Below are 57,671 nucleotides of genomic sequence, written 5' to 3'. Positions count from 1 at the left end.
ACGTACCATACGGCGCACGACTATCCAACAAATGGAAAATCGCTTCCGCCATATCCTTCGTAAACGTCAAACGACCAAACTGATCATCCACAACCGTCACCTGCTCCAACGTATCGTCAGGATCAGCCACACGATTCGACAACATCATCATCGTCTTGACAAAATTATGACCCTCACCAATCACCCAGCTAGAACGCAAAATATAATGCTCAGGCGCATTCGCTACAGCAATATCACCAGCAGCCTTCGTCTGCCCATACACACCAAGAGGCGCAAACGACTCAGACTCCGTATGCTGTTCAACAGTCCCATCAAACACATAATCCGAACTGACATGCACCAACGTAATATGATGATCCTTCGCAACCTTAGCCAACAACGCAGGACCCTGCGCATTCGCCTTCCACGCAATCGGACGACCCTCAGCAGTCTCAGCCTTATCCACCGCAGTAAACGCACCAGCATTAATAATCGTCCCATACAGCGACCAATCAAACCGCTCATACGCAGCCGGATCAGAAAAATCAAACGTATCAATATCCGTATACTCAAAACCCTCTAAACCATGAGCCTCAGCATACGCACGAATCGCATGACCCAACTGACCATTACAACCCGTCACCAACGTACGCTTCGGAGCCATCGGCTTCGCATCCTTCAACAACGGATGATGCAAATCCGCCTCACTACGCTCAGACTCATCCAACGCAATCGGCCACTGAATATTCAACTCAGGATCAGCAAGATTCACAAACGTATACGTCTTCTTCTGCTCCAACGACCAATGCGCATTCACCAAATACGTATACACCGTACCATCCTGCAACGCCTGGAAACTATTACCCACACCACGCGGCACATAAATCGCCTTCGACGGATCCAAACGCGTCGTAAACACCTGACCAAACGACTCACCCGGACGCAAATCAACCCATGCACCAAAAATCTCACCAGCCGCAATCGAAATAAACTTATCCCACGGCTCAGCATGAATACCACGAGTCACACCCTTGGTCGCGTTGAACGAGATGTTATTCTGCACCGGGCCAAAATCAGGCAAACCCAACGCAGTCATCTTCGCGCGCTGCCAGTTCTCCTTAAACCAGCCACGATTATCACCATGCACCGGCAAATCAAACACCAACAAACCCGGAATATTCGTCTCCGAAACCTTCAAATCCTTCTCAAACTCAAAAACCATAATCACAACCCCTTAATATTATTTGTTATTTGTAGTTGTTATTCTGTTGTTCTACCTATTTGTTTCTAGTACGCAACAAACAAAATTACAATTCATTACTTGCCTTATACAAGGTAGCTCAACTAAATCGAGGAGAGAACGGACCCATACTCCCGCCTCTCCCCGATTACGCCTTCACTGGCCTTGACGCTTGTACTTAGCTTCCGTGGCAGCCTTAGCCGGCTCCCACCAATCACGATTATCCGTATACCACTGAATCGTCTGCTCCAAACCCTTCTGGAAATCAGTATGCACCGGCTTCCAACCAAGCTCAGTCTGCAACTTCGTCGAATCAATCGCATAACGACGATCATGACCAGGACGATCCTTCACCCAATCAAAATCATCAGGATCCTTACCCATAACCGTCAAAATATCACGCAACACAGTGAGATTATTACGCTCACCATTCGCACCAATCAAATACGTCTCACCAATACGACCCTTAGTCAAAATCGTCCACACACCAGTAGAATGATCATCCGTATGAATCCAATCACGCACATTGGAACCATTACCATACAACTTCGGCTTCAAACCATCAAGAATATTCGTAATCTGACGCGGAATAAACTTCTCCACATGCTGATACGGACCATAATTATTCGAACAATTCGAAATAGTGGCACGAACACCAAACGTACGATGCCACGCACGCACCAGTAGATCAGAACTCGCCTTCGTAGAACTATACGGCGAAGACGGATGATACGGCGTCTCCTCAGTAAACTTATGCGGATCATCCAACGCAAGATCACCATACACCTCATCAGTAGAAACATGATGATACCGCACATCAAACTTACGAGCAGCTTCCAACAAACGGAACGTACCCTCAACATTCGTCTTCAAAAACGGCTCAGGATTCGCAATACTATTATCATTATGCGACTCAGCCGCATAATGCACAATCGCATCATGCCCCGGCACAATACGATCAAGCAACTGCGCATCACAAATATTACCGTGCACAAACTCCACACGATCACCCAACACTGACTTAATATTCTCGAGATTACCCGCATACGTCAGCGCATCCAACACAGTAACATGCACATCAGGATGATTATTATAAACATAATGCACAAAGTTAGAACCAATGAAACCACAGCCACCGGTCACAATAATATTCTTAGGAGAAAACACATCATCTAACATAAACAACATGTTACCCTACCCCCGAACATAAATATGAGCTAATGTCACAAATAACCATAAAATGTGGATTACAGAATAGAGGAGAGCGCACATCTCGTTATATTCAACTCCTCCATGTGATTACCCCACAGGCCGCTTCGCGGCCAGCTCGTCCTGCAATTATGGACTCGCTACGCGCGCAGTTTATTGGCTCGCCTGTCGGCTCGTACGTTGCATGCAAACAGCTCTGCTGTTTGCATGCAACGTACTGACAAGAGGAGCTGGGATAGGGTTAGTAGGCACCCTTGGGGTTGAGCATGACGCCTACCGTGCGGAAGATATAGACGAGATCGCCTAAAATCGACCAATTTTGCACATACGAAACGTCAAGTTGACGGCTTTCTTCGTCGCTCAAATCATTGCGGCCAGATACCTGCCACGGACCAGTAATACCGGGCTTGACCAGCAGTCGCGTCGCATACACCGGGTCATACTCGTCCACCTCATACTGACGCTGCGGACGCGGACCAACCACGCTCATCGTACCGAGGAACGAGTTGAAGAACTGTGGCAACTCATCCAACGACGTCTTACGAATAAAATGACCGACCTTCGTCACGCGCGGATCATCCTTCACCTTAAACCGCGCACCAAGCTCCTGACCGTTCGCCGCAGCCACTTGCGCATCAAGCTTGTCTGCATTCACCTTCATTGAACGGAACTTGTAAATCTTAAACGGCTTACCGCGTAGGCCGATACGCTCCTGCTTGTACAGGATCGGGCCGTGATCGTCGAGCTTAATCGCAATCGCTACGCCGATCATAAACGGCGACGTGAGCACGATCAAAATTGCAGACACAATAATGTCAAACAAACGCTTAGCAATACACGTTGCCACACCATACTGCGCGAGGCTGATCGTAAGAATATTCACGCCCTTCAACGTGCGCACCGTCAGCTGGTGGCCGGCGATATCCGCAGCCGACGAGAATAATGCAATCTCCAAACCCAATGATTCGAGCGGCAGAGAGAACGCCGCAAAATCATCCGATTCACGATGCAGCACATCCGTAACCATCACAGTCTGAGCCTTCAACCGCACCGCAGTCTGCCCAAGCTGGTAGTCAAACGGTACCACCGGCAAATCAGTCACATTCCAAGACTGAAATAGAGCTTCCAGTTCATCATCGCTGAGTGTAGATGGCTCAACCTCACCAGTCGCCGGATTTTCACGAATCGGGCAAATCGCAACCGGCTTGTAATTTAGCTGCTGACGATCCTCAAGGAACTTCAATGTATCAGCAATACTCTGCGGTGAGCCAACCACGATCGTCGCATACGTGTACGCGCCCTTACGACGGTTACGAGTAATCACCGCGCGCGCAATCAAACGTTCGACAATCGTGAGGAAGCAATCGAACACAATCATCACAGTCACTGTCGTCAGCGGAAGATTGACGTGAAAAATAAAGTTCACCGCGCACAAGGCCACCCAGCTGACCGCCGCGCCCTTGATAATAATCGGCACGAGCTGATAGCCGTCACCCATCACATGACGGTGGTAAATGCCCGCGTGACGCAAGCAGAACGCCCATACGAACGCGCCAAGCAAGAGATATACTGTCGTGCCGAACGCGGACGAGTCAATAAACGTGGCAAGGCTACCGTGGCGGAACAGCAGCAGCGCGATGGCAGAGCCGATGATGAACATCGTGCAATCGCACAACATCAACGTGAGGTTGAGAAAGAAACGCCAGTACTGAACGCGCGAATACTGGCCGGCACGCAGATCACTAAGCACACGAGAATCCGTACTGATGCCAATATTCTTTTGACCTTGTACTGAGCCGCGATATTGGCGAGCAGAGCTAGATGCAGTTCCACTGCTGGAAACTCTACGAGCAGTACCTGCACTGCTGACACTGCTCGTACTACCAGTGTTGCTAGTATCAGTTGCCGTCGTATTATCGGATTGTACCGATGCCATCCGTTCTCTCCCTTATACGCCATTTCGCGCGGTAATTTAGCGAGCCAAATCACCGTATGCCACGGAGCCGGACAAGCATGGCGCACAGCCATGCCTGCCTACCGTGGCCGAACAACCGATTCCGACAATACTATACCCCCGATAAAATGTACAAACATGATGTTCGGTTGGTCCACGGTATGAACGGTTGAGTAACGCCGAGTGTGTAACGCCGCCCTATAAATTTTGCCTATATAGAGGTATAAGCTATGTACGTTTAAATACGCGCGTGTTGGGAAGAATGTGGTGCATGGGACGCATGACGAATCATGAGAATTACGAAAATACGGGTATGACTGACGGCAGGCGCGAACACCGTGACGAGCAAGACAATGGATGCAGCGAGCGTAGCGGCGAGACTGGCGGCGCTGCTGTCGACAACACATCGCGCACGTCAACGGCGACGCACAAACCGATCGTAACTTCACGCACGTTATCGTCACTATCGTTACAGTCATCACGGTCGCCGCGGTCGCGCGCACTCACCAGTTCGGAAACCTATGTCAACGGCCACTTGACGCCCGTTGCGTTCACGTCCATCGCGATTCTCACGTTCATCACGTTCGTCGGTAACTTCACGCAGCTGCAGCTGAGCGCCGCCCTACCAACCATCGTCTCAGATTTTGGTATTTCGGTGACCACCGCACAGTGGCTCACCTCAATTTTCCAGCTGGTGATGGGCGTGATGGTGCCGCTCACCGCATTTCTCACGCGGCGCTTTTCCACACGTCAGATCGTGATTACGTCAATGATTGTGTTCACGATTGGCTCACTGCTCGCATGGGTTGGCTCGTCATTCCTCGTGGTGCTGCTCGGCCGTCTGCTGGAGGCAGTGGGTACCGGCGTGATGTGGCCGGTATTGCAAATCACCGTGTTCTCGATTTACCCACTGTCACGCCGCGGCATGGCGATGGGCACGGTCGGCATGGCGATGAGCGTGGCGCCTGCGATCGGCCCGACGATCGGCGGGTGGCAAACCGATGCGAACGGCTGGCGTTCGATTTTCGTGACGTTGACAATTATCGGCGTGTTTTCGCTGCTGCTGGCCATATTCGGACTGCATAATTTCGGCGAGCATGATCCAAATGCTCGCGCAGACTTCTTCTCCGTGGGATTGTCGGTGATTGGCTTCGGCGGGCTCATGTTCGGGTTCACCAATATTGAAGCGTATCCGTTTACCCATCCGATGGTGTGGGGCGCGGTGCTGATCGGCGTGATCGGTATCGTATGGTTTGTGATACGGCAAGTGCGCGGGGCACGTGCGTTTAACAGGGCGAAGAGCGCAGCCGCAACTTCCGCAGTCTCCGCAACATCCGCAACTTCCAAACGCACTCGCTCCATCAATCCGCCATTACTCGATCTCGGCGTACTCAAAAACCGCAACTTCACTATCGGCACGATTTGCGCTGCTTTGAGCTTCTTCGCATTCAGTTCGATCATGGTGATCATGCCGCTCTATATTCAAGACGATCGCGGCTATTCGGCCACTATCAGCGGTCTTGTGATGATGCCTGGCGCGTTCGGCATGTGTATTTCGCAGTTCTTCGGCGGCAAACTGCTCGACCGACTCGGCGCGCGGCCCGTCGCGATCACCGGTACGGCTGTGCTGTTGTTTGGCACCATCATGATGAGTCTTATCGACCGCAATACGTGGATTTGGTGGGTGTCAATCTGGCAGTTTGTGCGGCAAATCGGCATGGGATTTATTATCATGCCGGTTACCACATGGTCACTTAACTGTCTTGATCACACTGAGGTTTCCGCAGGGTCGGCAGTAACCAATACGGTGCGCCAAATTGCGGGCGCGATCGGCGCGCCGGTGCTCGTTATTCTCATGGAAACGCTCACGCAGCTGCACGGCGGCAACAAGATTGATGCGAGCATTTTTGGCACGCAATGGACGCTGCGAGTGAGCGCGTTCCTCGTGTTTGTTCAGATGCTGATTGTTATTTTCGGCGTCAAGGGCGAAGGTGCAGGGTCTTCCCATGAGGCCGCGCAGAAAGCGGTAGCTCGTTTCCACGAGGCGCATGAAGCACGGCTGGTACAGCACGCACATTAGGCCATAGACCAACGTATCTTCTCAAAACTGAGAGGCAGAATTCGCATTGTGCAGAGGTCTTTCTCAAAACTGAGAGGCACTGGCTCACAGTGAAACCCCATGATCATACCCCTGTACTCATGGTAATCAGCAGCTAAACCGCAAATAGCTGCCTCTCAGTTTTGAGAAAGACCTCTGCAACGCAAGAAAACTGCCTCTCAGTTTTGAGAAGGCTTGAGAAAGTCTGAAAAAGTTTATCTCCTCGAAAAAAGCAAAGTATCAAATCCTCTATACCTCACGCCTTGCCGAGGACGGTGAGCACGATGAGTAGCACGTTGAGCGCAACAATCAACGCAGCCACCGCAATAAACAACACATGCTTAGCGGTTCCGTCAACGTACTCCCCCATCAGCTTCTTATCGTGCGTATAGCGCATGAGCGGGATAATCGCGAACGGAATACCAATCGACAAAATCACCTGACCCACGACCAACGCTTGCGTCGGATTCGGAGCAAACCACAGCACGATCAACGCCGGCACCAACGTCACCACACGGCAAGCCCACATCGGCGCCTTAATACGCAGCAATCCGTGCATAATTTCCGAACCAGCATACGTGCCAACCGACGTCGAACTTAAGCTCGACGCAAGCAGACCAATCGAGAAAATCGTGCCAACCACCGGGCCGAGCACCGACACAATCGCATGCTGCGCACCCTCGATCGAATCCGTGCCGCTCATACCGTACAGCGAGTTCGCCGCAATAATCAGCAGCGACACGTTCACCGAACCAGCCAACAGCAAAGCCCACACCACATCAATTTTCGAGCCACGCAACAACTGACGCGTGCTCGGCTTCTTCTCCCCCGGCGCATAATGGTCGTTAACCAGCGTTGAATGCAGGTAAATCGCGTGCGGCATCACCGTCGCACCCAACATAGACGTAGCCATAAGCACCGAATCAGTAGTCGTAAAATGCGGAATAAGGCCGCCCAGTATTTCACTGGCATCAGGCGGCGCAATAAACAAGCCAAAAATAAAGCCAAATGTGATAACCAGCAGCAGCGCGATCACGATTTTCTCAAACAGACGATGCGTCTTGCCGCCTTGGAACCACAACAATACCGTGGAAATCGCGCCGATAATAAGACCGCCAACAAACAGCGGCACGCCGAACAGCAGGTTGAGCGCGATCGAACCGCCGATAACCTCAGCCAAGTCAGTTGCGATCGCGATGACCTCAGCCTGCATGAAAAACATGAACCGGCCGGCATCACTCATACGCTCGCCAAGCAGTTCCGGCAGCGATTTTCCGGTGACAATGCCGAGTTTGGCGGATTGATATTGAATGAGCACGCTCATGGCGTTCGCGAGTACGAGTACCCAGACGAGTAGGTATCCGTAGCGCGCGCCCGACGTGATATTCGCGGCCACGTTACCCGGGTCGACGTAGGCGACGGCGGCAACGAATGCTGGGCCGAGGATGGACGCTAGCGCGTGACCTTTGCGACCGTTGGCGCGTTTGCTGCCGCGTTGGCGATCATGTTCTTCCGCGACGCGCGCGCGTTCGAGATCAAGTTCGGCGGCTGGCATGTCGCGTTCGATAGGTGCGATTGCGGCTGTTGCTGGGCTGGCTGAATTGATGGGATTGACTGTATTAGTTGTGTTGTTTGCGAGGTCAGACTGACTGACAGTGTGCTTATTCTCTTCCATACCGCGCACTGTTATAGCCCCGGCATGTTACATGCATATGCCGCGTGGCAGAAAACGCTCGCTGACGCATGGCTCAGCGAGCGTTTTCTGCCACGCACAACAACACACAACAACACAGTGGCGGTTTTCTCTCGCTGAGAGCGGCTCAGTGAGAGAAAACCGCCACGCACAGCGCCACACCGCCTTACGGCAGTTGTTCGTTGGGACAGGAGGATAGCACGGCTTGCATGGCTTGCTTTTCGCGAGACGTGACAGTGAGCGCGTACTTAGTTTTGATGCCGATCTGCCGAGCGACATATTGGCATCGATACGCGCTATTCGTCGGCAACCAGTATGCAGCAGACGCAGAACCCTTGTCCTGATTGGCAGGACCGTCAACCGCAAGCAAGTTCGTCATATCGTTGCCGAACCGAGTCCGTTTGGCGCTGTCCCAGCTGCGCGCGCCGGACTGCCATGCGTTTTCAAGCGCAACAACATGATCAATCTGCACGGCACTGCTCGTCGTCCGACCGCGCACAAAATGGATAGTCTGTCCGGTATATGGATCGTTGAGCGTGCCCGACTTTACTTTGCAGCTGCCAGCGGACGTGTACTGTACGTCGGTCAGATCGCGAGCCAATACATCCTCGCGCACGTCGCAACCGTTGCCGTCATCGTCAGTTTCACGGTAACCGAACAGATCACGATCGTAACCGGACTTGTCGGGTTGATCGTCGACGACGAGCTTGCCTAGCGCGTCCGCAGCCGGCCCGCTTGCCGCGTATTCTCCCGTGATCTGGCCGACGGTGGGACTGACTTTGGGTAAGCCAATACCAACTGATACACCGGCGATCACGACCAGTACGAGCAGAATCAGGATGCGTTCGAGCGGACTGGACGCGTTGAATCGGCGACGAGAGAAGTGCGTGGCGCGACGGGAAGTTCGGCTGGACCGGCTGGAACGTCGCGAACTACCCGACCGTCGACCCGAGGAGCGACGATACTCACGCATACGTAAACGTGAGCGGATCGTGACCGGCGCGCTTCGGACCGTCAAGTGCGTCGATAGCCGCATGCTCTTCGAGCGTGAGTGCGAAACCGAATACGTCGAGATTCTGCCGCTGGCGTTCCTCATGCACCGACTTAGGGATGATAATCGTGCCGTTTTCGATATGCCAACGCAGGATTACTTGTGCAGGGCTCACGTTGTGCACTTGCGCGATCTTTGCGATCGTGCCGTTGCCCGCGTTGAGATCGGCACCGCGAGCCATCGGCGAGTATGCTTCGACAGCAATGCCGTGCTGCTGGCAGAACTCAACCACGCCACGCTGCTGCCACGTCGGATGCAGTTCGATCTGATTGACGGCCGGCCAATCGCCCGTCTCATCGTGCAGTCGTTCGAGATGTTCGGGCAGGAAATTGCACACGCCGAGCGTCTTGACACGACCATCCTCGCGCAGCTTGCGGAACGCTTTCCACGTCTCGCCACTACGCCATTCAAACGGGGTCGGCCAGTGAATCATATACATATCTACATAGTCGACTTGCAGTAATTTGAGCGACTCATCGAACGCGGCGAGCGCGGAATCGTAACCCTGCTGCGAATCGCGTAACTTGGTCGTCAGCCACAGTTTCTTGCGCTGCTCGCCCGTGTTGAAACCGGTTGCAGCGAGCGCACGGCCGACGCCAGCCTCATTGTTGTATCCGGCCGCGCCGTCAATGTGACGATAGCCGAGTTTCAACGCCGTTTCTACGACCGGTACTACGCCTTCGTCGTCGATACGTAGTACACCAAGTCCGATCTGCGGAATCGCGTTCCCGTCATTGAGCGCGATATGCGGTACGGTTGCAGCCGCTGCCGCTACGGCCAGATCACTGGTTCCCAACATGGCAAACCTCCTATGTCAACTTTCTTCATATCCACAATACACGTCGGACGGCCTCGCTGGTATGCGGGTGAGTTTGTGATTGGCGTGTAGTTGGGTATGTAGTCGTCGCGAGGAGACTGGAGTAAGGCTGGAGTAAGGCTGGCGCGAGGTCAAATATGTACGATCGTACACTTATACTCGTGTCGAATTTGACTCATACTCGACTCAAGCTCAAATCATACTGAGATCGCTCACAACCTGCACAGGAGCACGACATGACCCACGACAATACTGCCGCATCGCAGACACCGAACATCGACGACAAAACAACTATTCCGCCAGTTGAACTGCGCACGCCGCGCGCATCCGAGCGCGAAGAAATGCTCGCCGGTAAACTCTACAATCCAGAAGATCCGGAACTCACTGCACTGCGCGAGAAAGCCGGCGATTTGTGCACGAAATTTAACGCACTCCCCCGCGGCGATTATGCCACGCGCGCGGCCGTGCTGGACGATCTGATTCCGAACCACGGCGAGGCGTTGGCAGTGATGGGACCGATTTTCTTCGATTATGGGTGCCACACCACGATCGGCGACCGCGTGTTCATGAACTTCAATTTCAGCTGCCTTGACTGCGCGCCAGTCACTATTGGCGATGATGTCTTGTTCGGGCCGAATGTGTCGTTGCTGCCGCCGATGCACCCGATGCGCTGGCAGGATCGTAATATGCGACGCACTGAGAGCGGTTCTTTTTACGATTATGAGTATGGTCGTCCGATTACGATCGGCTCGAACTGTTGGTTTGGCGGCGGTGTGACCGTAGTAGGTGGCGTGACGATTGGCGATGGTTGCGTGATTGGCGCGGGCGCGGTGGTGACGCACGATATTCCAGCTAATTCAGTGGCGGTAGGTGTGCCGGCGCGCGTGATTCGCACGATTAGCGAGGCTGATGCAGCCGTGTATCAGGAGTACGCGCAGTAGGTTTTTGTATTGTGGGCAGCTTAGTTCGTCGCCCCCCTGGCAGCACACCGCCACGCGCACTGGTGCGTGGCGGAAAACGCTCACTAGGCAGCGCTCAGCGAGAGAAAACCGCCACACACGCTAACGCATGGCAGAAAACGCTCACTAAGCGCCCCTCAGAGAGAGAAAACCGCCACGCGCATTGGGACTCTCGGCTCCCTGTGTCAAGGGAACCACTCTCACTCACGAGCAGTGAATTCGCTAACGAATTAACGCAGGATACTATCCTGTCCCCAATCATCAGCCGAGCGTCGCAAATAAATATCGCGGGCGACCGGTCCAATCGTTGCCGGTACGCGCTTCGATAAATCCGTTAGCTCGGGCGAACGCAACCAGTTGATCAGCCTGCGAGATGTCGTGTTCCATAACGAGCGCACCGCCGGTTCTCAATAGTCCAGCCGCGCGCAGAATAATCTGTTCGGGAATCACAGCACCATCAGCAGAACCGCCGTACAAAGCCATGTCCGGATCGTGGTCACGCACTTCAGGTTGCTGCGGAATCTGCGACAACGGCACGTACGGTGGATTCGTAATCACCAGATCGATCGTGCCGTCGAGTTGCGGCAAAGTGAGCGGACTGGTTGCGTCGCCTTGCTCGAGATGATAGTTGTATCCGGCAGACGGGTCGCGATGCGCAACAGATTCACGATTACGCTCGGTCCATGCATACGCGTCCGCAGATAGTTCCACTGCCCAGACTTCAGCGCCGCGAACCTCGGTGACAACTGACAATCCGATCACGCCAGAGCCGGCGCAAAGATCCACCACGCGCGGCGCGTACAGACCGTGTTGGGTGATCCAGTCAAGACCGGCTTGGACAACCGTTTCGGTTTCGGGCCGCGGAATAAACACGCCGGGGCCTACTTGCACATCAAGATAGCGAAATGGCGCGTGACCGACGATGTATTGCAATGGCTCGCGCGATGTGCGACGGGTGATCATGGAACGGAAGTGTTCGCGGGTTGTTTCGTCAAGTTCCCATGCGTCGTCCATGAGCATGGCCTTGTCAACATCACGTAGCTCGCGCCCAGTTGCCTCAGCGAACAACAGTTTCGCATCATGCTCGGGCGTGTCCACTCCAGCGTCGCGTAGCGTCCTCGCCGCAGAACGAATCATTTCAGCAACAGTCGTCATACACAATCCACTCTTACATTCCGGTCACAAAACGCAACATAACTACACAACGAGGTCTGTGTCGGGATATACGATGCTCGACCGTAAAACTCGGCTGCTGAGCCGTGAAACGGACAGTCCAGTGGACTGTCCGTAGGCGAAGCAAGCAGCCATGCTGCGAGGCTCCGCGCAGCGGAGAGCCCGGAGCGTGTCGAGCATCGTATATCCCACTGCCAACCGATACAACAGCCGTAGGTTACTTTTGGTTGGCGAGGCGCTCGGCTTCGTCGGCTTGAATGTCGGAGTCGATGACTGCTTGCAAATCGCCGTTGAGCACTGCGTCGAGATTGTATGCTTTGTAATTCGTGCGATGATCAACGATACGGTTTTCCGGGAAATTGTAGGTGCGAATACGCTCGGAACGGTCGAGTGAACGCACCTGAGAGTGACGCATATCGGCAGCTTCAGCCGCCTCCTGCTCATGCTTCATAGCGAGTAGTCGCGACTTGAGCACGCGCAACGCGGCCGCACGGTTTTGAATCTGCGATTTCTCATCCTGCATATTCACCGTGATACCGGTCGGAATATGAGTCATACGCACCGCAGAATACGTGGTGTTGACCGACTGACCGCCAGGACCAGAGCTCATGAAGATATCAATCTTCAAGTCTTTCGGATCGATTTCGATCTCGTCATCATCTTCGTCAGCTTCAGGGAACACGATCACGCCAGCCGCAGAAGTCTGAATACGACCCTGTGATTCGGTAACTGGAATACGCTGCACACGATGCACGCCGCCCTCGTACTTCATCGATGCCCACACACCGTCTTCCGGCGCCGGCGTACCCTTGGCACGAATCGCAATCTGCACGTCCTTCACGCCACCGAGCTCAGTCGTATTCTCAGACTGTACGGTGACGCTCCAGCCGCGCTTTTCCGCGTAACGTGTGTACATACGCAGTAGGTCGCCAGCGAACAGTGCCGCTTCTTCGCCGCCAGTACCAGCTTTGATTTCCATAATCGTGTCGCGAGCATCGTCCGGATCGCGCGGAATCAGTGCGGTACGCAGCTTTTCTTCAGCGGCTGGTAGTTCAGATTCGAGTCGCTTGGCTTCCTCGGCAAAATCCTCGTCCTCGCTGGCCATCTCGCGCGCCGCGTTAAGATCGTCACGAATACGCAGGTACGTCAGATACGCGGATACGATGCTGCCGAGTTCAGCGTGACGACGGCCGAGTTTGCGAATTGTATCGGGGTTAGAAACCACGTCGGGATCGGCCATTTTCGCTTCAAGGTCGCGATATTCCTCGAGTGCGGTTTGTGCTGCGGGGAACTGTTCGTCTGCCATATATTGTCCTTATCGTTCGATATCAGCACGAATTCGTATGACTATGTGCGATATCACGGAATACTGGAATGCTGCGGAAACGTGCGGTTACAACAGATACAAAAACGCCAGTCCGCGATCGGGTCGCCAAAGCGACGCCATGACCGCTGGGACTGGCGTTAACGAAGCTACTGAGCCTTCTTGCCGTAGCGACGCTCGAAGCGAGCGACGCGGCCACCGGTGTCCATGATCTTCTGCTTGCCAGTGTAGAACGGGTGGCAGTTCGAGCAGACGTCGACCGTCATGTGGTCGCCCTTGTAGGTGGAACGGGTGACGAAGGTGTTGCCGCACGAGCACAGAACCTCGACGGCATGATAATCGGGATGGATACCCTGCTTCATGGTGTGTCTCCTAAGGATTCGGGGGACCCGGGTCGTCGCGCCCCTATGGCCGACGTGAACCGGAACCTATGGGATTATACGCGTGGGTCACGACTTGTGTGGGGGCGTTTAGGCTGCTGAGCGGCTGCGTGGCTGTACGTGAGTGTGTGGCTGCACGTGGCTGCTGAGCGCGCACGGGTCGTCCGTTGCTACGTTGCTATGCCGCGCACTGAAGCGGTCACACCGGCGTATCGACTGTATCGGCGCGCCGGAGTGGCATATGACATGGCATATGCCACAGCATACGAGAAGTGGGGCCGCAGGGGCTTGAACCCTGGACCGGGCGATTATGAGTCGCATGCTCTAACCGACTGAGCTACGGCCCCACGTCGGCAATTACTCGCGAGCGAGCGCAAACCGACCCGACCAGTGTACCAGAGCATCGGACTATTAGACTCGTCAGCGAGGCCATTCGCGTCGCGCGTCGCATAGTTGTTGGCTCTGTTCAATCAGAATTAACATTGATGCTTTCCTCGGTCTCCTTGTCAGAACGTTGCTGTTAAGCAAACAGCAGAACTGTTTGCTTAACAGCAACGAACCAGCAAGGGGAGTTAAGCATCTGCCTCGTCAACGAACTTCTGATGCAGAAGACTAGACTGGATATAACGTGACGGATAGCTTACTTAAGTAAGCTGAGAACGGACGCGAGGAGGCGCGCATGGATGACGAAGAACTGCTCAAACAGTTAGAAGCGTTTACCGATAGATCTGAAACTATAGCCGCGACTGGAAATGAAGCTGCAGACGACACTCAGGTGACGGACAAACTCGGCAGCGAATCAGCCAACAAATCAGTCAGCGAACCCAACGACGAGCGCATCAGCAACCCTCCCGATCAGCCAGCAACGTTCGACGTACACGCATTTCTCGCCGGGCTTGACGCGATTTTCGATGCGCACGGAGCTGCGACGAAAGCCGGCCCATACTTGGAACAGGCTGCTGTAGACGCAGAGAACGCTCGCGACAACGCGGGATTGCTTACTGTGCTCAACGAAACGATGGGATTCTATCGTTCGCAAGGCCGTCATAAAGACAATCAGTGGGTAATTCAGCGCGCGCTGGAACTTGCGTTGCGCATGGGACTTGAAGGTAGCGAAGCGTGGACGACTACGTTGATTAACGCGGCGACCGCGCAACGTGCCGCTGGCAACATGGATCAGGCTGAGGAACTGTATCAGATGGCGCTTGATTCGGCGCGTCACACGCTCTCCCCTACTGATCGCCGGCTCGCCGCGTTGCACAATAATCTGTCGATGGTCTACAGCGAGACGAATCGCAACGATAAAGCCGAAGCTGAGTTGCGCGAGGCGTTGCGTATTCTCGAATCGTCGAGTCCGAACGCGGACACTGATCTTGACGTTGCGTCAACGCACACGAATCTTGCGCTGGTACTGCTCGCTGAGCATCGGCTTAACGAAGCCGATCAGCAGGCTACTCAAGCGCTGAATATATATCGCAACGGCCATCTTGAGCACAGTGCGCATTACGCGTCCGCACTGGCTGGTGCCGCGCAGGTTCGTTTCACGGCGGGCGACTATGCGGCGGCGGTTGATCTGTATCGACGCTCGTTAGCGGTGATCGACGAATGTTACGGCCGCGATACTGATTATTACCGCGTTACTGAAGAGAATTTGCGGCAGGCGGAAGCGGCGGCGAGTGCTGATACAGCGAGCGCGACGAATGCAGGAACGGATGACGCAACAAGCTCAGCATCCGTACTGTCAGCTGCCGTGCAGCCGTCTACCGAGTCGGCGACTGCGATGTCAGCAGTACCGTCGGCGTTGTCAGCATCCTCAGCGCGGGCTGCTGCACAACCGATATCCGATACGCCATCATCATCCAACTCAACCACCGATAGCCCCTCCCCTATCTCCGGTCTCGCATTGGCGCGCGCGTACTGGCTCACGTATGGTAAGCCAATGATCGCCGCGAAATACCCGCAATATCAGGGTCGTATTGCGGCAGGTTTGGTCGGTCATGGTTCGGAATGTTACGGATTTGATGATGCGATTTCGCACGATCATGACTTCGGTCCGCGGTTCTGTTTGTGGCTTACTGACGACGATTACGCGGCGATCGGCGCGCAATTGCAAGCTGATTATGATGCGTTGCCGCACGAATGTATGGGGTACACTCGCATCGATGCGACTACTGCAACGCCGCGGGCCGCGCAATCGAGTGCGAGTCGACGTGACGGTGTGTTCGCAATCGGTGATTTCTTCGAGTCGATTACCGGTTACCGATCGGCACCGGCAGACGATCGTCCGCACGAATGGCTGATGCTGGACGAGGCAACACTGGCTGCGGCAACGAATGGAGCTGTGTTTGCCGATCCGCTGGGTGATTTTTCGGCGGCACGTCAAGGGTTCACGTTTATGCCTGACGATGTGCGGCTTGCACTGATTTCGCGTCGCATTGGCATGATGGCGCAAGCCGGTCAGTACAATGTGCCGCGCATGCTGGAACGCGGGGATGGCGCGGCTGCGTGGTTGTCGATCAACGAATTCGTGCACGCTGCAGCTTCACTGGTTTTTCTTATGAATGAGCCGGTGACAGTTGGTTATTTGCCGTACTACAAATGGCAGTTCGCAGCGTTGCGACGGCTCTCATTACGTGTGGCGACCCGATTAGCTGACGTGTGCGAGCAACTGGAATCGTTGTTGCGATTGAGTTCGACGGCTTGCTACGGTGGAGCAGGATTTGGCGAGGGTGGACGCGGGGCTGCGCCGGCGATCGCACAAGTCAACGGAATTATTGAGCATATTTGCGCCGAAGTCGTGACTGAACTGAAGCGCGAAGGACTGACACGCAGCGATGAAACGTTCCTTGAATGGCAGCGTCCGTACGTTGAGGAGCATATACAATCTGATGCAACGTGCTTGCGTAGTTTGTGAGTGGGGGTGAGAAAGACGTACACAATGAATGCTGTTGATAATCGCAACGTTGCCGATCGACGAATTATTGAATCTATTGTTCGGCACGAATGGGATCAGTTCCAGCGCACGAATAATGAGGGTGGTCGGGCGGCTTGTCAAGGTAACTGGCCAGTGTTCAATCAGATGCGCACCAGCCAGTTCCTCACTTGGCCACGTCCGATACTCGACAGTTATCTCAACGATCTCGTTGAGGCTGATCAGGCTGGTCGAAATCTCGTCACGGAAAAATATGGTCGCATGATGGCCTCGACTGCACCTGACGAGTATCGGGATCATATCGAACCGTATATTCCGCAGCTTTCTGCCGAACGGCTTGCTCTACAGGAGCGAATTATCGCGGTACAAGTCGCGTGGGCTGCCGCGTTTCGTACGCGCTGGCCGAAACTCGGTGCGGCGATGCGCGTGCTCACCACTGCCGAAGATACGCCAGATGCGACTTCGTTTGAAACGTATTTACGCGGCGAACTTGGCACGTATTCGGATACCACGTTGGGATTGTACGAGCAGATGGTTAACGAACTCAGCGCAACCGGCCGTAACCTCACCGAGGAGACGATTCGTGCAACTGTGCAGCTTGGCGGTTTTACCGACCTTGCCGAAGCCGAGTCTGCGCAGTAAATGGCCCACGCCTAGTATTTTCTGCATCAGTAGTTGACGATGTTCAAGGGGAGCCGATAAAACACGGCAGCACCCTCCCATGGTGCGGTAAATTCCCCATGATGCGGTAAACATAATATCCCCTTATGCTACAAAATGGCGGAATTAAGCCATTTTGCATAACCGCATCATGGAGCATTTACCGCATCATGTGAGTTTTACCTCATTATGGGAGGTATTACCATACGTTGCCATGTGTAGGGGGTGTTTTTAGTGGGAATCGTGCTTGCGGTGATGCAGTAGGCTGGCTAGGGACCAGATCACTGCGACGAGTACGAGTAAGCCGCCAAATACCGCGAATGCAACAGCAGCTGTTACGCGCGGATCGGTTGACCATGACCAACTCAACCATCCGATCGGCGCAAGACTCACCGCGCCTAACAACAGTACACAAGCTCCCAACACGATCGTGGCAACACTTGGCCCGGTTTTGCGCGGCACATTGGCATCGCCATCAGATTGATGATCACTAGGCTGACCACCCGCTGGCTGAGACTGAGGCTGTGTTTGGGCTTGAGACTGCGACCATACCGGTGGCTGTCCAGCAATCGCACCAGCTAGCCCCGACGCCATAGCCGGATTAGCCGTATATAACGGAATCGATTGCGCTGTCAACGATTCTTCCCGGGCTGCGTTTACAGCAGACGCAGCAGTCGACGCTGCAGCCCCACCCTCAGACGAGACAGAGGAAGTCGCGGAAGCAGCGCGATTAGCCGAATCCGCCGTAGTCGTATCAGCAGTTGATTCAGAGAAAACTGGCTGAACATCGTCAATATCTGCCACGTCAGCAAGATGCAACGAATCAGCATGCTCATCATTATCGGCAGCATCATCAGCAGACAACGCCAACGTCGGCTCGTCAGGAATATCCATTACTGCAGTATTTGCTGTGTCGGCAACCGTAGCGATTACCGCTGTAGTCGCACTGTCAGCAACCGTATGCAACACTTTAGTATCTGCGATCGTCTGCGTATCATCTACCGCATCGTCGTTCTGTACAGTCGACGTCTGTACCGGTGCAGTATCCTGCGTAACCAGCAACGTTGCGGTATCCGGTGCATCCGACGTCACTCTCGGCAGTGGCGTCGTAGTAGCAGTCTCCAGCGATACCGTCTTCATCGGCATAGTCTGCTGCGCAATATCCGACTGCACGTCTGCAGGCATAGTCGGCAACTGTGTCGTCTGTGCAGTCTGTAGCGGCACCGTCTCCAGCGGCACAGTCTGTAACGGTACAGTCTGCGCATCATCGGTACGTTCGTTCATCGTCGTTCCTTGTCTAAAATCAGTCATCATTCACTCAACTTGCCGTGAAACCAGTCGTGAAACACGCCGTGAAACTCATCAGTTCGCGCATCACTCAGCATGCTCCCCGAACAGAGCCGCATTGTCGCCGGTCTCGGTCGCCGGATACCGCACGAATACTTGTGCGCTGAGCAGATACGGCACATCAATAAGCAACTCCGAACCGTCAGCAGGCCAGTAATCGTAGTCGCGAGCCCACGCCGGCGAGTCGGCGCCGTTCGCACTGAACTCAGGATTCGTGACGGTCACATAATGGCCGTTGCGCGTGCCGTCAGCAGACACGTTGCGGCTGAACGTACCGCCAATCCCAAAACTGTCGCTGCCATTGCTGCCCATCACCGCATACCGTCCGCCGTACACGTTGACGCCGGACGAACTGTTCGCAGCACCGGTACCGAACGCAAACGGGCAGCCAGTTGGTAGCGTGAGAATTACTTGCGTATTCGACGCGGCAACGTGCAGCGTACCGGTCGGACAGTTCGTACGCACGCGGTTCCCGTTGATGAGATCGACAATATGTTTCGGTCGACGCGCGTAATCAGACAAGTCAACGAGTACGCGATCATTATCGAAATCTGTACCGGTAAAGATAACACCGTCAGACAGTCGCGCGTACGTTGGACTGTCACCATCGAGATCGCCAGAAGACGATGAGCTTCCGACGATATCGTCATACGTAACCGTGCCGCTGACGTTAGTGGTCGTATATGAACGATATAAATCAGCGTATCGCATCTCAAGATAGTTGTACGTTAGGTTGACCGTGAGGACCGCGAGCGCAGTTATCGCGGCGATCCACGCGACTGGAACCAGACCGCCGGCGCGACGGCCACGCACGCCGAGCACGAGAATCACGAGTCCGACGAGTACGCATGTTGCGCCGATCCACAGTGTTGACGACTGGATTATTGACACGAGCGAGTGCCCATTGGTTTGCAGGAGCGCAACGGCTGCGAAGATAAAAATCAGTCCGATGACGACGGTTACGACGAGCGGGCCGGCTGGTTTGCGGCGGGCGAGGGTCGATTGTGTTGCCGATTGCGTTGCTGCGAACGGGGATGCTGGCGTGGAATACAGCGGCGTAGTTGTGGATGATGATGTCGCTGACACGAACGAAGATGCTGAAGGCGATGGCTGAGCCGATGCTGGAGTTGACATTGACGGCATGTCCGATGCAGTGCTTGCGCCAGCAGCCGCATATGACTGCGGACCGGTCGGCGGTTGCGTATCTCGCATATTGGGATACTGCTGTGATACTGGCTGCGGGTTCGTCCATGTTGACTGGCCAGCGGCGGCGGTCGGCGCGGTAGTCGCTGCGTTATACGGTCCGCTGTACGATTCGCTATTGCGATTATCGTACGGACTGTTGCCGCGACGATATCCAGCATCGCTCGTCGACGTTCCATAACCACGCTGACGCCGCAGTTCGCGTTCGATCAGCAGCCACATCACGAACGCGGCCGCGATCGTCGCCAACCATCCTGCGCCCGGCAGTCCTACGCCGATCACGAAACATAAGGCGATGCCGAGGCACGACCAATCCCAGTCTCCTACGATTAGTCGTTCGCACAAAATCGTACCGTTGCGATCGTCTGGTAACAGGAGCCATGCGAACGCATACAGCGCGGCACCGAATCCGCCAAGCAGCACAGCGCCGACCATAATCGCGCGCATAAGCGTCGCACTAATGCCGAAATAGCGTGCTAAACCGCCGCATACGCCACCCACCCAGCGGTCGTCGGAGCGCGTGATGCCACTGCGGCGAATCCACGCGAAGAATCCTGCGCCGGTACTGTTCCACTGGGATCGTTGCGCCGGTGCTGACTGAGGTTCAGGCTGGGACTGTCCGCGCTGGAAGCGCTGGTACTGAGCACTTTCTTGACGATATGCCGATGCAGGCGGCACATAGCTGAACGGCGTGCCGGTCGGCGGCGGACCATACGGCGGTTGCGCGTTGTTGATATTGCTTGTGCCGTTTGTGGTACGCGCGTTGTTCACGTTAGATCTGTCATGTCCACTGTCGCGTCCGTCATGCGGACGTTCGGAAGAATTGTACCCATCATACGTATTGCTCATGATTCTATTACAGCAGTTTGCGCGCGCACAGATTATCGGGGAACACCCTGATTGTTCCCTGAACTAGGTGACTTGCGTGCGGGTCGCGGCCCGAGCAGTCCCTGAAAACGGCACAATAGAGACATGACGTCCTTCAATACTCCCCCGAATCCGGAGTACCGCAGTACTACACCACTCTATCGCGAACGCAACGATACGATGCCGTCATATCGCGAACGCGCGAACGGCAATGGCGAACACGACGGACGCGGTGGACGCAACAAACGCGACAGACGAGCAGACGGCAGCGGACGCGGCACACATGCTAACGGCGGCGAGCGTCTTCCACTATTGCGTCCGAAACGTGGACGCATATTGTGCGGCGTATGCCGTGGCGTGGCTCTTCATCTCGGCGTACCTGTTTGGATCGTGCGGCTTGTGTTTATCGTGGCTGCTTGCTGTTTTGGATCGGGTATCGTAACGTACATCTTCCTGTGGCTGTTCGTACCGAGTGGCGACCCGATCATCGCCGCGCAAATGATAACGTTTGCAAAACCGGTTTCACAGTCGCCGCTCTCGCGAGGCAACGCAGTACCAGCCAGCAACGGCACAAACCGTCACGCTCGAACAGGTAGCGAGGCCGACGTAAGTGAGCCAGAAAATCTCACGCAAGCGATCAAACGCGCGTCAAAACCAGCGCTGATCGCACTGTCTGGAGCCATACTACTCGCGCTAGCAGTGCTCATGAGTATGGGAAACGTCGAAGCAAAACTCGTGCTGCCGATAATATTTGCGATAGCCGGTATCGCGCTCACTTGGCTGCAATACAACGCGCGAGAAGGCCAGTTATGGGCAATGGTCGGCGGCGTGCTGCTACTGTTTGCCGCATACGCGACGTTCGCCACGCTCAGTTGGTGGCAGTGGACGTCCCCGCTGCCAATAATCGGCGCTGGACTTGCGCTACTCGCTGGCGTTGGCGTTGCGATTGTACCGTGGCTGAGTTCACTGATTCGCGAACTCGGTACCGAACGCGCGCTGAAAGAGCGCGAAGAAGAACGCGCTGACATGACTGCGCACTTACACGACGGCGTGCTGCAAACGTTAGCATTGATTCAGCTGCACAGTAACGAGCCGACGACCGTGTTTACTCTCGCGCGGCAACAGGAACGTGAGCTGCGCGAGTGGCTGTATCAGGAGCGCACTACGTCCGATCGATCGGTGAGTGCGGGTATTAAGGCAATCGCCGCGCGGGTGGAAGATGAGCATGGCCGGCCGATTGACGTGGTGTGTGTGGGCGACGCGCAGCCGAGCGCGCAAACCGATGCGCTGCTTGATGCGACGGCGCAGGCGCTAGTCAATGCGGTCACGCACGGCGGGGAACCGATTTCTGTGTACTGCGAGGCTGGTGTGGATACAGTTGAAGTTTTTGTGCGCGATCATGGTAACGGATTCGACGTGAATGCGATTCCTGAGGGGCGGCTTGGCATTCGCGAGTCGATTATCGGGCGTATTCGACGGCGTGGTGGTACGGTGGAAATCGTGTCGAGGCCGGGATGGGGGACGGAAGTGCGTATGCATATGCCGATTGTTGCCGGTCGCGATGGGGCGCGGGAGGGGCGCGACGAGCGTAACGGGGTACGCGATGGGGTACGCGCGGGTGATGCGGGGAACACGGGTAGCGCGCGCAATGTGCATAATGATAGCTATAACGGACGGGGAGAATGATGAGCGAGCAGCAAACAACAACACCAATTCGAGTTGCCGTCGTGGACGATCATGAAATGTTCCGAGCGGGTGTAATCGCAACGTTGCAACCGTATTTTACGATTGTTGGGCAAGCGCCCGACGTGGAAGGGTCCGTGGCAATGATCGCCGCTACAAAGCCGGATGTGGTGTTACTTGACGTGCATGTGCCCGGGGGTGAAGGCGGTGGCGGAGCGGAAATTTTAACTAAATCACTCGCATATTCACCGTCGTCGGCATTTTTGGCACTGTCTGTATCCGACTCTCCGCAAGACGTCGGTTCGGTTATTCGAGCTGGGGCTCGCGGATATGTGACCAAAACGATTACCGGCGAAGATCTCATGAATTCAATTCGCCAAGTACATGAAGGATACGCTGTATTTTCACCAAAACTCGCCGGATTTGTACTATCTGCATTCCAAGGCGTGCCAGTTGGCGGCGATGATAGTGGTCGCGGTGGTGTCGCGAGCGGGGCAAATCACGATGAAGAACTCGACCGACTTTCCGCCCGAGAACAGGAAGTCATGCGGTTAATCGCGCGCGGCTATACGTATAAGGAAGTTGCCGCCGAACTGTTCATCTCTATCAAAACGGTCGAAACGCACGTCAGTTCAGTATTGCGCAAACTTCAACTGTCGAATCGCACCGAGCTCACCCGCTGGGCCGCCGATCGTCGTATTGTGTGAGCCTGATCCATGATCTTCAGTCCTCGTCCATCAGTCCCCAGTCCTCAGTCCTCGGCTCTCATCCCTCGTGGCGGTTTTCTCTCGCTTAGCCCACCGTCAGCGAGCAAAAACCGCCACTCCATACTCAGCGTGGCGGTTTTTGCTCGCTGAGAACCACTCAATGAGAGAAAACCGCCACGCACCAACATGCGTGGCAGAAAACGCTCACTGAGATCGAGTCAGCGAGCAAAAACCGCCACTAGGATTATGCAAGGCGATCTTTGCTAATAGTGATCAATCGTTAGTATGACTGTTTATACTTCTCCCGCGAGGATTTTAATCGTATTAACGATATTCACGTCAGTAGTCCATGCCTTTTTATGAGAACAACTCTCGCTCGTTACTACGCATCGTTAGCCACTGAAACTGTTATTGCGCCACAAAATATGCCGGGATATATTTTGATAAGAATGCCTCACGCGAATATATATCGACGCTTATATGCGTGAAAAGTGGTTACTCGACACGCAATCTGCTATGCCAGACCGAGAGCGTTGCGGGACTGGACGGCGGAATGAAATTGGATACCGCTAAGTCCGACCGCGGTAGCAGCGTCGGCGTTGCGCGCTTTATCGTCAAGAAACGCGGTTGTGGCCGGATTGATGTTGAATCGATCGATTGCGCGACGGTAAATCTCAGGATCGGGCTTGTGAATATGCTCTTCGGAAGAAATCACTGTATCGCGCAACAACCTCAGCCACGGGAATTTGTCGTGCGCTGCATGCACAAACTTGGCAGTGAAATTCGTCAGCCCCCACAGCCGTACGCCAGCCATGTCAAGATCACGCAACATCGTCGGCATACCGTCGATCATGTCGTACAAAGCAAGTTGTTGGCGTGAGAAATAATCTGCGAAAATCTGGTCAGCATTCGTGGTCGTATCTGACATATTCGCACGATGATGTGCTGAGTAATCGGCGATAATCTGTTGCTCGCTCCATCCAAGGTCAGACAGCTCGTCGTAATGCCAGAATCCGTATGCAGTCGACCGATCAAAAAACGCATTGAGTACGTCATCTGGGTACTGGCCGTCCAGTGCGCGGCGCGGTTGCCAGTTGAGCAGCACATCGCAGTAATCAAAAATAACGTCAGTATAGGAGCATGATGCGGTCATACTCCTACCTTACTCCGCGCTTACTCCGCGCAAAATATGCGTTGTTGAAGTAAGCAAAAAGCCCGGTGGGTTGGGCCGGGCTTCTTGGGGGAAGAAAGGAGAAGAAGGAAGAAGGTTGTTCAGTTATCGGGCCTTTCGGCCGTTGACTATATATAAACATTCGCGTGTTGGTGTGCGGTCAGAGAATCCTGAACGTTTCGTGTGAATCTAGGGTTTTAGGCGTAGCATTCTGAGGATTGGGCTGATCACCGTCACAAGATGGTGTATACCCATTCCTAGCGGGAAGTGGTACGTGTTGCGCGCTGGTCATTCTACGATATCTGGAGTGTTGGCGTGACATATTGGCGGCGATGTGCCTGATCTCCGCCGAAATATCACGCTAGTATGCCACTTAGCGTGACATTGTGGCGGAGGTCCTCAGCTTATCCGCCAGAATGTCACATTCTGGGCTGGATTTACGTGATATTTCGGCGGAGACCTACTGTTTTACCGCCGGAATATCACACTAAGCACCCTGGTTTTGTGATATTGCGGCGGACAATCAGACCGCTACCGCCGGAATATCACGTTTCGGACTGGATTTGTATGATATTGCGGCGGAAGTTGATCCTACATCCGCCGCAATATCACACAAAGCACGTTAAGCAACCGTAGACATAGGTCACGCGATGGAAAATCGAGCGTTTTTGCCATCGCATGATTATGGTCATGGTCACGCGATAGCAAAAAGCCTAGAATTTCCATCCCGTGCACTGAAAAATAGGGAAAATGAGGTCACGCGATGGCATGAAACCGGTATCGTGCCATCGCGTGAGTAATACCCATATCACGCGATGGAAAAAATGGGGCTTTTACCATCCCGTGACCTACATATCGGGGATACATAGGTCACGCGATGGATTGAAACGGGTCAATTCCATCGCGTGATCAAACCTCCATACGCGCCCCAATGTGCGTGGCAGAAAACGCACGCTTAGACCACCGTCAGCGAGCAAAAACCGCCACAAGGATGGGAGACGCCATATATTCCGCGTGTGGAAGCGATAAAATGCCATGCATCTGTAGCAGTGGCAGAAAACTCTCGCCTAGACCATCATCAGCGAGCAAAAAACCGCCACGCACTCACACCTGTGGCAGAAATGTCTCACTGAGAACCACTCAGCGAGAGAAAACCGCCACGCACTAATAGCAGTGGCAGAAAACGCTCACTGAGGGCACCGTCAGTGAGCGTTTTCTGCCACGCGGTATGGTGCCACGCGGTATGGCGAAATAGAACACTCCAAAAGTTCCTATAGCCCGGAAAGACCACCGGTAAATTGCACGGCGGTATGGGGGTGCTTCCTTAGACCCAAAAAAGAAAGGGCCTAGACATGTCGTCTAGACCCCGGTTTGCGGACAGGGCGAGATTCGAACTCGCGGTGGGTTGCCCCACAACGGTTTTCAAGACCGTCTCTTTAGGCCGCTCAGACACCTGTCCTTATGTGCGCTATGACACGTGGTCAACACGCACGATGTTCTATTATACAGCTGGGGTGGTCATACGAGACACGCATGCCTGATGGCACTCATCCAACACTCATCCGAGTGTCATCAGACCGCATCAGAATGTGCCTCAGCCTCGTCATGCGAACATCGTCATGCGCATGTCACATATACGAGCATCGCATAGCAAATCAGCAAGGCCAAATAAAATCAGGCTTCCCACTTCGTCGGCTCGATAACCTCACGACCGCCCATGTACGGACGCATCGCCTGCGGAATCTCGATAGAACCATCCTTCTGCTGGTGGTTTTCGAGAATCGCAACCAGCCAACGTGTGGTGGCCAGCGTGCCGTTCAACGTCGAAACTGGACGAGTAGAACCGTCAGCCGTACGCTCACGAATGTTGAGACGACGAGCCTGATACTCGGTGCAGTTCGACGTGGAAGTCAGCTCACGGTAACGACCCTGCGTCGGAATCCACGCTTCAGTATCGAACTTACGAGCAGCAGACGAGCCGAGATCGCCGGCAGCCGTGTCGATAATACGGTACGGAACCTCAACCTTAGCGAGCATCTCTTCTTCCATGCTCAGCAAGTGCTGATGCTCAGCGTACGAGTCCTCCTGCTTGGTGTAAACGAACATCTCCACCTTGTCGAACTGGTGCACGCGGATAATACCAGACGTATCCTTGCCAGCAGCACCAGCTTCACGGCGGTAGCAGGACGACCAACCGCAGTAACGCAGCGGGCCGTCAGACAGGTCGAGAATCTCGTTCTCGTGCATGCCGGCGAGCGCCACTTCAGACGTACCAACCAAGTACTGATCATCAGGTTCGCGCAGACGGTAGATTTCGTCGGCATGCGCGTTGAGGAAGCCGGTGCCAGCCATAACTTCCGGACGAACCAGCGTCGGGGTGATCGCGAGCACAAAACCGTGCTTTTCTGCCTGATCAACAGCCATCGTGAGCATGGCGATCTGCATACGAGCAACCGCACCGCGCAGGAAGTAGAAACGCGAGCCGCCAACCTTAACGCCGCGGCGCATGTCGATACCAGCCACGCCGGTGCCGAGCGTCAGGTGATCCTTCGGCTCGAAGCCTTCGGCAGCAAAGTCACGAATCTGACCGACCTTCTTGACGACGACGTAATCATCTTCGCCGCCTTCCGGAGCTTCCGGTTCGACGATGTTCGACAGTTTCCACATTGCGGTCGTGTATTCTTCAGCAGCGGCGTCCGCGGTGGCCTTGTATTCGGCGACCTTAGCGGCGAGTTCCTTGGTCTGTGCGATAAGCGCGGCCTTTTCGTCAGCCGGTGCGGCAGCGACCTTCTTGCCGATTTCCTTCTGCTGGGCGCGTGCCTCTTCAAATTCCTTGAGGGCCGTGCGTCGCGTTTCATCGGACTTCAACACTTCATCGACGAGTTCGACAGATTCGCCGCGCTTACGCTGCGATTCCTTGACTACGTCGGCATGTTCACGAATGAATTGAATATCAAGCATAGTCTTAAGCGTACTGCCGCAAGCCGACACGCGGCCCACCGTATCTTCGCATTCATGGATCGCCCGTGTATCCATTCCTCGATTCGATACGGTCCTATTTTGAAAACTATTGAAAACTACTGAAAACACTCAAAAATATAGAGCAAGTGACATTTTACCGCGAACAAATAGAACAAATATATCGACTACTTACGCATTTCGCAGGCGAACGTGCAGGAATCGTCGAGTTTCGCCGTGTCGCGCTGGGATTGTTCGGCGGGTATATACAGAATATAAGATATGCCTACAGTCGTTATCATCATCGCAGTCATCATCGGCATCGCAGTCATTGCAGCGGCCGCGTTCCTCGCGGTGCGCGCCTACCGCAAACGTCAGCTTGCCGAGCGCATTGACCGGCGCGACGACGACCAAGTGCATTACGCGTTTATTGTCAACCCGTCGAAACCGCAGGCGAAGGAGCGTAAGAAACATATTCGTCAGTTCTGCAAGGAGAAAGGACTGACGGAGGTTGAGTTTATTGAAACGCAGCTTGATAAGGATGGTCGCGCGTGCGCGAAGGAAGCGTTGCGGCACGGCGCAGATGTTGTAGTTGCGGTTGGCGGCGATGGCACGGTGCGTACTGTGGCGAGCGCAATGGCTGGCACTGGTCACGCGATGGGCATTATCCCGATCGGTACCGGTAATCTGTTTGCCCGAAATATGGGCATTCCAGTGGACGATATTGACGCGGCACTGTCAGTGGCAACTTCGCACGGTTCGCGGCATGTTGACGTGGGCCGACTAACGTTGCTTGACGATCCGACAACCGATCACGGCCACGCGTTCCTGATTATTGCGGGTATCGGATTCGATGCGGTGATGATCGACGACACCGATCCTGAGCTGAAGAAGAATATTAGTTGGCTCGCGTATTTTGTGTCGGGCGTCAAGAATCTGTTTATTCCCAAGTTCCGCGGTACGGTGACGATTCGTAGTGCTGACGGCAGTTCGCATACGATTAAGGGACTGCAGTTCCGTACGTTTATGGCTGGTAACTGCGGTCAGATTCCAGTATTTTCGCTGATGCCAGACGCTGCGTACGATGACGGTATTCTCGATTTTGAGATTATTGATACGTCGGGCGGTATTCTCGGATGGGCGAATCTGTTTGGGGACGTGGTGCATCAGACGATTACTGGCAAGTCTGGGTCGAGCCCGTTGTCAGTGACGTCGTCGATCGACAATATTCAAGGCGTGAGCGCGGAGATCACGTTGGAAAAGCCGGTTCCTGCGCAAGTAGATGGCGATATGCTGCCAGCCACGCAACACTTGCGGTTTGATGTGGAACGTAAAGCGTTGTGTGTGCGCGTGCCTGAGGTTGATCCTGATTTTTCCGCGACCGGTATCATTCCGCCGATTCGGGATTAAGGATTAAAGAAGTTGGGGTATGAGGGAGCTTCACCAAAAGTGCAACTACCTCTCAGGCCGCCTCGCGGCCGGCTCCCCTGACAAAGGGAGCCGAGAAGACCCAATACCAATTGAGATGGAGCAGAGCCTTGATATTTGTCTTCAAATTAGAAATGAACCTTGTATTCGATTTGGAGACAATATTTCTGTCTTCAAATCCTCAAATATGGCTTTTCTCGTAAGTAAAGACAACACGACTTTCTCGCGAATCCTTGGAATTCAGCCATTTTTGTATTTACATAGCATTATTAACCACACACCCCACTTGTCTCCAAATCAGCAAAAACATCCATACGCAATTTCAAGACAAAATTTCATCCCTGACGCAATGAGCCTCCCCACACGAAAGTGGGGAGGCTCATTTGGGCGTTGCTATCACAACAGCATCACCGCATTTGCCGGTCTGCGCGGCACAAGATAGGCAGAACAGCCGCACAGACCAGCAAAGTAGAGCGGATCAGTTGTTGATCAGAGTAGATCGAGCAGCATCGGGTCGGCGATTGCGATAACCGCTGCACGAGCGTCGGCAGCAGTACGCGCGTTAATCGCATATGCAGCCATCTGCTGGCAGGTGGACATGTCATGCAAACGCAAAGCTGCACGAACCGCATTGACCTTCTTCGGCGCCATCGACAGCGACTGCACACCGAGGCCAGCGAGCACGAGGGCGAGCAGCGGATCGCCGCCAGCCTCACCGCACACACCCACGTACTTTCCGGTAGCCTTGCCACCGTCGCACGCAGCCTTGATCATGTTGAGCACGGCCGGCTGCCACGGGGTGAGTAGGTCAGCTAGGTCGCCCTTGAGTCGATCAGCAGCCATCGTGTACTGCGCAAGATCGTTGGTACCAAGCGAGGCGAAGTCCACAACCGACAGCACCTGCGCAGAACGGATTGCGGCGGCGGGCACCTCGATCATGATGCCGACCTTAGGCAAGCCGAGCGCACGCACTTTGTTAGCGAACCATTCAGCTTCTTCCACGGTGGCAACCATCGGAGCCATGACCCACAGGTCGCCGTGCGTGGCCTCGTACGCGTTGGCGAGCGCCTGCAGCTGCGTGTCGAGCAGGTCTTCACGACGCTGGCTCAAGCGCAAACCGCGCACGCCGAGGGCCGGGTTCTCTTCCTCACCAAGATCAGCAAAAGCGAGCGGCTTGTCAGCACCGGCGTCGAGCGTACGCACGACGACACGACGATCACCGAACGCTTGCAGCACTTTGGTATAAGTGTCGGTCTGCTCTTCGAGAGTCGGTGCGGTTTCGCGGCCGAGGAACAGGAACTCAGTGCGGAACAGGCCGGAGCCTTCGAGATCGAACTTGGCCGCGTTTTCAGCATCGGCCAGCGTACCGATGTTGGCGAGCAGTTTGATCTTGAAGCCGTCACGCGTGCTGCCTTCGCCGCTCGAACCAGCAAGCGCAGCGGCACGGCGGCGAGAACGCTCGGCCAACTGATCAGCTTCCTCAGCGGTTGGGGAAACGATGATTTCGCCGACGCCACCGTCGAGTGCAATCGTATCGCCTTCCGCCACCGCGTCGAGTACACCGGAAACCTTCACGGCCGCCGGGATGCCAAGCTGAGCCGCAAGAATCGCAGTGTGGCTGGTCGGACCGCCTTCCTCAGTGATCACACCGAGTACAGTAGCCGGGTCGAGTGTGGCAGTTTCAGCCGGGGCAAGATCGCGGGCGACGAGCACAACCGGAGTCGTGATATCCGGCACGCCGGGGGCTGGCAGACCACGCAGCTCGCAGATCGTACGGTTGCGCACATCATGCAGATCGGTGACACGCTCAGCCATGTAGCCGCCGAGCTTCTTCAACATTTCGGCATAGCCTTCGACTGCGTTGTAGACAGCGTGCGTCACGCCATCGCCGGCCTTGAGTCGCTTGGTGATCGCCTTCGCCAGACCGCGGTCGCCAGCCAGCTGTGCGGTTGCTTCAAGCACGGCACGAGACTTGTCAGACGTTGCTTTTTCAGCGCGAGCCTTGAGACTGGCGACAACGGCGTCCATAGCCGCCTTGACACGCTCGGTGTCAGCAGCCGGATCGGTGCAAGCCGGCTCATGTTCGTCAACGCCCGGCGCTTCACGTACGAGAGCCAGCGGGCCGGATGCAGTTCCGGCGCATACGCCAATACCGTGCAGTATCTTATGTTCACTTGCCATATGTGATACTCCTCAGATTACGGTTTGTTCTCACTCAGCGTCGAGATCGCGAGTCAGCAGCTCAGCCAGCTCATCCATAGCAGCCTCGGCCTCAGCGCCGTCCTCATCGCAGGTCAGGGTGACGGTATCGCCGCCCTTGACGCCGAGAGTCATGATTTCGAGAGCGCTGGCAGCATCTGCTTCTTCGCCGTCGAAGTGCAGGGTGACGTCGAGGCCCTTGTCGTCAACAGCCTGTGCGAACAGGGCTGCCGGGCGAGCGTGAAGACCGACGGAGGCTCCGATGACTGCAGTACGGGTGATCATGATTGGTTCCTTTCAGTAATGATTATTGATTTATTGGGACAGATTATTGATGGTTGATAGTTCAGCCAGTAGTATTGCCACCCTCAGACCCGCTTCGCGGCCAGCTTCACGGCAACGAATCAGCGGGGGAGCTAAGAAGGGTGGTGGACTAATGGACTAGTTGGTTGGTAACGCGAGCGACGTGCAGCGTCAAGTAGGCGATTTCGTCGTCACTGATGTCCGCACCGAGCCGTAGTTCAAGCACTTGCGCGATCGTCGTTGCACAATGCAGTGCATCCGGATACGATTCACGGATTGCGTTGACGATCGGCTCTGGCTCGCTGTTGAGCTGCTTGTGCTGGTGGATGCGGACGAACAGGTATCGCAGGTGGGTGATGAATCGCCCAACACTGACCGATCCTTGATCGAGCGTGATCCCGTAGCTGTTCTCGATGATGTCAAGCATCTGCTGAATCACGCCGGTCATCGTATACGTGTACGACAGGTCGCCGGTCAGGAATCCTGCGTTGACCAAGTGCAACGCAAGTGCCGTCTCCTCGCCGTCAGGCAACGGTTTGTCAATACGCCGGTTGATTGCGGCGAGCAGTTTGCCACCTTGTGCGTACTCTTGAGGATACAGATTTCGTACCTCACCAAGCAGCGGATAGACGACCGTGATACCACGGTTTACGCGGATGATTGCGTTAGCAACGTGATCAGATAGAGCCATGACGAGCGTAGTACTCGCGATATCCTGCTCACCGAGGCCAGCTTCACGCATCGAATCAACGACAATACGGATGATCTCGGGCGGAATATCCGACAGCATCTGCGCAAGATGATCTGGATCTCGACCGTCAGCCGGCACAAACTTGCGTACAACCTTGGTTGCGTCAACAGGGCGCCCCGGCCGGGCTTGGAATCCCAAGCCACGACCGGTGAGGATTACTTCTCCCCCATCGTCGTCTTTCGCAAGCACGACGTTGTTATTGAATACGCGAAGTATCTCCATTGGCACCCCATCACTTCAGGTCGTCGCCGACGTATCAGCGTTCAACCTCGATCACCGGATCGCCAGTTGAGACATCCTTGCCCGCAAGCGGAGTGACCGAAGCCATCTTCTTGGTGTTGGTCACCGCGATGATAGTAGCAGTGGAGTAGCCAGCTGCCTTAACCTTGTCGAAATCGACAGTGGCCAGCAGGTCGCCAGCGTTCACGCGCTGCCCCTTGGAAACGGCCACAGTAAAGCCGTCGCCGTTCATTTGCACGGTGTCAATACCGATGTGAACCAAGACTTCAACGCCGTCATCAGTCTTGATGCCGTACGCATGGCCGGTCTTGGCTACAGTCTTCAGTGTACCCGACACCGGAGCCTTGATCTGGGATTCGTTCGGCACGACTGCAACACCTTCGCCAAGAGCCTTAGACGCGAATACCGCATCACCGGTCTCCTCAAGCGTGATGACGTGGCCGTTGCACGGGGACAGCACTTCCTTAGTCGGCTCGGCTGGTTCGGCGGATGCTTCCGGCGTGTCGGTAGCTACAGGTGCAGCAGCAGAAGCTGGCGCGGCGGCTGCGGCAGCAGTTTCCGCCGGCGCGGCAGACGCTTGGGCTTCGAGCTTACGATCAGCTTCTTCCTGAGCGACGCGAGCCAGTACTTCAGCCTTCTGCTCAGGAGTACGGTAGTCGAGCATAATGATCAGTGCCATCGACACAGCGAACGCAACAGCAATCGACACGCCGTACACCCACATCTGATCGAACACCGGGACAGTCAGCAACGATGTGAACGCGAACGCGGTCGTCGTCACACCACGCACTGTCTCACCGCTCGCAACAACAGACGGGAACAGCCAGCCGAGAACAGCGATCACGACACCGCCGGTACCGCAGCCGATGAGCATACGCTTGTAGATGAGCTTGTACCGCAAGTGAATACCGTACAGAGACGGTTCGGAAACGCCACCGAGCAGGCCAGCGGCAAGCGCACCGATAGCGGTCTGACGCATCTCGCGATCCTTGTCACGCAGCGACAGGAACAGCACACCAGCGGTTGCACCGAAGCAAGCGAAGTTCCACACGCCCATCGGACCTTGGATGAAGTCGTAACCCATCGACTGAATGTTCATGAGCATAAGCGCGTTGAGCGGCCAGTGCAGACCGAGCGGCACGAGGAACGGGTAGAGCAGTGGGATAGCGATAGCGAAGATAAACGGAGCGTGGCCGTTCATCCAAGCGAGCACGACACCGAGGCCGTTGCCAACCCACACGCCGAGCGGGCCGATGAGGAACGCGGTGAGCACGCCGACGATGATCATCGAGAAGAACGGGACGAACACCAGCTGGATGCTGTCTGGGATGATCTTCTTCAATCCGTGGTAGACGAGCGCAAGCACGGCGGCCATCATCAACGGCACGAATACGTTGCCGGAGTAGTCGGACAGCTGCATCGGCAGACCGAAAACGGTGGCCGTGCAGTCAGTGGTGCCGAGGGTTGCGTTCTCGACGCACTGAACGGCGTCGCCCCACGTCTTCGTGTCGGACAGCGCGGTGAACTGCGGGGTCATGAGCATGGCCATGATCGCGCCGCCGAGCCATGGATCGACCTTGAGTTTCTTCGCCGCATTGTAGGCGACCATGATCGGCAGGAAGTAGAACACGCCCTTCCAGATAGCCTTGATGAACATCAGGGATGGGTTCGCTTCGTCGTTAGCGATCACACCGAGCGAGATGAACAGGTTGACGAGTGCGATGATAATGGACGCGCCGAGCAGGACACCCAGAATCGGGCGGAACGAGTCGGCGAGGTACTCAAAGAACGAGTCGAGCCATGCGACCTTACCGCGAGCTTTCGCGCGTTCGGCGGCCTTGACTTCGGCATCGGTCATTTTCTTGGCGGTGCCAACGTTCGCCATTTGCGGCAAATGCATGATCTCCTCGTACATGGAGGCGACTGCGCCACCGATGACGACCTGATAGCGGTCGCCGGCCTGCGGGACTGCGCCGAGTACGCCCTTCATGGTGTCGAGACGATGCTGGTCAACTTTGCCCGCATCAACGAGTTCGAACCGCAGTCGAGTTGCACAGTGGGTCAGGCTCTTGACATTGCCTGCGCCGCCAATGGCGTCGATGATCTGCGACGCTGTGGATTCGGCCATCTGTTGTCCTTCCTTGAATTATCTTCTTTGTTCTTCGGTATGCTCTCCGCCATCGCAGAGCGGCCAGACAACAAAAAAGACCCGAGGCCATGCCTTGTACACATATTAACAATGTGTATGGCAATGCCTCAGGTCTTGCGTCTTGTATGACTTGCAACCCTGCAACAGTAGAAGTTCACGAGATAATATAAACCTGAAGTCAGACGATATGCAAACCTCGGTGTGTCTGGCGGTTTGATGCGGTTTTGTGCGATTCTCCCCTGCTGGGAAGCTTGTCAGGATTTTTACGCTTGAAACACGTCTGGGTGCTTTGGGTCGCCGGGCTCGTCGGCAAGGATACCTTCGATGCCGAGGAATTCCTTCCAAAATTCAAGCGGCTGACCGTACGGAGCAGATGCGCGTCCATGAGCCTGCAAGTTGGCCTTGGCTTCAAACACATCTTCCTCACGAATCCCGTCAAAGTAGCTGACGAGACGTTCACGATTCTCCGGCACGTAAAATAGCGACGCAACAATCTCCGTCAGCCGCTCGGCGCGAGCCAACGGCAGCGAATCCCAGTGACGCAGTTCAATAAAGTTCTTAAGTCTTACATCGTTGAAATGCGTGGAAATAATATGGTTGATCTCGTACGGATTCAACGCGCGGTCAGGATACACTTCGCCCGCGTTCTCGTAAAACGCAGGATGATGCAGTTCCTTGCCAGTCAATCCTTCCGCTTCCGGCGTATGCGTCAAGTCAGCGAACATCAACGGCGTAGACAGTACGTCCACCGCATAATCTTCCCAGCTAAAGCGCGGGTCAAACAGTCCAGGAATCACGTTCGTACGCTGGAAATCAAGATAATCCCACATACGCTGTCGCAGCAGCGGCCACGGGTTCGGCTCACCCTCGAAATACGGCGTGTTACGGAAATACCACGCGAGAATCGGGCCGATGATCGTGCCGAGTCGTAGTTTTTCGATCGCATCCTGTTCGTCAACGTAATCGATACTCACTTGAGTGGACGCTGAGCAACGCATCATGCACGGTCCAAACTGGCCGACGCGACCGAGATACGCGGTCATCGCATCGTAACGATCTTTCGGATTGACTTTCACGTCCGCGTAACTCGACTTCGGCTGGTAGCCGTAGTTCACCAAGCGGAATCCCAACTCGTCGAGTACTGGATCGATGTCGCGGCGGAACGAACGGTAGATCGTGTTGAGATCTTCCGGCTTCTTCAAGATGCCGAGCGAGCACTCGACTTGACCGCCCGGTTCGAGCGATACGGCGATACCTTCGCGCCCCAAACCGACCAAGTGGCCGTTTTCCCAGTACTCTTTGTCTTTGTCGTAGTACGGGGCGATGCGCTTGAGCAGGGTTTCGATGCCATTTGGCTCGTAGTAGCTCACCGCGGTATCGTCGCTGTTATGAACCGGCAGATGCTCGATTTCCACGCCGAAGCCGCCGGTGCCACGCTTGGAACGGCCATGCTCGAAGAAGTCGAGCAGACTTTGCACATGTTTAGAATTCGGCTTGGCCAGCAAATGGGCATAACTGATACGCGGTGTTGTCATGCGGCTAGCTTATCCGATGATGTGGCGGTGACGTGGCCGGTGAGCTATACGAAAAACCGATAGCGGGTGTGAGATGGGGATTTGCTGGACGTTCACTTGTCGGCTCGCAAACGTGTGGAGTGGCAGAAAACGCTCGCTGAGCCTACCGTCAGCGAGCGTTTTCTGCCACTCACACTACTGCGTGGCGGTTTTCGCTCGCTGACGGTAGGCTCAGCGAGCGTTTTCTGCCACTCAGTGATCCACAGGCGCCCGCGAAGGGCGGCCAAGCTACTCAACCACCGATCAATCAGCAGCTGTGAGTCTTTCGTGAGCCTTCTTGGCTGAGCCGTTAAGCGAACAGTGCAGTGCACTGTTCGTAGGCGAAGTGAGCAGCTTGCTGCGAAGGGCGGCCAAGCTGCTCAACCACAGATCAATCCGCAGCAGTGAGCTTTTCGTGAGCCTTCTTGGCCGCCGCGATCATGAGTTTGATGCGGTTGAGCTGGTTTGCCTCGGATGCGCCCGGATCGTAGTCGATCGAGACAATGTTCGCTTCCGGGTGCAGTCGGCGAATCTTACCGAACATGCCGCGGCCGGTCACATGGTTTGGCAGGCAGGCGAATGGCTGCGCGCAAATCACGTTCGGGCATCCCTGTTCGATCAGTTCCAAAATCTCGGCCGTCAGCAGCCATCCTTCGCCGGCCTGCACGCCGATCGACGTGACTTCCGCAGCTTTCTTGACCAGCTCCGGCATCGGATCATCACGCCGGAACTTGCCGTGCGACAGGTCGAGAGCCGCGTTAATCGGCGCGAAATAGCGATCCAATCCCCAACGCATTACCGCGTAGGCGAGCTGGTTGCCGCCCATGCCGAGGTTGCGCTCGTTCCAATCGGTGATGTACGGCTTGGTGGTCATGAACTCCATGATGCCGGGCACCACGGCCTCGCAATCTTGCGATTCGATCACGTCGACTACATGATTGTTCGCATCCGGCTGGTACTTGACCAAGATCTCGCCAACCACACCGACGCGCACTTTGCGCGGAATGTCACGCAATGGCAGCGCGTCGAACGATTTGACGATCTCCTTGGCGAGCGTGCCGTACGGCAGCCAGCCTTTCTTCAACCACGGGGTCGCCGCGGCGGTCTTGGAATAGCCGTGATGTTCGAGCGTTTCTCGCACGATCGCATCCCACTGCTCGTACAGTCGGTTCGCCGCGCCCTTCTCAACCTCGTACGGACGCACACGGTACAAGCATTTCATGAGCAGATCGCCAATAATCAACGCCTTGATCGCACGATGCAGCATCGGCACGGTCGCCTTGAAGCCAGGATTGTCTTCCAATCCTTGCGTGGAGATGGCGATAATCGGTATCTGCGGGTAGCCAGCGTCGATCAGCGCCTTGCGAATCAAGCCAAAATAATTGGTTGCACGGCACATACCACCGGTCTGTGTAATCGCGAGCGCCACATGGTCCGGATCGTACTTTCCTTGCAAAATCGCGTCAATCAACTGACCGATAACCATGATGGCCGGATAGCAGGCGTCGTTGTTGACGTATTTGAGGCCGGTTTCCACATCCTCGCGGCTCGCGTGTTTGAGCACGTCGAACTTGTAGCCGCCGGAACGAATCACCGCTTCGACGAGCGAGAGATGAATCGGGCTCATCTGCGGGGCAACGATCGTGTAATCGCGTTTCATGTTCTTGAGGAACTTCTGGCGATGCGCATAGCGAGACATGGTCGCGTTGTTGTGTCCAGATTTGCCGGTTTTGGCGGTTTTCTTAGTTTGAGGCTCGGTGACGGTGCCATCGGACCCAGCGAGCACGTTCTTGGCGTTGACGGCCGCTTCGATATCGCGTTTCGCAGCGAGTCGGGACGCGCGACGCACGGATTCCGTGAGTTTTGGATTCGCTGCCATCGTCGTGTCAAGCAGTACTTGACGGCCCGGCGTGGGCGCTTGGGAGCCAGTTTTACGGAAACCGGTGGATTTCGGTGCACCTGCGGGAGCGTTGGCATCAGCAGCCGCGTCGGACTTACCAGCAACTGCAGTACGTTCCGCTTCCGCAGCCTTGACCGCAGCCTGTGCAGCGGCCAGCTGTTCGCGAGCCGCAGCCAACTGTTCTTCGGCCGCCTTGAGATCGGATTGTGCCTTGGCCTGTGCAGCCTTGCGTGCTTCGATCTCGGCAGCGGACAGCGTAGCCGTAACGATCTGATCACGCTTGCCTACAGTCTGGGCAGAAGACTGCGCAGACTGTACCGCGGACTGCGCCGCACCTTGCGCACCGGTCGCATCAATACCGCCGCGCGCCGCAGCAGATACAGCCGCAACCGCCTTGGCCTTGTTGCGTTCACGCTCCTCGACCGCTGCCTTGAGCGAGCGCAGACGAATCTTCGCCGCACCCAAGTTCGACACTTCATCGATCTTGAGCAGCGTGTACACGTCAGCCTTGTCAGCGAGAATCTCGGATACCTGATCGGTGGTGATCGCATCAAGACCGCAGCCGAACGAGTTGAGCTGTACCAGTTCAAGTCCCGGATACGAAGCCACGAAATGCGCGGCCGCGTACAGTCGCGAATGGTACGCCCACTGGTTCGTCACACGCAGCGGCATCCGCGCGACCGTCATCTTGCGGTCACCGACGTGTCTAAATCCAGCCGCGTTCTTCTTGCGCGGGTCCTCCTCGCCGTCCGACAGGAATTCGGTCAGGTCAAGCTTCTCCCCCGGCTGCAGTTCGCAAATCGAATCTTCAGACAAGACCACCATGCCGAGCGCACAGATCGTTTCGGGAATACCGTGGTTGATTTCCGGATCGACGTGGTACGGGCGTCCGGCGAGCACGATGCCACGGCAGTTGTGCTCCTTCATATAGGCGAGCGCCTTCAGGCCTTCCTGCTGCACGTCGTTCTTGAAAACCTTGTCTTCGGCGTACGCGGCCTTGACTGCGGTTTCAGCTTCTTCGCGCGTCACGTTCGCCCATGCGAATTCTTCGACGATGCGTTCGACCATCAGCTCGTGGTTGGCGAGGTTGAAATACGGGTGCATGTAACGCACGCCGTCCTCGCGCAGTTCGGGCATGTTTGCGCCAACAACGAGCGGATAGTTGGCCACAACCGGGCAGTTGTAATGATTATCAGTATTCGGTACGAGATTGTCTTCGTAGCTTACGCACGGGTAGAAAATCGTCTTGATGCCCTTGCCCAGCAGCCACTTGATATGACCGTGCACGAGTTTGGCCGGGTAGCAGATGTTCTCGGACGCGATCGATTCTATACCGGTTTCAAATAGTTCGTGCGAGCTGCGGCCGGAAATCATGACCTTGAAGCCGAGCGACGTGAGCAACGTGAACCAGAACGGGTAGTTCTCGTACATGTTGAGCGCGCGCGGAATGCCGATTTCGCCGCGCGTGGCTTTTTTGTCGGTGAGTCGACGGTAGGCAAAGCAGCGCTTGTACTTGTAGTCGTACAGGTTCGGTCGATCAGAACGTTGCTTTTTCGCGTCGCCGCCGCGTTCGCAACGGTTGCCAGTTACGTACCGCGAGCCGTCGGCGAACGTGGTGATCGTGAGTTTGCAGTGATTCTGGCACAGCTTGCACACGTCACGTTCGGTAGTCATTGACATATTGTCAAGTTCGTCGCCGGTCAGAATCGTTGAGACCGTGTGATGAATACCGTTGATGACGATTTCGTAATCGTGACCGGCAGTGACATCATCCGCGTTCGTAACGTCGACGCCGGCCATGTCTTCAGCAGACGAACCGTCCGCGAGTACGTGATCGTGATCGTCATCCGCAACGTCTTCGTAGTGCATACGTGCGGTCAAAGCGGCACCGTACGCGCCCATCAAACCAGCGATATTCGGACGCGTGACCTCGCGCTCGGTGAGCAGCTCAAACGCACGCAATACCGCATCGTTCAGGAACGTACCGCCTTGCACGACGACCGTATCGCCAAGTTCGCCGGAATCGCGCAGTTTGATGACCTTGTACAGTGCGTTGCGCACGACCGAATAGCACAGGCCGGCGGCGATGTCTTCGATCGAAGCGCCTTCCTTCTGCGCCTGCTTGACGGACGAGTTCATGAACACCGTGCACCGCGAACCGAGATCGACCGGATGCGTGGATGCGAGCGCTTTTTGCGTGAATTCTTGAATCGTCAAGCCCATTGACATGGCAAACGTTTGCAAGAACGAGCCACAACCGGACGAGCACGCCTCGTTGACGGCGATCGAGTCGATCACGCCGTCGGTGATGGCGAGGTATTTCATGTCCTGACCACCGATGTCGATCACGGCAGTGACGCCTGGGCTCACCATTTCAGCACCGCGATAGTGGGCCATTGTTTCGACCACGCCCTCATCCAAGTGCAAGCCGGTCGTGATTAAGCCTTCGCCGTAGCCGGTCGCGCAAGAGCGCGCGATCCATGCTTCGGCAGGCAGTTCGGACTGGATTTTCTTGACGATATTGATCGCGGCTGTCAGCGGGCTACCTTCGTTATTGGCGTAGCTTGACCAGACGATTTCACGATCGTCGTTGACGAGCGTGGCCTTGATCGTGGTCGAACCAGCGTCGATACCGAGGAAGTGCGGGCCATGCGCGCCTTCGAGCGTGCCGATGTGGATGTGCTCGCGGTGGTGACGTTCGTTGAACGCCTCGCGGTCAGCTTCCGTGGGGAACAACGGCGGCATCGTGGGCGTGTTCGATGGCAGGTTCTTCAGCTCGTCGAGACGCTTGAGGATGTCTGCACAGGTGCGTGCCTCGAAATGGTGACCTTCGTCGTCCTTATCCATCTCGGCTTGCAATGCTGCGCCGTACGCGACATACAAGTGCGCGTTCGTCGGCACAATAAACTCGTCAACTTTACCGTCGAGCGCACGCTGGAATGCGGCACGCAGCTCAGACATGAAGAACAGCGGACCGCCGAGGAAAATCACCGTGCCATGAATCGGACGCCCCGAGGCAAGACCTGCGATGGTCTGCGTGGCAACAGCCGTGAAAATCGAGGCGGCGAGATCAGGCTTAGCCGCGCCATCGTTGATCAGCGGCTGCAAATCAGTTTTTGCGAACACACCACAACGCGAGGCGATCGGATACAGGTTCTGATAACTCTTAGCCATTTCGTTCAAGCCCGCCGCATCCGTGTCAAGTAGCGTGGACATCTGATCGATAAACGCACCGGTACCGCCCGCGCACGAACCGTTCATACGCTGCTCGGGAGTGGGCTTCAAATACGTGATTTTTGCATCTTCGCCGCCGAGCTCAATGATGACATCCGCTTGCGGATATTCTTTGTCGATCGCCTCGGTTTCGGCGATGACCTCCTGCACGAACGGCACATGCATACTATCGGCGAGCGCAAGACCGCCAGAACCAGTGATCGCAAGGCGAATCGGTTCGTCGCCGCGGCCAAGTTCCTCAAGTTTGGCGTGAATATCAACCAGAAGACCCGCGACCGTAGCGCGCACATTGGCATGATGGCGACGATAATCGGAGAAAATAGTGTCGCTCAGGGAGTCGGACTGGTCAAGCACGACAGCTTTTACCGTAGTAGAACCGATATCTAGTCCGACGCGCAGCGGTTTGACGCCATGAGATGCATTCGTCGCGAGTGCGTTCGATGCGGTATCAACCATGCTTTCCTCTTACGTTGGTCCTCCGGAAATCACCTTGCCTCAGGGCACCGTAAGACCGCCTTGGGGCGGCTGGCAGGTGCACTGCGGACGGCTTCGCCCGGCTTCTCAAGTTCCTAACTTTAGTCTCAAGCCCCGCCCAAGCAGCGAGCAGGAATAGGCTCACGGCGTGATTTATCTAACAGAAGAACCCACAAACCGCGCGTTGCGGGCGACTTTGTCGGGTTGTGAAGGATCGCATTACGAGGCTTGTTGGGATTCGCCGGCAGCACGATCTTTGAGATAGATTTCGGGGATGTCACGTTCTTGATCATGCAGTTTAGCCCAAATGACTGGTTTTCCTGCTGCAAACGATCGCGGTACGTCGAGAATACGTTGATTTTTTGAGCCGCGAAACTGCAGTAACGAATCATGTTGCGATTTGATATATCGACCATCGACCAGAATGTCGATCAGATGCAGCAGTTCGAGTTTGTCAGGTGTTTCGCCAGGGCGCATGAGCTCTTCCCATGTGTACCCAGTCCAGCACCAGATATCTTTATCATGACCAAATTCGGCGCGGATACGCTGGGCGAGCGGTACTAATACCGGCGTGTTGAGGAGCGGTTCACCGCCGAGGAAGGTGATGCCTTGCACCCACGGCGCGCGTAAATCGTCGATGATCTTATCTTCAAGGCGTTGCGTGTACTCGTGTCCGGCTTGGAAATCCCAGATGGACGAGTTGAAACAGTCCACGCAGTGAAACGGGCAGCCGGATACGTATAACGAGTTGCGCACGCCCTCGCCGTCAGTGACGATGAACGTTTTATAGTCGGCGATCATGCGTTTGGACATGCGCCGACCATCCCACTGACCAGCGCGTGGATTATTCGCTTCATCGGTCGGAATCGAAGGCCCGCGGCCGGTTTCTCCAGCTGCGAAATCATGCAGTGACAGCTGTCTGTCCATCATCAACTCTCCTTACTAAGTCACTATTCACAACCGCAGCACAGTCCTCCTGACATATAACGGTACCAACCTCTGCATTCTGCCCAACCGTAACGTTGAGCGAAAACAGCGACGGCCTCCGTCATGCATTTCCTGACCGTAGGCTTGGCCGAACGGCCTTGAGTGTGTCAGGGAATGTATGACGGAGGCCGTCGCACCCCCGCAATATCAGCGAGATACCAGTATCTACTTGGCTTCTTCAAACCATTCGCGCGTCTGTCCGTCGGCCAGAGTCACGTGACCGGTTTCGCCGCTCATGTGCTTGACGCGGTGCGCGATCTCCTCGTGACGACCGTGAACCATCGGGCGAGACACTGGGTTGCCGAGGTAACCGCACGTACGCTTGGTCACATTGCACTTATCCGGGTCTGAATTGCCGCACTCCGGGCACTTGAAGCCTTCGTCAGTCGGCTCAAAATCGCCTTGGAAACCGCATACGAAGCAGTGGTCGATCGGCGTGTTCGTACCGAGGTAACCGATACCGACGTTGTACGCGTAATCCCACACGGCTTCGAGTGCCTTCGGATTGTCTTGCAGACACGGGTACTCACAGTAGTTGATGAAACCGCCGGACGCGTAGTACGGGAAATCCTTCTCGTAGTTGAGTTTCTCCATCGGAGTCGGCTGCAGCCAGACCGGATAGTGGAACGAGTTCGTGTAGAAATCGTGATCAGTCACGCCTTCAATACGACCAAACTTCTCACGATCCATGCGGTTGAAACGGTCGGTGAGTGACTCAGCCGGCGTGGAGTACACGGAGTAATGATAGCCTTCGGCCTTGCTCCACTGCTTGCACAGTTCGTTCATCCGCTTGACGATCGACAGTGCGAATTCCTTGCCTTCCGGATCCCAGCCGTGATCGCGAATCCAGTTCTTGCCGTAGAACACAGCCGTGGCTTCCGCAAGTCCAATGTAGCCGAGCGAAACCGTCGCGCGTTCGTTCTTAAACAGTTCGTCAACGTTATCGTTCGCACCGAGACGACCAAACGCACCGAAACGGAACAGCGTAGGTGCGTTCACCGGCGTCGCCTGCTTGCACCGCATAATACGGAACTGCAGCGCCTGATGCGCGACTTCCATACGCTCCTCGAACAGCTTCCAGAAACGGCTCTTATCGCCGTGCGATTCGATCGCGATACGAGGCACGTTCACCGAGACAACACCGAGGTTCATGCGGCCGTCTTCCTCATCCTTGCCAGTCTGCGGGTTAATCCAACCCTGCAAGAACGAACGGCATCCCATCGGAGCCTTGAACGAACCCGTAATCTTGACGATATTCTCATAGAACACGACATCCGGGTACATGCGCTTGGTCGCGCATTCGAGCGCAAGCTGCTTGAGATCGTAGTTCGGGTCACCCTTGTCAGCGTTCACACCGTGACGCAGCGTGAACACGAGCTTCGGGAAAATCGCCGTGTGGTGTTCCTTGCCGAGACCGCGAATACGGTTAAGCAGGATCGCGCGCTGAATTTCGCGGGAGAACCAGTCAGTACCAAGACCGAAACCGATCGTCACGAACGGAGTCTGACCGTTGGAGACACGGTTCGAGTTGATCTGATATTCCATCGTCTGCATAGCATCGTAAATCGCCTTGCGCGTACGAATCTTGGCGAGAATCTCACGTTCCTGCTCAAGTTCGTCAACATCCGTATGGAACGGCGTATCCATCGCCAGCGGCTCGCGCGAGCCGAAATGCAGCTTGGTTGGCTCGTTACGCTTCGCATTTTCGACCTGACGACGTGCGAACTCAACCGGCATACCGTCGGGGATAGTCTCGCGAGCCTCTTCGAGGAACTTCTCGTAATCCTTGCGAGCGTAGACGGCGAGATGCTCGTCGGCGCGGTTCGCAGTCTGACCACCGTACTGGCTGGACGCCACGTCCTTCATGATCTGCGTGATCTGCGTTGCGGCGATCGCGATGGACTTCGGGGACGCCATCGGCGCGTTACCAAGCGTGAAACCGTTGGCGAGCATATCCCAGAAGTTCGGCAGAGAGCAGTTGGACTGTGCGGTGAACGGCGAGTAGTCAGCGTCGTGGAAGTGAATATCGCCCTTCATATGGGCGTTCGAGACGGCCGGCGGCAGCATGTTAAACGCGGCAGCCTTAGAGACGGCACCAGCGAGCAGATCACGCTGCGTGGCGTAGACGTTGGCATCCTTGTTTGCGTTCTCGTGAATCAGCGTCGGGTCCTGATTGATGAAACGAGCAACAGCCTCGTTGACATCCGTAGCCTTCGCGCGCTCAATATCCTTGTCGAGACGATAGTTGGTGTACGCGCGCGCCACATCGTACAGGTGAGCGTCAATCAGTGCGTGCTCAACGAGATTCTGAATATCCTCGATTTTGGCCGGACCGTTATAACGGCCCTTGATCTCGCCCTCGACCTGATTAGCGAAACCGCGGATCATCTTCTCTTCTTCGGGACCGACTTGCTTGTCAAGATCACCGAAAGCGGACTTCACGGCCTCGATGATGTTGACCGGGTCGAAGTCAACCACACGACCATCACGCTTCTCAACCAATACCGTGCCGGTAGCACGAGTGGTGCGAGTGGCATCTGTGGCGTTCATCACCTGAGTGTCCATCTGAAGTCCTCCATTTCCTCGTTCGTTTATGGGCTGCCGGAACCGTTTCGCGAGCCGTTTCAGTCGGCGTTCTCGATTCGGGCCTTATGTACTGTACGGCATCCCCACCCCGATATCTAGTGGCGACGCGCCGCACTTCACCTAGATATAGTGGTAAGCGGCGGAATAAAGCCAAAATAACATTTGTGTAATTTACGTAACAGACTCGGTCCGCGTGTCGCGCGGTGAGTCATGTGCGACTCGCGCGTGGCAGCAATGCAGCAGCAGTCGTAAGTTCGCTACGAGTCAGTACCAGCCGATCATGATACCAGTCGTAAGTCTTCTCGTAAGTTTTTGTGTGCCGCCGCAAGCCGCGGGCTTGTCCGTTCAGCTTGTCCGTTATATAGGGGAATCTGGACGCTATGAATTGGGTTACAGAACACAACGTGCCGGCACCGCAGCCGCTCGACCAACTGCCGCGGCTCGCCAGCGAAACCACTGCGGAGAGACCGTGGCCAGTATCAGTACTAAGCCAGAAATTTCACACGGCCGTGGAAAAGTGGCCCGCAGCATGGATTTGCGGACAGATCACCGAAATCAATACGCGACGCGCCGGCTCAGCATACCTGACCGTACGCGACGACTTTGAAGACATCGCGATCTCCGTATCCGGATGGCGAGCGTTCGCCACGCAAGCCGCCGCATTCCGGCAAGGCGATCGCGTCGTCATCCACGGCAAAGCCGATATCTGGGTCAAACAGACGCGACTGAGCTTCATCGGCGACGACATTCGCAAAATCGGCTCCGGCGGCGGACTTAAAGAACAGATCGACGAGCTGCGCAAAAAACTCAAAGGCGAAGGACTATTCGACGCCGATCGCAAAATCGCACTGCCGGAATTTCCGTCGTGCATCGGACTGATTTGCGCGCCGCAAGCTCGCGCGGAAGGTGACGTGATCACTAACGTCAACTTGCGCTGGCCGTCCGTACGATTCAAAGTCGTGCACGCGCACGTACAAGGACCGCAGTGCCCGCCGGATATCGTCGCCGCGATCCGCAAACTCGACGACGATCCAGACGTGGATGTGATTATCGTGGCGCGCGGCGGCGGCGCGTTTGAAGATCTCATCGGATTCTCGGACGAGTCAGTGGTACGCGCGGCAGCAGCTTGCGTAACTCCGATCGTCTCCGCGATCGGACACGAGGATGACTGGACGTTGATCGATCTCGCCGTTGATTTGCGCGCGTCGACACCAACCGATGCTGCGAAAAAAGTCGTTCCGGACGTGCGCGAACAGTGGCAGCTCATCGACAATGCGATTCGACGGGCGCGCATGCGTATCGAAGCGCGCGTTGACGGCGAAATTCGACTCGTCGAAGGCTATGCGAACCGGCCAAGTCTGACTAGGCCGCTCACCATGCTTGAGCCGCACCAGCGGTTTATTGACGACGCTCGGCGACGCATGGACATTGGACTGCGGCGTATCAGTGACGACGCGAGTTTGACTATCGAAAAACTGCACGCCAGTTTGACCGCGCTCAGCCCGCAATCCACGCTCGACCGCGGTTATGCAGTCGTGCAGATGGCGGGCGGGCATGTGCTCGACGATCCTGCCGCGGTGAGTGCCGGCGATCCGATTACGATCACGCTGAAGCATGGGCCGTTGGATGCGACGGTGGCGTGAGGAGGTGCGTAAGGATTGACGGCTTGTTACGAGTCTTCTTCAGATCCTCGACGCTGACTTCGCTAGTTTTTAGCCATAACCAATAGGACATATTGACCACTTATTTATTAACCACTATATAAAGGAATATAAGGATTACATTATGACTGACAAAACCACTGCAGCAACGACTTCTTCTCCTTCGTCTACGGTCACTTCATCGCTGACCGACGACGAGCGTAAGATCATCGCGCAAATGCCGTACGAGGAGGCACGCGACAAGCTCATCCAAGCTGTGCAAGCACTCGAAGCAGGCGGACTCAACCTTGACCAATCGATGCGTCAATGGGAGATCGGTGAGGCGCTCGCCAAGCGCGCCCAGAGCCTGTTGAATGATGTCAAAGCTAAGCTTGACGCAGCACAGGCTGAACAGGCGACCAGTGCAGATACGGCTGGAACTCAGTCCAATTTGGACTGAATTCCCTTCGGCCTACGGCCTCACTTCGCCTACGAACGCTACGCGTCCGCTTAACGGCTCAGCCCAGTCGAATCTCGACTGAGTATCCTTCGGCCTACGGCCTCACTTCGCCTCGTCGCAGCACAGTTACTCCCCTCACCTACGGGCAATCCAACCGACGGATTGCCCGTTTTGCAATTCGACAACTCAGCTCAGCTAACTGGGACTAAGTAGCTTTCGCATGTCAAGGAGTGATAGCAATACGAAGTGAATCGATTCGCACACCCGTTGTGCCTATATGGTTTTGAGCGCATCGCTAAGAAAGTTGCGGCTTCTTAGCCGCATTCTTTTTTTGTTTAGTCGGGGTAGCCGTCCGTCAATTCATCAGGACGACAGTTCAACGCGCGGGATATGCGCAGAGAGTTAGCTAATGTCATGTTGTGAACAGATTGTGAACCACGCTCATATTTAGATATGACTGTTTGCACTATCCCAGTTCGTTTGGCTAGCTCAGTTTGAATTAGTCCAGCTGCCTGTCTGAGTTGTTTGAGTCCCATACTCTCGCATTCCAGTAGACAGTTATCATACCTGCACCACGTAGGTAAAGCTCTTGTCCTACTAAACATCGGTATACAAATCGGCGTGTCACAAACAACAATCACATCAACTCAATCAATGCCGCTTTGTCCGGTAAACCTCACTGCGATGCTCAATAGTAAAAACCTCAACGGTAACCACGCCATCGTCGATATTAGCCAGCACACGCCAATCTCCAACACGATAACGCCACGTACCAGATAAGTTAGCTGTCAAACCCTTACCATGCGCACGAGGATTATCACAACCATCGATATTTTTACGCAACCAATCGCGGACACGCCTACTATCAGATGGCCCCATTTTACGTAACTGACGCACAGCTTCTTTAGTGTATTCAAGCCGCCACGTCATCAAGCATCCTGTCTACTTCGTCCGCACTATACCGGGTACCGTCGTCATGCGCCATAGCGTCGCGAAGCACAGCTAAATCGTCCGCATCTTCTCGTGCCTCAGCCCAACCAGATATAACCTGTTGAAGCCGCTCAACAAGCGTCATCCCAGCACTACGTGAATCGCGCTCAGCGTCATACAGCACGTCCATATCAACAGGCACATTGATAATTGCACTGCTCATAGCACACCACCTTTCGTTAGTAGTTTCCAGTGTATCCCGTCTACCTTGGGATCACTTATCGTGCTCACACACTTTCGTAAAGACATTATGTAAGTCTTGATTATACAAATTCACAATGTGAGAGATCATCCCCACATACGCAGGGAACAGCTTCGTGGACCAGCTGATCTGAAAATGCATAGGGGCCACCGAAGCGACCCCTAGCCGGACAGCGATCATAAGCCTGCCGACCTATGCTCGTCGTGCGAGTCAGTTTACACATAATGGGACATTTAGGCAATATTCGACTGCACCGCTTATCAGCTTGTGCATCCGTCAACTTTCTGACAGACCGCTTCACGTTACAAAGAACCAGTCGAGTCATCCCTCGTTCATTTCGTAGGGTACCAAATGAGTACCAAAACAACTCAGTCAAGAAAACAGAAAAGCGCCGGAACCCTTGAGTTTCAGCGCTTTTTGTGGCAATCGCCATCGGTACCCCCAGAGAGGGGGATACGGCCCAGCGTCGTACAGGTCCATCTCCACCACTCCGGGGGCAAATAAATTTACCTTCATTACTTACAAAATCAATCATAGCAACGGTTCCCGCTTTCTTCCAATAGACACGCAAGCAGTGTTGCTCCTTATCGTCATCTTCATGCGGCTGATGGTCGAAACGACCTGTGACGAGTGATCGAATCAGCCTAAACCTCAATGATTGCAAGGCCTAAGGCACTAGAGGTGCATTTTTAGGTGCAATGGCTCACTGAGAGCGTATTCGGCCACTTGGTGGCATTTTTGGTGGCATTTTTCCGAGGCCGTTATGCCATGCCATCGATCTTGGATTCAGCACAAGGAGCATCATCATGTCCGCAAGGACGAAGAAGGACAGTATGGGGCCGTCGCCGGGACGGCGGAGCAGGTTCGGCACCGTGACGCCGCGCTACGATACCGCAGGCAATCTCGTCGCCTGGCAGGTGCGGTACCCGGACCCGAAACGACCGGGCAAGAAGGTCCAGCGTCAGTTCAAGCCGGACATGGAGCACGAGGCGCACCAGTGGCTCGAAGAGGAACGGCATCTGGTGGAACTGGATCGCAAGAACATCCAGGAATGGGTCCATCCGTCAGAACGCCGCCGCAGGAAGCGCGCGAACCTGATCTCGTTCGAGGATTACGTGACCCGGTGGGCGGAAGGATACCGGCTGCCGAACGGCGAGAGGATAGCCGGCGGCACGCGCCGGAACCTGTATCTCGACATCGCGCACTTCATGCCGGGCTTCAAGGGCAAGCTCCTGACCGAGATCACGCCGAAGGACATCAAACGCTGGTACGACGCGCCGCACCCTGAGGGGCAATGGGCGTTCCGCCGCTCATGCATGCGCCTGAAGGCGGCGTTCGCCAGCGCCACGAAGATGAGTATGGACGGCTCCCCGCCGCTGATCCGCGACAACCCGTTCATCCTGCCCATACCACCCGCGCCACGATCCGCCAGGGAGGACGTTCCACCGGTCACGCCGCTGGAACTCAAGCTGATCGCGGAGAACATGCCCGACTACACGAGACTGGCGGTGATACTCGCCACGCTCGTCGGAGGCCTCCGTTGCGGCGAGCTGTGCGGCCTGCAGATCAAGGACATCGACCTGAAGGCCAAACGCCTGACCGTGCGACATTCCGTCAACAGGGGCTATGCGGATCGCGGTTCGACACGCATCGCCAGGACCAAGACCGACTCCAGCCGGCGCACCGTGCCCATCCCCGACGGGCTCGTGCCCCTGATTCACGACCACCTGCTCAGGCACTGCGAATGGACGGACCCGGAAGCCATGGTCTTCCGCCCCAGACGAGCCTCGGTGATGAGCCAGACCACTTTGGAGGCCCAGTTCCGCAAAGCCAGGGAGAAAGCCGGCCGCCCCGACCTGACCTTCCAATCCCTGAGGGCGAGTCACGCGACACTGCTCATGCTCAAGGGCGGCACCCTGCGGGAAGTCATGGACGAACTCGGTCACGTCAGCGAGAAGGTCGCCATCAAGCACTACCAGCGCATCGTCGCCCGACACCGCAACCAGATCGTCAACCAACTCGCCGAAGACTTCATCAAAGCAGCGCAATGACCACATGCAGACGAATACGGATTGAGACGCCCTGTTGCCCTGTGTATACAGAACTATTCCCAATCTGGAATAGTTCTGTATACAATAGGAATATGGCTATCAGAACGAATCGGACGCTGCTCACACGGCGGGAAGCCGCCCGTAGACTCGGAGTGAGCGAGCGACGGGTCAGCGCGCTTCGCGCTGCTGGCCGGCTTGAATCTCTTTCCGTGGGAGGCGGCTCGCTGATTACGGAGGATTCCGTACGTCGCCAAGCACAGTGGCAGGGTGCGGATGGGCGTCCTTATTCACCAGACATGGCGTTCGGGGCGCTATACATGCTCAGCGGGCTCGACGCGCCATGGCTGGGCCGACAGCAGCGATACCGGCTCAGGGGATACCTGAGGCAGATGGATGCGGAGAATCTGACCCGTCTCGCGCGCAGGCGTGCGACGACGGTCGAATACTGGTGCAGGGGCTCCAACCTCGACAAGGTCGAAACCCTCATCCGTCCCTCCGCCGCCACCGGAGCATTGGCCGCCTCGTTCCAATTGACCGCCACAGACGTGGTGGAAGGCTACGTCACCGCCGATGCTCTGAACGACGCCATTCGGCAATGCCGGTTGAAGCAAGGCGCGACTCCGGTCCGGGTACGGCTCCACGTCGCCGACGATCTTCCCGCCGGCGAGGGGCCGATGCCTCTCGGCGTATGCGCGGCCGACCTGGCTGAATCCAACGACCCGAGAGAACGCCGCGCCGGCATGGAAACCCTTCAACAGCTGATCGACGAATATCATCGCAAGGAGCACCAGGCATGATTCCGACAATCCGCATCCCCAACACGGGCCATCCGTGGAATACCGTGTACGCGGTAGCCGCGGCGAACATCCCGGAATCATGGCTGCTTACGGGCGGGCTCATGGTCCAGCTGCACGCCATCATGGGCGGATTGACAGCACGACCCACCACCGACGCCGACCTGCTCGCCGACCTCATGGCGGATCGACGCGGCATCGCCAGACTGCGCGGCATTCTCACCTCTCGCGGGTTCGAGACGCAGCCGGGCACGCTGACCGGATACACGACCCGCATGATCGCGCCGAACGGCGACGTCGTGGACCTGCTGGTCGCCGATCACCTTCCCAAGTTCCTTGGGGCTGACGCGACCATCGCCGGCACACCGGTGCTATCCATGCCGGGCGGCGCGCAGGCAGTGGAACGCAGCATGCAGGTCCAACTCATCGATGACAAGGACGGCGCCGAAGTCGTGGTTCGCATCCCGGACCTGCTCGGCGCGCTGATACTCAAGAGCGCGGCCTACAGCGCCGACCACGCCGGCTACGGTGACCGTCACCTCTATGATGCAGCCATGCTCGCATCCCTCATCCCGGATCCCGATGCGGAGCTCGCACGCTTGCACAGCGGCACCGACCGCAAACGCATCAGACTCCTGCACGACAAGCTCATCGAGGATTCCCCGTACTGGGACAACCTCGATGAATCACACCGTCAAGACGGGCTCGACACTATTGAAACGCTCTCCACATGGTAATTGTCGGCAATTCCTTTTCTTGCAGATCCAGTTGTACCTTGCGAAAACCTTCAGATGAATGCGCCGTCTCGCATGGTGAGGGTGGTGTCGCATTGGGCTGCGACGCGTGGGTCGTGGGTGGCGAGGATGAGCGTGGCGCCTTGCCTGCATTGCGCGAGGAGCATGGTCATGATGGTGTCGGCGGTGTGCGTGTCGAGTGCCGCGGTGGGTTCGTCGGCGATGATGATGGCGGGGTGCATCACGGTCGCCCTGGCGATGGCGATGCGTTGCCTTTCGCCGCCGGACAGTTGCCCGGGCATGCGTCGCGCCTTGCCGGCGAGCCCGACTTGTTCCAAAGCGGCTGTGGCGCGTTGCCGGCGTTCGGCGCGCTTGATCTTGGGTTTCGCGTATTCCATGGGGATGGCGACATTGGCCCATGCGGGCTCGTCTTCGAGGATCGCGTAGTCCTGCGGGATGAAGCCGAACATGCGGTTGCGCCATGCGGACCGGTCCTTGTCGTTTTCCGGCGTCGGGCGTCCTTGCAGGAGCAGGGAGCCGGAGGTGGGTTGCATGGACAGTCCGATCATGCGCAGCAGGGTGGATTTGCCGCATCCGGACGGTCCCATGATGGCGATCGACTCCCCGGCCGAGGCGTGCAGGGATACGTCGCGCACGGCGAGGAGCTGCGCCTGCCCGTCCGTGTATCGTTTGGTCAGGTTTCGGGCGTCTATGGTCGTCTGTGGCATGGTCGGTGCTTCTTTCATTGAATGTGTGTGGTTGCGCGTCGTACGGCGATCGTCCAGACCAGGGCCGCCATGGCGAGGATGACGGCGATCATCGTCCGGGATGCGGTGGCCACCGGTTCCCCTATCAGCTGGAAGCATGCCAGCACCACGGCGGCGGGCAGCAGCATGATGAGGATGAGTCCGGCGACGCGGATCGCCTCGTCCGCGGCGGTGGCGCCGTAGAGCCGGCGGACGAGCATCGCCGGCCGCTCCCGTGCGAGGGTCACGGACAATGATTGGATGATCACGATGACGGTGAGCGCGAGGAAGGCGGACAGTCCGAGCAGGTACATCAGCGCGCGCACGATGAGATCCCTGTCGCGTTGGGGCTGCTCCGTGTTCAGCCGGTGCGGCACGAGTATCAGGCCGGCGTCGCGGCTTCCCGTGATGAAACCGTCGAGCTGGGTTCGGGATGGGTTGAACATGACCGTTTTGGTCACCGCCTCTTCGAGTTCGATGTCGTTGAGCCGGTTCAGCGAACTCGGGTTGAGTCGGATGACGATGGTCCGGTCCAGGTTGATGCCGGCGGTGTTCGGGTCGAATATGGCCGCCGAGGCCGGCAGCGTGCCGGTTACCCTGACGTCGGTGCCGGCGATATGCACACTGTCGGGCGCCTGCGCCCGGTCCACCCGGTAGCCGATGGACGCGCAGGGCGCGTGGGAGCACAGGCCCAGACGGGGGAACACGTCATCGACGTTGCCCATCAGGACGATGGCCGGTATGCCGTTGGCGAAATCGGGATCGTCGATCTCGACGTTGTTGACGATCGCGGTGTACGCCCTGCCCTGCTCCAGCATGTCCCGCAAACTATCCGTCACCTTGGGGTCCGTCTTGCTCGGGGACTGCAGGAGGTATTGCGGGGAGAACGTGACCGCGTCGACGGCCCGCAGACGAGCCTCGCCGCTGATCACGCTGGATTCGGTCAGCACATCGCTGAGCGTCATCGTGAACACGCTTCCCGCGAAGACGACGAGCAGCGTGATGCCGAGAATCGATCCCCATCGCCTCAATCCCATGCGGACGCCGGTCATCAGTTCATGGATCATCGTTCCACCTCGTCATTCGATCGTATGCCGAGCCATTCAGCCAACGCCGTCACAAGCGCCGTCAGGACCGTGCCGCTGATAAAAGCTGCGGCGAACGCGGCCGCCGGGCCGATGCCGGTCCTGCCCGACACCACGGTGATGAGCACGGCGCTCAACACCGTTCCTGCCAGCACGCCGGCCACGATCGGGACAACGGCCTCACGCACCCGGCCCGCCCACACCTGCCTGCCAGTGGCGCCGAACAGCCGTCTGACATGCAGGTCGGCCTTCCTCGCCGTCTCCATCGTCATGACGCACACGCAGGCGCAGACCAACGCCAGTACCAGAAACAGCAAGGTGATACCCACGAAGGAATCACCGGCAAGGGACGACCACAACGACTGCGCCTGCGGTTGGGTCACGTCCATGCCGCAGCGCGCGAACAGGTCCGAGATCTCCCGGAGCCGCTGCGGGTCGCTCGTGTTCACATACACGCTGCCGGGAAACAAGGGAACCGCCCCCAACGGGAGCACATACTGCAGGTTGCCGCCGACGTTCGCCCCCGGAACCCTGACGACACCGCCGACGGAAAACCCGGCGGGCAATAGCGGTGCATCCCCATGCTCACGCCATTGCCCGGCCGAGAACGACGACTCGATCACACAGGCCACGCGACTGTTCATGTTCCGGCATTCTTGCGGAAGCGCATCGGCCCATCCGATGGAGGCCCCCGACGACTGGAACACGATCGCCGGCCAACCGTCCCCCACGGAACCCTCCAACAGGGAAATACCGTGACCGGAAAGATACTCGGCCAGATCACGCGTCGCCTCAAGATTCTTTCCGTCGTCGTGCCCGGCATCCGCCGACGCGGTCAGCACCAGTTGCGTCTTCGCGTCGAACATGCCCCATTGCGATCCACGCCAATCAAGAACGCTCCAGTACACCGCCCAGGCAAGAAACGAAGACAACATCCCCAACAGCAACGATATTGCGCAAATGGATGTAGAAAAAAACTTTAGATGACGGGTAATTTTTAGCATTCCGTATCTTTCCAATCACGGTATTTCTAGATGGGTGCAATAAGAAATGCGTCAGAAGTATTCAACACCCCAGTAATAGTGCGTGACGTACTTATCGCCCCACAATACGGAATCCCAGACGGAGTCCGTCCTGCTTCGAACCTGAGTGTCTCCTGAATAGGAAGCGGCTGATGTATACAGTCGTCCGGTATCCAAGCTGGGGCCGGCCTGTCGGGTGAAACGCTGATATCCGCGACGCGCGTGACGCCCGCCATCATTATAGGAAGCCTGAATCTGTACGTAGCCATTCACCTTGATGCCGCCAATGCTGCTTTCCCATGTGCGTCCATAATTCGGACCGCCGGCAAAAGCGGTAGAAGGCAATGCGATGCCAGCGATACCCAGAATTGCCGCAAGGACAATTGCCGTAAATTTCTTTCGAACAATCATGATTACTCCTTTGTTGGAAATTTGGAATGTGTAAAGACATGCGTAAAAAAACTAGATGATAATTACTTTCCTTTCTGCTAGATGCCGAAGTCTTATGGCTTCGTCTTGCAAGATCCAGTCTTCTACCCCAGCGAGATAGAAACAATCAGAGAAGGAGTTATTGACATCTAGAGATGACTCGCAATACGTCAATCGGAGAAGGGGAAAGCTACAACTAGCTGCTTCTATAGCCAACCTAATACTGATTATGTTTGTTTTTGTCATCTCAAGATGACAAAAACAAACAACGGCTCTTTCAGCATATTCACTTACACTGTTCCTTGGTTTCAATCTCCCCACAAGGCGCACGCAGGGTGCGCCTTTTCGCGATCGAGGGAGATCAATATGCCGAAAATCAGGCATTCCCATGGAAACCATCCGCAGAAGCCGCCGCGAAGCAAGTGGGGAACCGTGCTGGCCCGTTATGACAGAACCGGCATGCTAATCGCATGGCAGGTTCGATATCCGAATCCATTAGAACCCGGCAAACGCGTCCAACGCCAGTTCAAGCCGGATCAGGAGCTCGAAGCCCGTAGATGGCTGGAAGCCGAAAAGTACCTTGTCAGCCTCCATCGTAACGGCATCGCCGAATGGGTTCATCCAACAGAACGAAGCCGACGAAAAGCCGTCGTGGAAAAGAGCCAGACACAACGCAATATGTTGTTCCGCGACTATGTGATGCGATGGGCCGAGGAATACCGGCTGCCCGACGGCAATGGCATCGCCGGTGGCACGCGTCGCAATCTTTATCTGGACATTGGCCATTTTCTGCCAAGTCTTGGAGACCTGCCGCTTAACGAGATCACTCCGTCCATCATCAAGGCTTGGTATGATGCGCCTCACCCGGAAGGCCGGTGGGCATTCCGACGCTCATGCATGCGGCTGAAGGCGGTACTTGAGTCAGCCACCCGTGGCGGATTGGATGGTTCGGAGCCATTGCTGTCCTTCAATCCCTTCATATTCCATATTCCGCCAGCGCCACAGCCCGCCCGCATCAACGTGCCGCCGGTGACTCCTTCCGAATTGATCCTGCTGGCGAATGCCATGCCCGATTACACCAGACTGTCCGTATTCCTCTCGACTTTAGTGGGTGGTCTGCGATGTGGCGAACTATGTGGGCTGCAGGTGCAAGACATCGATCTGAACAGGCAGATACTTCACGTCCGGCATTCCGTGAATCGCGGTGACGCTGACAGAGGGGATCTCCAATTCGGTAAGACGAAAACGGAATCCAGCATCAGGAACGTACACATCCCGGATACGCTGATTTCTCTTATTCGACAGCACCTTTCTGATTACTGCGATCTGACCCGACCGGATTCGCCGGTGTTCGTGCCCAAACGTGCAAGAATCATGTCCCAGACAACGCTGGACGGCCAGTTCGCCAAAGCCCGGTTGAAAGCAGGACGCCCTGATCTGACATTCCAAGCATTACGAGCCAGCCATGCAACATTACTCATGATTCAGGGTGGAACGTTGCGGGAAGTCATGAATCAATTGGGACACGTCAGTGAGAAGGTTGCCATCCGGTACTACCAGCTCACCGTCGCCTCACATCAGAGTCAAGTGGTTGACGAGCTTGCCGAATCATTTATGAGCGGTATCCAGCGGCGTGAATTCTAGACCAAAGTGATGCACCATCGCGATACGTGACTCACCTTCGTATAGGAAATGCCGTGAGGGATCTGAATCTGGTCCCTCACGGCATTTCGGTATCTGACTGGTCGAAGTCTCACAATCGCAGCATCAGACGGATTGGAAGCGCAGATAGTCCGTTAACTCCCACACCGTATCTTGCAGCCGACGGAGTTCGGAGTCTCGGCTGAGAGTACGCCATTGCGCCGCATACGCCTCCATCCAGATCTCCAATGCTTCGGCAAGGTTCACCGCGTCGTCATGCTGAATCGCCTCACCCGATTGCACAGTGCCAATGACCCCGGTCTCGGACGCGAGTCGGAGGCCAACTCGGTTCAGAAGTCGCTGCCCCTCGATGGCTACGCGAAATGCAGCGGCATCCCCGTTGGTCCAAGGTCCTGAGGTCGCGGCGATTGCGGAGATTCGACGGGCACTGGTCTGTAGAAGGTGATCTGCGGTTTCGCCGAGCGTGACGTGATGTTTCAGATAGCGGAACAGCATCCGTCGGGATTCCGCAAGTGACGGTGCCCGGCTTCCGTCCTGAAGGGCGCGGACCACGTCGTCCGGTCGTTCGTCTTCCGGCAGCAGTCCTGGGATGGTTTGCAGGACCCCGGTGTTGACGCCGCCCCGTCCGTCATCAAGTTCCAGCCATG

42 protein-coding genes and 2 tRNA genes (2 of these 44 cut by a window edge) are annotated in these 57,671 nt (G+C 56.0%); 13 read left to right on the top strand and 31 right to left on the bottom strand.

What is annotated here, in order from left to right:
* The 3 genes from BHAP_RS03255 to BHAP_RS03245 form a co-directional block, all read right to left on the bottom strand.
* Positions 1-1,201: the 5' portion of a sugar nucleotide-binding protein gene (locus tag BHAP_RS03255; protein ID WP_094729323.1), read on the bottom strand. 254 nt of this gene lie to the left of the window's left edge; only the first 1,201 of its 1,455 coding nucleotides appear in the window; it begins with the start codon at positions 1,199-1,201; its stop codon lies beyond the left edge, outside the window.
* A 174-nt stretch (positions 1,202-1,375) separates the two neighbouring features.
* Positions 1,376-2,398 carry a dTDP-glucose 4,6-dehydratase gene (rfbB, locus tag BHAP_RS03250; RefSeq protein ID WP_094729346.1) on the bottom strand — a complete coding sequence of 341 codons (1,023 nt, stop codon included), beginning with the start codon at positions 2,396-2,398 and terminating at the stop codon, positions 1,376-1,378.
* A gap of 271 nt (positions 2,399-2,669) precedes the next feature.
* Positions 2,670-4,364: a sugar transferase gene (locus tag BHAP_RS03245; RefSeq protein WP_094729322.1), complete on the bottom strand. Its 1,695-nt coding sequence runs from the start codon at positions 4,362-4,364 to the stop codon at positions 2,670-2,672.
* 289 nt (positions 4,365-4,653) lie between these two features.
* Between BHAP_RS03245 and BHAP_RS03240 the strand changes: the two genes are divergently transcribed.
* Complete coding sequence (locus BHAP_RS03240) at positions 4,654-6,462, top strand: MDR family MFS transporter (RefSeq protein ID WP_244569279.1); 1,809 nt, start codon at positions 4,654-4,656, stop codon at positions 6,460-6,462.
* Between the two features lie 274 nt (positions 6,463-6,736).
* Here BHAP_RS03240 and BHAP_RS03235 read toward each other — a convergent pair whose 3' ends face one another.
* The 3 genes from BHAP_RS03235 to BHAP_RS03225 form a co-directional block, all read right to left on the bottom strand.
* A complete protein-coding gene (locus BHAP_RS03235; RefSeq protein WP_094729344.1) occupies positions 6,737-8,035 on the bottom strand; it encodes an Nramp family divalent metal transporter in 1,299 nt (432 codons plus the stop codon).
* A 304-nt stretch (positions 8,036-8,339) separates the two neighbouring features.
* Positions 8,340-9,146: an HNH endonuclease family protein gene (locus tag BHAP_RS03230; protein ID WP_094729321.1), complete on the bottom strand. Its 807-nt coding sequence runs from the start codon at positions 9,144-9,146 to the stop codon at positions 8,340-8,342.
* Positions 9,139-10,023, bottom strand: coding sequence for an aldo/keto reductase (locus BHAP_RS03225; protein WP_094729320.1), 885 nt, complete (start codon positions 10,021-10,023; stop codon positions 9,139-9,141). The genes BHAP_RS03230 and BHAP_RS03225 overlap by 8 nt, the downstream gene beginning before the upstream one ends.
* Before the next feature lie 254 nt (positions 10,024-10,277).
* Here BHAP_RS03225 and BHAP_RS03220 point away from each other — a divergent pair, with 254 nt between their 5' ends.
* Positions 10,278-10,982, top strand: a complete 705-nt coding sequence (locus BHAP_RS03220) for a sugar O-acetyltransferase (protein ID WP_275542095.1) — start codon at positions 10,278-10,280, stop codon at positions 10,980-10,982.
* A 279-nt stretch (positions 10,983-11,261) separates the two neighbouring features.
* Here BHAP_RS03220 and prmC read toward each other — a convergent pair whose 3' ends face one another.
* The 4 genes from prmC to BHAP_RS03200 all read right to left on the bottom strand — a co-directional run bounded on the left by prmC (position 11,262) and on the right by BHAP_RS03200 (position 14,224).
* On the bottom strand, positions 11,262-12,155 hold the full coding sequence (gene prmC / locus BHAP_RS03215) for a peptide chain release factor N(5)-glutamine methyltransferase (RefSeq protein ID WP_094729319.1): 894 nt from the start codon (positions 12,153-12,155) through the stop codon (positions 11,262-11,264).
* A gap of 235 nt (positions 12,156-12,390) precedes the next feature.
* Positions 12,391-13,479: a peptide chain release factor 1 gene (gene prfA / locus BHAP_RS03210; RefSeq protein ID WP_094729318.1), complete on the bottom strand. Its 1,089-nt coding sequence runs from the start codon at positions 13,477-13,479 to the stop codon at positions 12,391-12,393.
* 167 nt (positions 13,480-13,646) lie between these two features.
* Positions 13,647-13,859, bottom strand: coding sequence for a 50S ribosomal protein L31 (gene rpmE / locus BHAP_RS03205; protein ID WP_094729317.1), 213 nt, complete (start codon positions 13,857-13,859; stop codon positions 13,647-13,649).
* Between the two features lie 291 nt (positions 13,860-14,150).
* Positions 14,151-14,224, bottom strand: a tRNA-Ile gene (locus tag BHAP_RS03200).
* A 332-nt stretch (positions 14,225-14,556) separates the two neighbouring features.
* Between BHAP_RS03200 and BHAP_RS03195 the strand changes: the two genes are divergently transcribed.
* Together BHAP_RS03195 and BHAP_RS03190 are read left to right on the top strand one after the other, a co-directional pair.
* A complete protein-coding gene (locus BHAP_RS03195) occupies positions 14,557-16,791 on the top strand; it encodes a DUF4037 domain-containing protein (protein ID WP_094729316.1) in 2,235 nt (744 codons plus the stop codon).
* Between the two features lie 24 nt (positions 16,792-16,815).
* Positions 16,816-17,451 carry a DUF4125 family protein gene (locus BHAP_RS03190; RefSeq protein WP_094729315.1) on the top strand — a complete coding sequence of 212 codons (636 nt, stop codon included), beginning with the start codon at positions 16,816-16,818 and terminating at the stop codon, positions 17,449-17,451.
* 249 nt (positions 17,452-17,700) lie between these two features.
* Here the strand turns inward: BHAP_RS03190 and BHAP_RS03185 are convergent, their stop codons facing one another.
* Together BHAP_RS03185 and BHAP_RS03180 are read right to left on the bottom strand one after the other, a co-directional pair.
* Positions 17,701-18,753, bottom strand: a complete 1,053-nt coding sequence (locus BHAP_RS03185; RefSeq protein WP_094729314.1) for a hypothetical protein — start codon at positions 18,751-18,753, stop codon at positions 17,701-17,703.
* Positions 18,754-18,843: 90 nt separating this feature from the next.
* Positions 18,844-20,868 (bottom strand): PspC domain-containing protein, encoded by a 2,025-nt coding sequence (locus BHAP_RS03180; protein ID WP_094729313.1) that lies wholly within the window; start codon positions 20,866-20,868, stop codon positions 18,844-18,846.
* Positions 20,869-20,991: 123 nt separating this feature from the next.
* On the opposite strand from BHAP_RS03180, the gene BHAP_RS03175 reads away from it, so the two are divergent.
* Together BHAP_RS03175 and BHAP_RS03170 are read left to right on the top strand one after the other, a co-directional pair.
* Complete coding sequence (locus BHAP_RS03175) at positions 20,992-22,572, top strand: ATP-binding protein (protein ID WP_244569278.1); 1,581 nt, start codon at positions 20,992-20,994, stop codon at positions 22,570-22,572.
* The gene (locus tag BHAP_RS03170) at positions 22,572-23,276 is read left to right on the top strand and encodes a LuxR C-terminal-related transcriptional regulator (protein WP_094729341.1); all 705 of its coding nucleotides are present in this window, start codon (positions 22,572-22,574) and stop codon (positions 23,274-23,276) included. The genes BHAP_RS03175 and BHAP_RS03170 overlap by 1 nt, the downstream gene beginning before the upstream one ends.
* A gap of 514 nt (positions 23,277-23,790) precedes the next feature.
* On the opposite strand, the gene BHAP_RS03165 is transcribed toward BHAP_RS03170, so the two are convergent.
* The 3 genes from BHAP_RS03165 to serS all read right to left on the bottom strand — a co-directional run bounded on the left by BHAP_RS03165 (position 23,791) and on the right by serS (position 27,408).
* Complete coding sequence (locus BHAP_RS03165) at positions 23,791-24,429, bottom strand: HAD family hydrolase (protein WP_094729312.1); 639 nt, start codon at positions 24,427-24,429, stop codon at positions 23,791-23,793.
* Positions 24,430-25,821: 1,392 nt separating this feature from the next.
* Positions 25,822-25,906: transfer RNA gene (locus BHAP_RS03160), tRNA-Ser, on the bottom strand.
* Positions 25,907-26,121: 215 nt separating this feature from the next.
* Positions 26,122-27,408: a serine--tRNA ligase gene (serS, locus tag BHAP_RS03155; protein ID WP_094729340.1), complete on the bottom strand. Its 1,287-nt coding sequence runs from the start codon at positions 27,406-27,408 to the stop codon at positions 26,122-26,124.
* A gap of 279 nt (positions 27,409-27,687) precedes the next feature.
* Here serS and BHAP_RS03150 point away from each other — a divergent pair, with 279 nt between their 5' ends.
* Positions 27,688-28,815, top strand: a complete 1,128-nt coding sequence (locus BHAP_RS03150) for a diacylglycerol/lipid kinase family protein (protein ID WP_094729311.1) — start codon at positions 27,688-27,690, stop codon at positions 28,813-28,815.
* Positions 28,816-29,322: 507 nt separating this feature from the next.
* Here the strand turns inward: BHAP_RS03150 and ptsP are convergent.
* The 8 genes from ptsP to nrdD all read right to left on the bottom strand — a co-directional run bounded on the left by ptsP (position 29,323) and on the right by nrdD (position 45,188).
* Positions 29,323-31,014, bottom strand: a complete 1,692-nt coding sequence (gene ptsP / locus BHAP_RS03145; protein ID WP_094729310.1) for a phosphoenolpyruvate--protein phosphotransferase — start codon at positions 31,012-31,014, stop codon at positions 29,323-29,325.
* Between the two features lie 30 nt (positions 31,015-31,044).
* A complete protein-coding gene (locus tag BHAP_RS03140) occupies positions 31,045-31,317 on the bottom strand; it encodes an HPr family phosphocarrier protein (protein ID WP_094729309.1) in 273 nt (90 codons plus the stop codon).
* A 148-nt stretch (positions 31,318-31,465) separates the two neighbouring features.
* A complete protein-coding gene (locus tag BHAP_RS03135) occupies positions 31,466-32,308 on the bottom strand; it encodes a PRD domain-containing protein (RefSeq protein ID WP_094729308.1) in 843 nt (280 codons plus the stop codon).
* 34 nt (positions 32,309-32,342) lie between these two features.
* Positions 32,343-34,454, bottom strand: coding sequence for a glucose PTS transporter subunit IIA (locus BHAP_RS03130; protein ID WP_094729307.1), 2,112 nt, complete (start codon positions 34,452-34,454; stop codon positions 32,343-32,345).
* Positions 34,455-34,738: 284 nt separating this feature from the next.
* Positions 34,739-36,010: a glutamate-cysteine ligase family protein gene (locus BHAP_RS03125; RefSeq protein ID WP_094729306.1), complete on the bottom strand. Its 1,272-nt coding sequence runs from the start codon at positions 36,008-36,010 to the stop codon at positions 34,739-34,741.
* A 409-nt stretch (positions 36,011-36,419) separates the two neighbouring features.
* On the bottom strand, positions 36,420-41,618 hold the full coding sequence (locus BHAP_RS03120) for an acyl-CoA dehydratase activase-related protein (protein ID WP_094729305.1): 5,199 nt from the start codon (positions 41,616-41,618) through the stop codon (positions 36,420-36,422).
* 237 nt (positions 41,619-41,855) lie between these two features.
* Complete coding sequence (gene nrdG, locus BHAP_RS03115; protein WP_094729339.1) at positions 41,856-42,563, bottom strand: anaerobic ribonucleoside-triphosphate reductase activating protein; 708 nt, start codon at positions 42,561-42,563, stop codon at positions 41,856-41,858.
* A 225-nt stretch (positions 42,564-42,788) separates the two neighbouring features.
* Positions 42,789-45,188, bottom strand: coding sequence for an anaerobic ribonucleoside-triphosphate reductase (nrdD, locus tag BHAP_RS03110; RefSeq protein ID WP_094729304.1), 2,400 nt, complete (start codon positions 45,186-45,188; stop codon positions 42,789-42,791).
* A 401-nt stretch (positions 45,189-45,589) separates the two neighbouring features.
* Between nrdD and xseA the strand changes: the two genes are divergently transcribed.
* On the top strand, positions 45,590-46,852 hold the full coding sequence (gene xseA, locus BHAP_RS03105) for an exodeoxyribonuclease VII large subunit (protein WP_094729303.1): 1,263 nt from the start codon (positions 45,590-45,592) through the stop codon (positions 46,850-46,852).
* 142 nt (positions 46,853-46,994) lie between these two features.
* Positions 46,995-47,309 carry an exodeoxyribonuclease VII small subunit gene (locus tag BHAP_RS03100; protein ID WP_094729302.1) on the top strand — a complete coding sequence of 105 codons (315 nt, stop codon included), beginning with the start codon at positions 46,995-46,997 and terminating at the stop codon, positions 47,307-47,309.
* Positions 47,310-47,644: 335 nt separating this feature from the next.
* Here the strand turns inward: BHAP_RS03100 and BHAP_RS12080 are convergent, their stop codons facing one another.
* The 3 genes from BHAP_RS12080 to BHAP_RS03085 all read right to left on the bottom strand — a co-directional run bounded on the left by BHAP_RS12080 (position 47,645) and on the right by BHAP_RS03085 (position 48,462).
* Positions 47,645-47,845, bottom strand: coding sequence for a helix-turn-helix domain-containing protein (locus tag BHAP_RS12080; protein WP_158216413.1), 201 nt, complete (start codon positions 47,843-47,845; stop codon positions 47,645-47,647).
* 115 nt (positions 47,846-47,960) lie between these two features.
* Positions 47,961-48,239 (bottom strand): type II toxin-antitoxin system RelE family toxin, encoded by a 279-nt coding sequence (locus BHAP_RS03090; protein WP_094729300.1) that lies wholly within the window; start codon positions 48,237-48,239, stop codon positions 47,961-47,963.
* Positions 48,223-48,462 carry a hypothetical protein gene (locus BHAP_RS03085; RefSeq protein WP_094729299.1) on the bottom strand — a complete coding sequence of 80 codons (240 nt, stop codon included), beginning with the start codon at positions 48,460-48,462 and terminating at the stop codon, positions 48,223-48,225. Before BHAP_RS03085 ends, BHAP_RS03090 begins: the two co-directional genes overlap by 17 nt.
* An 845-nt stretch (positions 48,463-49,307) precedes the next feature.
* On the opposite strand from BHAP_RS03085, the gene BHAP_RS03080 reads away from it, so the two are divergent.
* The 3 genes from BHAP_RS03080 (at position 49,308) to BHAP_RS11850 (ending at position 52,083) form a co-directional block, all read left to right on the top strand.
* Entirely contained in the window at positions 49,308-50,552 is a 1,245-nt protein-coding gene (locus BHAP_RS03080; RefSeq protein ID WP_094667163.1) for a tyrosine-type recombinase/integrase, read from the top strand.
* Between the two features lie 92 nt (positions 50,553-50,644).
* Positions 50,645-51,349 (top strand): helix-turn-helix domain-containing protein, encoded by a 705-nt coding sequence (locus BHAP_RS11855; RefSeq protein ID WP_223847942.1) that lies wholly within the window; start codon positions 50,645-50,647, stop codon positions 51,347-51,349.
* Positions 51,346-52,083: a hypothetical protein gene (locus BHAP_RS11850; RefSeq protein WP_223847562.1), complete on the top strand. Its 738-nt coding sequence runs from the start codon at positions 51,346-51,348 to the stop codon at positions 52,081-52,083. Before BHAP_RS11855 ends, BHAP_RS11850 begins: the two co-directional genes overlap by 4 nt.
* A gap of 50 nt (positions 52,084-52,133) precedes the next feature.
* On the opposite strand, the gene BHAP_RS03065 is transcribed toward BHAP_RS11850, so the two are convergent.
* From BHAP_RS03065 to BHAP_RS03050, 4 genes are all read right to left on the bottom strand, one after another.
* On the bottom strand, positions 52,134-52,826 hold the full coding sequence (locus tag BHAP_RS03065; protein ID WP_044089004.1) for an ABC transporter ATP-binding protein: 693 nt from the start codon (positions 52,824-52,826) through the stop codon (positions 52,134-52,136).
* The gene (locus BHAP_RS03060) at positions 52,823-53,893 is read right to left on the bottom strand and encodes a hypothetical protein (RefSeq protein WP_094667165.1); all 1,071 of its coding nucleotides are present in this window, start codon (positions 53,891-53,893) and stop codon (positions 52,823-52,825) included. Before BHAP_RS03060 ends, BHAP_RS03065 begins: the two co-directional genes overlap by 4 nt.
* Positions 53,890-54,777 carry an FtsX-like permease family protein gene (locus tag BHAP_RS03055; RefSeq protein WP_094667166.1) on the bottom strand — a complete coding sequence of 296 codons (888 nt, stop codon included), beginning with the start codon at positions 54,775-54,777 and terminating at the stop codon, positions 53,890-53,892. The genes BHAP_RS03060 and BHAP_RS03055 overlap by 4 nt, the downstream gene beginning before the upstream one ends.
* A gap of 189 nt (positions 54,778-54,966) precedes the next feature.
* Entirely contained in the window at positions 54,967-55,344 is a 378-nt protein-coding gene (locus BHAP_RS03050) for a hypothetical protein (RefSeq protein WP_094667167.1), read from the bottom strand.
* Positions 55,345-55,728: 384 nt separating this feature from the next.
* Between BHAP_RS03050 and BHAP_RS03045 the strand changes: the two genes are divergently transcribed.
* Positions 55,729-57,006: a tyrosine-type recombinase/integrase gene (locus BHAP_RS03045; RefSeq protein WP_094667168.1), complete on the top strand. Its 1,278-nt coding sequence runs from the start codon at positions 55,729-55,731 to the stop codon at positions 57,004-57,006.
* A 123-nt stretch (positions 57,007-57,129) separates the two neighbouring features.
* On the opposite strand, the gene BHAP_RS03040 is transcribed toward BHAP_RS03045, so the two are convergent.
* A protein-coding gene (locus BHAP_RS03040; protein ID WP_094667169.1) for a beta-N-acetylhexosaminidase crosses the window boundary here: on the bottom strand, positions 57,130-57,671 show its final stretch. 1,480 nt of this gene lie beyond the right edge of the window; the window shows 542 of its 2,022 coding nt (coding positions 1,481-2,022); the start codon falls outside the window, past its right edge; its stop codon occupies positions 57,130-57,132.

The organism is Bifidobacterium hapali (assembly GCF_002259755.1).
Classification (GTDB): domain Bacteria; phylum Actinomycetota; class Actinomycetes; order Actinomycetales; family Bifidobacteriaceae; genus Bifidobacterium; species Bifidobacterium hapali.
Note: the sequence above shows the minus strand (reverse complement) of the source record. Positions and strands in the feature narration are given on the sequence as shown.

What these genes read in the sequence shown, in the direction of transcription:
- rfbB (WP_094729346.1), bottom strand. Translation starts at nt 2,398, where the DNA reads ATGTTAGATGATGTGTTTTCTCCTAAGAATATTATTGTGACCGGTGGC.
- BHAP_RS03130 (WP_094729307.1), bottom strand. Translation starts at nt 34,454, where the DNA reads ATGGCCGAATCCACAGCGTCGCAGATCATCGACGCCATTGGCGGCGCA.
- ptsP (WP_094729310.1), bottom strand. Translation starts at nt 31,014, where the DNA reads ATGGCAAGTGAACATAAGATACTGCACGGTATTGGCGTATGCGCCGGA.
- BHAP_RS03125 (WP_094729306.1), bottom strand. Translation starts at nt 36,010, where the DNA reads ATGACAACACCGCGTATCAGTTATGCCCATTTGCTGGCCAAGCCGAAT.
- prfA (WP_094729318.1), bottom strand. Translation starts at nt 13,479, where the DNA reads ATGGCAGACGAACAGTTCCCCGCAGCACAAACCGCACTCGAGGAATAT.
- prmC (WP_094729319.1), bottom strand. Translation starts at nt 12,155, where the DNA reads ATGACGACTGTTGCTGAAATGATTCGTTCTGCGGCGAGGACGCTACGC.
- BHAP_RS03230 (WP_094729321.1), bottom strand. Translation starts at nt 9,146, where the DNA reads ATGCGTGAGTATCGTCGCTCCTCGGGTCGACGGTCGGGTAGTTCGCGA.
- nrdD (WP_094729304.1), bottom strand. Translation starts at nt 45,188, where the DNA reads ATGGACACTCAGGTGATGAACGCCACAGATGCCACTCGCACCACTCGT.
- BHAP_RS03180 (WP_094729313.1), bottom strand. Translation starts at nt 20,868, where the DNA reads ATGAGCAATACGTATGATGGGTACAATTCTTCCGAACGTCCGCATGAC.
- BHAP_RS03065 (WP_044089004.1), bottom strand. Translation starts at nt 52,826, where the DNA reads ATGAAAGAAGCACCGACCATGCCACAGACGACCATAGACGCCCGAAAC.
- BHAP_RS03185 (WP_094729314.1), bottom strand. Translation starts at nt 18,753, where the DNA reads ATGAACGAACGTACCGATGATGCGCAGACTGTACCGTTACAGACTGTG.
- BHAP_RS11850 (WP_223847562.1), top strand. Translation starts at nt 51,346, where the DNA reads ATGATTCCGACAATCCGCATCCCCAACACGGGCCATCCGTGGAATACC.
- BHAP_RS12080 (WP_158216413.1), bottom strand. Translation starts at nt 47,845, where the DNA reads ATGGGACTCAAACAACTCAGACAGGCAGCTGGACTAATTCAAACTGAG.
- BHAP_RS03170 (WP_094729341.1), top strand. Translation starts at nt 22,572, where the DNA reads ATGAGCGAGCAGCAAACAACAACACCAATTCGAGTTGCCGTCGTGGAC.
- BHAP_RS03045 (WP_094667168.1), top strand. Translation starts at nt 55,729, where the DNA reads ATGCCGAAAATCAGGCATTCCCATGGAAACCATCCGCAGAAGCCGCCG.
- BHAP_RS03080 (WP_094667163.1), top strand. Translation starts at nt 49,308, where the DNA reads ATGTCCGCAAGGACGAAGAAGGACAGTATGGGGCCGTCGCCGGGACGG.
- BHAP_RS03055 (WP_094667166.1), bottom strand. Translation starts at nt 54,777, where the DNA reads ATGTTCGACGCGAAGACGCAACTGGTGCTGACCGCGTCGGCGGATGCC.
- BHAP_RS03150 (WP_094729311.1), top strand. Translation starts at nt 27,688, where the DNA reads ATGCCTACAGTCGTTATCATCATCGCAGTCATCATCGGCATCGCAGTC.
- BHAP_RS03190 (WP_094729315.1), top strand. Translation starts at nt 16,816, where the DNA reads ATGAATGCTGTTGATAATCGCAACGTTGCCGATCGACGAATTATTGAA.
- BHAP_RS03235 (WP_094729344.1), bottom strand. Translation starts at nt 8,035, where the DNA reads ATGCCAGCCGCCGAACTTGATCTCGAACGCGCGCGCGTCGCGGAAGAA.
- BHAP_RS03245 (WP_094729322.1), bottom strand. Translation starts at nt 4,364, where the DNA reads ATGGCATCGGTACAATCCGATAATACGACGGCAACTGATACTAGCAAC.
- BHAP_RS03175 (WP_244569278.1), top strand. Translation starts at nt 20,992, where the DNA reads ATGACGTCCTTCAATACTCCCCCGAATCCGGAGTACCGCAGTACTACA.
- BHAP_RS03225 (WP_094729320.1), bottom strand. Translation starts at nt 10,023, where the DNA reads ATGTTGGGAACCAGTGATCTGGCCGTAGCGGCAGCGGCTGCAACCGTA.
- BHAP_RS03165 (WP_094729312.1), bottom strand. Translation starts at nt 24,429, where the DNA reads ATGACCGCATCATGCTCCTATACTGACGTTATTTTTGATTACTGCGAT.
- xseA (WP_094729303.1), top strand. Translation starts at nt 45,590, where the DNA reads ATGAATTGGGTTACAGAACACAACGTGCCGGCACCGCAGCCGCTCGAC.
- BHAP_RS03090 (WP_094729300.1), bottom strand. Translation starts at nt 48,239, where the DNA reads ATGACGTGGCGGCTTGAATACACTAAAGAAGCTGTGCGTCAGTTACGT.
- BHAP_RS03220 (WP_275542095.1), top strand. Translation starts at nt 10,278, where the DNA reads ATGACCCACGACAATACTGCCGCATCGCAGACACCGAACATCGACGAC.
- BHAP_RS03135 (WP_094729308.1), bottom strand. Translation starts at nt 32,308, where the DNA reads ATGGAGATACTTCGCGTATTCAATAACAACGTCGTGCTTGCGAAAGAC.
- BHAP_RS03060 (WP_094667165.1), bottom strand. Translation starts at nt 53,893, where the DNA reads ATGATCCATGAACTGATGACCGGCGTCCGCATGGGATTGAGGCGATGG.
- BHAP_RS03100 (WP_094729302.1), top strand. Translation starts at nt 46,995, where the DNA reads ATGACTGACAAAACCACTGCAGCAACGACTTCTTCTCCTTCGTCTACG.
- serS (WP_094729340.1), bottom strand. Translation starts at nt 27,408, where the DNA reads ATGCTTGATATTCAATTCATTCGTGAACATGCCGACGTAGTCAAGGAA.
- BHAP_RS03140 (WP_094729309.1), bottom strand. Translation starts at nt 31,317, where the DNA reads ATGATCACCCGTACTGCAGTCATCGGAGCCTCCGTCGGTCTTCACGCT.
- BHAP_RS03195 (WP_094729316.1), top strand. Translation starts at nt 14,557, where the DNA reads ATGGATGACGAAGAACTGCTCAAACAGTTAGAAGCGTTTACCGATAGA.
- BHAP_RS03240 (WP_244569279.1), top strand. Translation starts at nt 4,654, where the DNA reads ATGGGACGCATGACGAATCATGAGAATTACGAAAATACGGGTATGACT.
- BHAP_RS03050 (WP_094667167.1), bottom strand. Translation starts at nt 55,344, where the DNA reads ATGATTGTTCGAAAGAAATTTACGGCAATTGTCCTTGCGGCAATTCTG.
- BHAP_RS03120 (WP_094729305.1), bottom strand. Translation starts at nt 41,618, where the DNA reads ATGGTTGATACCGCATCGAACGCACTCGCGACGAATGCATCTCATGGC.
- rpmE (WP_094729317.1), bottom strand. Translation starts at nt 13,859, where the DNA reads ATGAAGCAGGGTATCCATCCCGATTATCATGCCGTCGAGGTTCTGTGC.
- BHAP_RS03085 (WP_094729299.1), bottom strand. Translation starts at nt 48,462, where the DNA reads ATGAGCAGTGCAATTATCAATGTGCCTGTTGATATGGACGTGCTGTAT.
- nrdG (WP_094729339.1), bottom strand. Translation starts at nt 42,563, where the DNA reads ATGGACAGACAGCTGTCACTGCATGATTTCGCAGCTGGAGAAACCGGC.
- BHAP_RS11855 (WP_223847942.1), top strand. Translation starts at nt 50,645, where the DNA reads ATGGCTATCAGAACGAATCGGACGCTGCTCACACGGCGGGAAGCCGCC.